Below are 57,671 nucleotides of genomic sequence, written 5' to 3' on the forward strand. Positions count from 1 at the left end.
AAACCTTATGCCCCGCCCCTCCGGAGCCACACGGGAGCCACCGCTAAGTTATCCACCGGCATTCAGAAAATCTAAGTGCCAAAAAATAAGATTTTTTGACTCTGTGTTGTATAACCCGTCATTCGTGGGTACCATTCAACGCGTACGCAAACAAAAAGGGTTAACCCGCGCGGCATGACCGCGCGGCCCACAAAGGAGGAAACAAGCATGTCGTCTTTGAAGCCGCTTGCAGATCGCGTCCTGGTCAAGCCCGACGAGGCCGAGCAGAAGACCGCCTCTGGTCTGTACATCGCCAGCAACGCTCAGGAGAAGCCGCAGCGCGGCACCATCGTTGCCGTGGGCGCCGGCAAGGTCAACGACAAGGGTGAGCGCATCCCCATGGACGTCAAGGTTGGCGACGTTGTCATCTACGGTAAGTTCGGTGGCAACGAGGTCAAGGTCGACGGCGAGAAGTATCTGCTGATGCGCGCCGATGACATCTACGCCGTCGTCGAGGCCTAATCTCACCAGGCTCTCTGATTCGTCTTTGAGCGCGCCCGCCGCATAGGACTCGGAAGCGGCGACGCGAGTTACATTTCTTTTGGAGGATTACCCACTATGGCAAAGAACATTACGTTCAACACCGATGCCCGCGCTAAGCTCGCCAAGGGCGTCAACACTCTGGCCGACGCCGTTACCGTCACCATGGGTCCCAAGGGCCGCTACGTCGCCCTGCAGCGCACGTTCGGCGCTCCGACTATCACCAACGACGGCGTTTCTGTCGCCAAGGAGATCGAGCTCGAGGATAACATCGAGAACATGGGTGCCCAGCTGGTGAAGGAGGTTGCCACCAAGACCAACGACACCGTGGGTGACGGCACCACCACCGCAACCCTGCTCGCCCAGGCCATCGTCAACGACGGCCTGCGCAACGTCGCCGCTGGCGCCAACCCGCTGGCCATCCGTCGCGGCATCGACAAGGCCGTCAACGCCGCCGTCGCCGAGATGAAGAAGCAGGCCAAGCCGGTCGAGACCAAGGAGCAGATTGCTTCCGTCGGTACCATCTCCGCCGGTGACCCCGAGGTCGGCGAGAAGATCGCTGAGGCCATGGAGGTCGTGGGCAAGGACGGCGTCATCACCGTCGAGGATTCCCAGACGTTCGATATCACCATCGACACCGTCGAGGGCATGCAGTTCGACAAGGGCTACGTCTCCGCTTACTTCGTCACGGACAACGACCGCATGGAGGCCGTGATGAAGGATCCGTACATCCTCATCACCGACCAGAAGATCTCCAGCGTCCAGGACATCATGCCTGTTCTCGAGGCTGTCCAGCGCGCTGGCCGTGGCCTGCTCATCATCGCTGAGGACATCGACGGCGAGGCCCTGCCTACCCTCGTCCTCAACAAGATCCGTGGCGCCCTCAACGTCTGCGCCGTCAAGGCTCCGGGCTACGGCGACCGCCGCAAGCGCATCCTCGAGGACATCGCTGTCCTCACCGGTGGTCAGGCTGCTCTGGACGAGCTGGGCGTGAAGGTCGCTGACATCACCGCCGATATGCTCGGTACCGCCAAGTCCGTCACCATCTCCAAGGACAACACCGTCGTCGTCGGCGGCGCTGGCTCCAAGGAGGCCATCGACGCCCGCATCGCTCAGATCAAGGGCGAGATGGAGAACACTACCTCTGACTTCGATCGTGAGAAGCTCCAGGAGCGCCTGGCCAAGCTCTCCGGTGGCGTTGCCGTCATCAAGGTCGGCGCTGCTACCGAGTCCGAGCTCAAGGAGATCAAGCATCGCGTCGAGGACGCCCTGCAGGCTACCCGCGCTGCTGTCGAGGAGGGCATTGTCGCTGGCGGCGGCGTCGCCTTCATGGACGCTGCTCCTGCGCTCGACGCTGTCGAGATCGACGACCCCGAGGAGAAGATTGGCGTCGATATCGTCAAGAAGGCTCTGACCGCTCCGGTCGCTACCATCGCCAAGAACGCTGGCTTTGAGGGCGCTGTCGTGGTCGACAAGGTTGCCGAGCTGCCCGCCGGCCAGGGTCTCAACTCTGCCAACGGTGAGTGGGGCGACATGATTGAGATGGGTGTCCTCGACCCCGTCAAGGTCAGCCGCGTCACCCTGCAGAACGCTGCTTCTGTCGCCAGCCTGATTCTCATCACCGAGGCCACCGTCTCCGATGTGCCCAAGAACACTCAGCTTGAGGACGCTATCGCTGCTGCCACCGCTGGTCAGCAGGGCGGCGGTATGTACTAAGGCCGACAAGGTCTAGAACTCCCACCGGGGATCCGGGGGCGTGACGGGGGTTTCTCTCCGGAACGTCCTCGGACATGCAAAGAGGCTCCGCATCGCGCTTCGCGCTGCGGAGCCTCTTTGCGTCCTGCGGAATGTTCCGGAGAGAAACCCCCGTCACGCCCCCGGATCCCCTGCGTTTACGGCCTTGAGGTCGGCGTGGGCGGAGATCGTGGCTGATGGGGATACGTGTCCCGGTCGCTGTTTCGCGGCTTTGCCGCGAAAGGCGCGCTACTTTGGGATGGGTGGGGAACGTGGTAGTTGCGGCAACTAGTCCCCGCCATAAATTATACTTGGCATGCTTGCGCGAAAGCCTGCTGGTGCTACACTTGCAATTGCTGTTTCAGGGCGGGGTGAAATTCCCCACTGGCGGTAAATTGGGCGGTGCCAAAGGGGTGCCGTGGCGCAGGCGAGGACCTGCGTCGAGCCGATGAGTCCGCGACCCGTGCGTGTGTTGGTTCGCATGCCGGCTGAACTGGTGAGATCCCAGTGCCAACGGTTAGAGTCCGGATGAAAGAGGCAGGTGATCTTATGTCTGAACAGTCGCAGCATATCCATTTTGAGAACACGAATAGGTGGAGCACCAAACAGCTCGTAACCATGGCGCTTATGTGTGCCCTGGGCGCGCTCTTTATGTATGTGCAGCTGCCCATTCTTCCTTCGGCGCCGTTTTTGACGTATGACCCGTCGCTGGTGCCGGCGATGGTGTGCGGGTTTGCATATGGCCCCGGTGCCGGTACCGCTGTTGCCGCCATGGCGATCGTCATCCATGCACTCACTACGGGTGACTGGGTCGGCGCGCTTATGAACCTGGTTGCCACGCTGGGCTACATTCTGCCCGCGGCTATTGTCTACCAGAAGATGCATACCTATAAGGGTGCCGTGATTGGCCTGGTACTCGGCGTTATTGCCGCTACGGCGTTGTCTATGGTCGCAAACCTTACCATTGGCGTATGGTTCTGGTATGGCTCGGTCGATGTGATCGCCCCGCTCATGATTCCTGCCGTGCTGCCGTTCAACCTTATCAAGACCGTGCTTAACTCGGTATTGACGCTTGCGGTGTACAAGGCGGTCTCCAACCTCATCACGCCTAAAAAGGACCAGGTCAAAGGCCGCGCATGATTGAGTGTCAGGGCGTTTCCTTTAGCTATGACGGTGTCGTGCCGGCGCTCGACGGCGTCGATCTGAACATTGAGGACGGCGAGTTTTTCTGCATCCTCGGTGGCAATGGGTCGGGCAAGTCGACGTTTGCCAAGCATCTGAATGCACTGTTGCAGCCCGATGCGGGCACGGTGCGTATCAACGGCATGGATGCGTCCGACCCCGAGCTGGTCTACGACATTCGTTCGACCGCGGGCATGGTATTCCAGAATCCCGATGATCAGCTGGTGGCAACGCTTGTCGAAGATGACGTTGCGTTTGGTCCCGAAAACCTTGGCGTGCCATCGGCGCAAATTGCGCAGCGCGTACGCGAGGCGCTGAAGGGCGTGGGCCTGGTGGGCTTTGAACACCACGAGACCCACGCGCTTTCGGGCGGCCAAAAGCAGCGCGTGGCGCTTGCCGGCGTACTCGCCATGGAACCGCGCGTGCTCATATTGGACGAGGCTTCCTCGATGCTCGATCCGCGTGGGCGTCAGGGCCTCATGAAGGCTTGCCGCGCGTTGCACGATCGCGGCATGACCGTCGTGATGATTACGCACTTTATGGAAGAGGCCGCCGAGGCCGATCGTGTCGCGGTGTTTCGGGCGGGGCGCGTTGCCATGCTCGGTACGCCCGAGGAAATCTTGACGCGGGCAGACGAACTTGCGCAGCTCAACCTGGATATGCCGGCGTCGTGCTGTCTGGGCAGGTCGCTTCGTGCGAAGGGCGTGCCCGTTTGCGCGCAGGTGCGCGAGGCAGATATGGTCTCCGAGATTGCACAGGCTTATACCGAGCGGAGCGGGGCAGGCACCGCGGGGCAGTCTTCCGCATCCCAGTTGGAAATCACTGACGGCACTGTTCCGGTAGACAACGAGGGGAACGCGTCGGAGCCCGTCATCGAGCTATCCCATGTTTCGTACAGTTATTCGCTCAGTCCGCGCGAGCGCCGCCGCTGGCATAAGCGCTCGGCCACTGCGGGCAAATCGAGTAAACAGGCTCTCTGGGGAAACGACCCAAGCAGCCCGTGGGCGCTGCGCGATGTATCGCTGACGGTGCGTCGCGGCGAGTTCCTGGGGCTAGCAGGCCATACCGGTTCGGGTAAGTCGACGCTGGTCCAGCATCTCAACGGTTTGATTCGCCCCCAGGAGGGATCCGTTCGCGCGCTGGGGCTCGACCTGTCAAACAAGAAAGACGCCGCCGCTGTTAAGGCCAAGGTCGGCGTGGTGTTTCAGTACCCCGAGCGCCAGCTATTTGCCGAAACCGTGGCACAGGACGTGGCGTTTGGTCCGCATAACCTTGGCTTGCCGCAAGATGAAGTCGACCGTCGTGTCGAGTCATCGCTCTCGCGCGTGGGCCTCGATCTTTCCACGGTCGGCGACAAGAGTCCCTTTGAGCTTTCGGGCGGTCAGCAACGGCGTGTGGCATTCGCCGGCGTGCTCGCCATGGAGCCCGAAGTCCTGGTGCTCGATGAACCCATGGCGGGGCTCGATCCGGCTGCGCGCAGGGATTTCCTAGGGCTCATCGGTCGACTCCATCGCGAGGGCCTGACCGTTGTCATGGTTTCGCACAGCATGGATGACCTGGCCAATTGCTGCGACCGTATCGTCGTAATGAACGAAGGTGCGGTGTTTGCCGAGGGAACCCCCGCGCAGGTGTTTGCGCATGCCGATGAGCTCAAGTCGATCGGCTTGGGCGTTCCCGCCGCCCAGCGTATGGCGCTGGCGCTTACGGAGGTGGGCGTGCCGCTGCGCCGCGGCGGGCTCTATACGGTTGAGTTGTTGGCCGACGAGTTGGCAAATTTGCTGATCGGTCGCTCAGACGGTTCTTCTAACGTCTCGGACATTGCTAAATCCAAGACGGTCGCGCGAGAGGAGGGCTGCTGATGGAGGCGTTTTCGTTTGGCAGCTACTATCCCGGCGATAGTGCAATCCACCGCCTGGACCCGCGAACCAAGTTGCTCTTGGGCTTTGTGTTTCTGATCACGACGCTCACAGTCAGCAGCTTCTGCGGACTGGCCCCGGTCGCAATCTTCGTTGTCCTGATCTATACCGTGTCCCGGGTGCCGTTGCGCCGGGTCCTATCATCGATGGCACCATTGCTGGCGATTGTCGTGGTGGTCGCAGTGCTCAACCTGTTTTCCGACCAGAGCGGGCGCATTCTGTGGCAGCTTGGCATTTTGCAGATAAGCGAGGGCTCGCTGCATTCTGCCGCCTTTATGGCGTGCCGCCTGACGTTGATGATGGCCGGCATGAGCGCCATTACACTCACCACGCCGACGCTCGACCTCACCGCGGGCTTTGAGCGCCTGCTCGCGCCGTTTGCGCGTGTGGGACTTCCTGCGCACGAGCTCGGCATGATCATGGGTATCGCGCTACGCTTTATGCCGCAGTTTGCCACTGAGATGAAGCAGACGGCCGATGCACAGGCAAGCCGCGGCGCGCGCGTGACGGGCGGTCCGCTCGGCGGCGTGCGTATGCTCGGCAGTGTGGCGATTCCGCTGTTCACCGGCGTGTTCCGTCATGCCGAGACGCTTTCGGCCGCTATGGATGCGCGCTGTTATCACGGCGAGCAGGGGCGCACACGTCTGCATGCGCTTACGTTTGGCCGCGACGATGCGTTGGCGGCGGTGGTGACGGCGTTGCTGCTCATCTGCGTCATCGTCATCAATCTTCAACTTGTTTAGGCGCGATTCGAGCGCAAGAAAGGGGCCCCTATGACCGACAACGACCGCACGGCTCAGCTTGAGCGCGCCTGTTCGTATCTCAGGCGCATTCCGGCGTGGTATCTGGCCACGACCGATGTGGCCGACGGACATCAGCCCCGCGTGAGACCGTTTTCGTTTGCCATGGTCGATGACGGTAAGTTGTGGTTTTGCACGTCGCGCGACAAGGATGTGTGGGCGGAGCTGAGCGCGAATCCCAAGTTTGAGCTCTCGGGCTGGAAGCCGGGGGAATGTTGGATCGTATTGACCGGCGAAGCCGCACTTGAGGACGACGCAGTTGCGAGCGACAAGGTGCGTCAAGCGGGTTTTAAGCACATGGTGGGCATTGGCGAGGAACACGAGAGTGCCAACGACGGCCGCCTTGCTTTCTTTTCGGTCCGCAACATTGCTGCGCGCTTCTGTGATATCGACGGCAGCGAGGAGCGCCTGGAGCTCTAGCTCGCACAAACCAGGTTCCCAAACTAGCTAGTACAGGAGGAAACGTGGACGGATTGAATACGGTGTTGGAGTATCTGACGTCGGTGCCGGCATGGTATTTGGCGACGAGCGTTGACGGACAGCCTCATGTGCGTCCGTTTTCGTTTGCGCAGATCCAGGATGGCAAGCTGTGGTTTGTAACAGCGCACACCAAAGACGTGTGGCAAGAGCTGCTACAAAATCAGCGCTTTGAGGCCACGAGTTGGTGGCCGGGCCATGGCTGGCTCATCTTGCGCGGGCGTGCCGGCTTGGATGACCGGGCCTTAGACGAAATGCGCGAAGCCGGGTGGAAGCATCTAGAGCGCCTGGGCGAGCACTATGAGGGGCCTAACGACCCCACGCTCGTCTTCTTTAGCGTCGAGGATCCCGAGGCTTTTATCTGCAATCACGACGAATGGGTGCCGGTCGAGCTCTAGCCAGCTGGCTCATCCTAACAACTTGGTTTTCGCATGGGCGGGCCCCGTATTGCCCGGCGCCGTTAGGAGCGCCGGTCAATACGGGGCCCGCCCCATTCGTCAATTCCTTCAAGCGAATGTGTCGGGAATGTTTCAATGCATGAATATGTAAACCATTTACGTGTTAATGCATCTTTTGGTGCTAAAGTTTCAACCCACTTCATAACGACCGCTGCGAAATGCGCATCGGTGCATAAATCGCAGACAAGGAGTCTGATATGTCTTTGAAGGTTGGAATCGTCGGCGCGGCTGGATATGCCGGAGCCGAGCTCATTCGCCTCGTGCTCGGTCATCCCGAGTTTGAACTTGTCGCCATTACGTCCAACGCCGATGCCGGCCAGCCGTTGTCTGCGGTGTATCCGAGCTTTGCTGGCGTGAGCGATCTGGTTTTCACCACGCATGACGCCCCCGAGCTTAAATCCTGCGACGCCGTCTTCTTGGCCGTGCCGCATACCGCGGCCATGGCTCAGGTGCCCGCCCTGCTTGCCGCGGGAGTCTCCTGCATTGACCTCTCGGCCGACTATCGCCTGAGCGACGCGTCTGTCTTTGAGGCATGGTATGCCGTCGAGCACACGAGCCCCGAGTTGCTCAAGACCCGCGCTTTCGGCCTGCCCGAGCTGTTCTGCCAGGACTTGGAGACCGCCGCATCCGATTATGCTGATGGCAAGTCCGTGCTGGTCGCCTGCGCCGGTTGCTATCCCACCGCAACGAGCCTTGCCGCCGCGCCCGCCGTGCGCGCTGGCTGGGTTGCCCAGAGCGGCCCCGTGATCGTTGATGCCATCAGCGGTGTGACGGGTGCCGGCAAGTCCTGCAACGCTCGTACGCATTTTTGCAGCGCCGACGAGAACTTGGAGGCCTACGGCGTGGGCAAGCATCGCCACACGCCCGAGATTGAGCAAATCCTTGGCCTGACCGATCGCGTCGTCTTCACCCCGCATCTGGCACCGCTCAAGCGCGGCCTGCTCTCCACGGTGACGCTGCCGCTCACGCCGCAGGCCATTGACTCCCTGGCTCTTGAGGATGTCGTCGACTATTACAAGCAGTTCTACGCTGGACGCACCTTTGTGCGCGTGCTCGACGCCGGCCAGCAGCCCAAGACGGCTTCGGTCGTCGGAACCAACGCCGCCCAGATTGGCCTCGCGCTCAACAAGCGCGCGGGCGTTCTGGTGGCGACGGGCGCCATCGACAATCTGTGCAAGGGTGCAGCAGGCCAGGCGGTCCAGTGCGCCAACATCGTCTTTGGTTTTGACGAGCGACGAGGCTTGCCCACAGTGGCGTGCCCGGTGTAGCACATTCGATTGTTAACGATTTGGTAGTCGGGCATCGAGTGGGGCGCCACTCTTAAGCTGGTCTCATGATTACGACTGGCATGGCGCACCAACCGATGTCCGTTTTTTGTTTGACATAAGGAGTCATGAAGACGATGAATACCGAGCTGTTTGATATCAAGATTCGCGCCGTCGAGGGTGGCGTTACGGCTGCGGCTGGTTTTAAAGCTGCGGGCATCCACGCTGGGTTCCGCAAGAACCCCGAGCGTCTGGATTACGCGCTCGTCGTGCCCGATAAACCCTGTCCCGGTGCCGGCGTGTTTACCACCAATCGCTTTTGCGCGGCGCCCGTGCAAGTGAGCCGTGCCAACCTGGGCGGTGCCGACAAGGGCTATGGTATCATCGCCGGCGTTTCGGTCAACTCTGGCAATGCCAACGCCGCCACGGGTGAGACTGGCCTTGCATGCGCGCGCGAGACGTGCAGCATTGCATCGCAGGTCATCGGCTGCGAACCCCAGCAGATTCTGGTTGCCTCCACGGGTGTGATTGGCCAGATTCTGCCGATCGACACGTTTGAGACCGCCATTCCTGCTGCCTACGAGGCACTTTCCGCCCACGGTGGCGCCGATGCCGCTCGTGCCATCATGACGACCGACACGCACTCCAAGGAGTACGCCGTGTCCTACGTCAGCGAGGCTGCGGGACACACAGGCAATGCCTATACGGTGGGCGGTATGTGCAAGGGCTCGGGCATGATCATGCCCAACATGGCCACCATGATCGCGGTCATCACTACCGATGCCCCCGTCGAGCCGGCGGCGCTCCACGCCCTGTTGCTCTCCACCGTCAAGCAGACCTTTAACAAGGTAACGGTCGATTCCGACACCTCGACCAACGACACCTGCATCATGCTTGCCTCCGGCGCCGCTGCCGCAGATGCCGAGCCTATCGTCGAGGGTTCCGATGCCTTTGACGAGTTGGCATTTGCCGTGCACGAGGTGTGCGAGAGCCTGGCGCGCAACATCGCCGCCGACGGCGAGGGCGCATCCAAACTTGTTACGGTCAACGTTACCGGCGCCGTGAACGACGAGGAGGCCGATATCGCCGCCCGCGCCGTTGCCAACTCGCCGCTCGTTAAGACCTGCATCGCCGGCCACGACTGCAACTGGGGCCGCGTTGCTATGGCGCTTGGTAAGTGCGGCGTGAAGTTTAATCAGGAAGACGTTTCTATCGACATGATGGGCATGCCCGTCTGTCGCGACGGTCTGACTGTTCCCTTTGACGAGGACGAGGCTCTACGACGTTTCGAGGCGCCCGAGATCGTGATCTCGGTCGACCTGGGCGCAGGCGACGCGGCAACGACCGTGTGGACCTGCGACCTCACGCATGAGTATATCTCCATCAACGGCGACTACCGTTCCTAGATTCCAGGCACGCTGCGCATCTTGCCGCGATTGCGGACAGCGGAGCACGGCGCGATAACGATACGAAAGACGAGGCAGATTATGAAATTCGCACGCAATTGTCGTTCGAGCGAATCCAACGAAGCAACCGCGCAGCTGCTGTTTGAAGCGCTGCCGTGGATTAAGAACCTGACCGGCAAGACGGTTGTTATCAAATATGGCGGAGCCGCCATGGTTGATGAGCAGCTGCGCCGCGACGTGATGAGCGACATCGTTTTGCTCAAGATCATCGGTATGCGCCCCGTCATCGTGCACGGCGGCGGCAAGGCTATCAACGAGGCGCTGAGCCATTACGATATTCCCGTCGAGTTTAAGAACGGCCAACGCGTGACCACGCCGGCGACTATGGATATCGTGCGCGAGGTGCTGGGCGGCAAGGTTAACCAGGAGCTGGTTGCTGCCATCAACCACCACGGCAACCTGGCCGTGGGCGTGTCGGGCAGCGATGCCGGCACGCTCATCGCCGAGCCGCTCGACCCCGAGCTCGGTCGCGTGGGCAAAGTGACGCACGTCAACACCGACTATATCGAGCGCTTACTCGATAGCGAGTACATCCCCGTCATCGCTACCGTCGCGGCGGGGGAGGACGGCGGTTTCTTCAACATCAACGCCGATACCGCCGCCGGTGCCGTTGCCGCGGCGCTCCACGCGCATAAGGCGATCTTTTTGACCGATGTCGATGGTCTGTACAAGGACTTTAGCGACAAGGACTCGCTTATCTCCAACCTAACGCTCGACGAGGTTAACGAAATGCTCTACGGCGGCGAGGTCGATAAGGGCATGATTCCCAAGCTGCGTGCGGCCGTCGATGCGCTTACCGGCGGCGTATTTCGTGCCCACATCATTAACGGTACTACGCCGCATTCGCTGCTCCTGGAGCTGCTGACCGATGCCGGCGTCGGCACCGTGATTCATTCCACCGAGACGGCTTACGAGTTCGATACGCATCCGCATCCGCTTTCGACGTTTGCTGCGCGTCTGACCGAGAACCTTGACGAGGTCGAGAAGCTTCAGACGGTCTAGCTGACCCGCAGCCGCCCCATTCCTGCACCCATAGCCCCGCGCCGTCTGGCGCCCAACGAAAGGCATCTCATGTCACTTGCAGCTCAGCAATCGCTTGAATCCCATTACGTTATGCATACCTTTGGCCGCTCTCCGGTCGAGTTTGTCGAGGGTCACGGCATGAAGCTCACCGGCGACGATGGCCGTGAGTACCTCGACTTTCTTGCCGGCATCGGCGTGTGCAGCCTAGGTCATGGCGACCCGGCCGTGCTCTCGGCGCTCGAGGCACAGACCAAAAAGCTCATGCATGTCTCCAATTACTTCTACATCGAGCAGCGCGGACAGGTCGCGGCGCTGCTGTCCAAGCTTGCTAACGACGACGTAGATGGTGCGCGCGTGCTTGCCGATGCCATTGTCGCCGGCGATGAGACCACGGCAGCTGCTCTTGGTGCCCCGGCTGCGGATGAGCAGGTTTGGGAGACCTTCTTTGCCAACTCTGGCGCTGAGGCCAACGAGGGCTCGATGAAGCTCGCGCGCCTGTACGCCAAGCGTGCCGGTAATGGCGGCAACACCATCGTGTGCATGCGCGGCGGCTTCCACGGCCGTACGCTCGAGACCATTGCCGCTACCATGCAGGATTGGCTGCAGGACAGCTTCCGCCCGCTGCCGGGTGGCTTTGTGGCCTGCACGCCCAACGATGTGGACGAGCTGCGTGCGATCTTTAAGCAGCTGGGGAGCGAGATTTGTGCCGTGATGCTCGAGCCGATCCAGGGTGAGAGTGGCGTGCACCCCATGACCGAGGAGTTTATGGCGGCAGCGCGCGACCTGGCACACGAAGTGGGCGCCGTGCTTATCGCCGACGAGGTCCAGTGCGGCATCTTCCGCTCCGGCAAGCCGTTTGCATTCCAAACCTATGGCGTGGAGCCCGACATCATGAGCCTAGCCAAGGGCATTGCCGATGGCGTGCCCATGGGTGCCGTCGTGGCAAAGAAGGAGATTGCCGACGTGTTTAAGCCGGGCGACCACGGCTCGACCTTTGGCGGTAGCTGCTTGGCCGTCGCGGCGTGCGCCGCGACGCTCTCCGCGCTTGTGCGCGGCGATTATGCCGACCATGCTGCCAAGGTGGGTGCCTATATGGAGGCAAAGCTCGCCAAGCTGCCGCACGTGACCGAGGTACGTGGTCGCGGCTTGATGCTCGGCTGTGATTTGGATGATGCCGCGGGCGACGCGCATGGTGTTGTTGCCCGCGCGCTGGCCGCCGGTGCCGTGATCAACGCTACGGGTGCGCATACGCTGCGTTTCCTGCCGCCACTCGTCTGCGAGGAAGCCGACGTGGACAGTCTGATCGAGATCCTGTCGGGTGTTTTGGGCTAACGCGGCGCAATAACTCAATTTGGACCGAGTTCCGGACTGTGGACGTGCCCTATGCGGCATGATTCAGCGGTCTGGAGCCCGTTTTGCCTTAGATTTGCTAAGGCAGGGAGACCTGCTGGTCAAAAAACATCAAATATGAGTACTGTTACCGATTTGGTAGCAGCAATTTTGGACTAATAAGGCCAGATAGCAAGTCGAAATGGCGATGAAAGCATGATTTTGATCTGACTGTTAGTCCTTATAATGGACATATGTTGCGTAACTTAAGCAAATACTATCTTTTTATATGTTGCAAACAAAGCAGCAGTACTCATTTTTGCCATTATTTGGCCACGGCCTTTGTGACAGACGTGCTGGCGGGCTCGAATCCCTCTGCGATGGGCACAAACAAAAACGGTCCCCTTGCGAGGACCATTTCCAATTCGGTGGTGGGCGATGAGGGATGTCGCGTGCGGCTGACGCCGCCCGCTTTCGCTTCGTCGCTTCGCTCCTCGCGTGCTGCGCTGGAAAACGCTTCGCGTTTCCTCAGCTCCGCACCCTGGCGGGTTCGAATCCCTCTGCGATGGGCCCAAAAAAAGAAAGGCTCCCATTGCTGGGAGCCTATCAAATCAGTGGTGGGCGATGAGGGATTCGAACCCCCAGCCTTGTGCGTGTAAAGCACCTGCGCTAACCGTTGCGCCAATCGCCCGTGCGGAGAGAGTATAGCAAAACAATCGCCCCATTCACCTCATATCCATTAAAGGTAACTCGCGCGTGTCACAGCGGAGCTGATTCAGTTGAGATTGCCTGAACATTCCGCCCCTCTTTACGCCCTCGGGTATACTCAAAAGCTACTGATTCGATTTGATGCCCAGCAACAGCAGAGGGGATAGTATATGTGCGGTTTTGTCGGTTTTGTCGGTGGGACGGATAACCAATCCGAGGTGCTCACCAAGATGATGGACCGCATCGTCCATCGCGGTCCCGACATGGGCGGTCAGTTTATCGACGGCCGCGTTGCCCTCGGCTTCCGCCGCCTGTCGATCCTCGACCTGACCGAGGCCGGCGCTCAGCCCATGGCCAATGAGGACGGCAGCGTCGTCATTGTCTTCAACGGTGAAATCTACAACTTCCAAGAACTCCGTTCCGAGCTCGAAGCCAAGGGCTACAAGTTCCATTGCGGCGCCGACACCGAGAGCCTCCTGCACGGCTACGAGGAGTGGGGCGAGGCCGTCCTCGATCGCCTGCGCGGTATGTACGCCTTCGTCATCTGGGACAAAAAGAAGAACAAGCTTTTTGGCGCCCGTGACATCTTTGGCATCAAGCCGCTTTACTACTATCCCATGGCCGATGCGGGCGACGGCGCTCCGGGCGTGCTCTTTGGCTCCGAGATCAAGAGCTTCTTGGACTACCCGCACTTCCACAAGGCGGTCAACAAAAAGGCCCTGCGTCCGTACATGACGCTGCAGTATTCGGCAACCGAGGAGACCTTCTTCGAGGGTGTCTACAAGCTGCCGCCGGCGCACTACTTTACCGTCGATATCCCGACCGGCAAGATGAACATCGAGCGTTACTGGGATTGCGATTACTCTGCCGTCGAGAAGCCGTTCGAAGAGTATGTCGATGAGCTGGACGAGGTCGTGCACGAGAGCGTCGAGGCCCATCGCATCGCCGACGTCAAGGTCGCGTCGTTCCTCTCCGGTGGCGTCGACTCCAGCTACATTGCCGCTTGCCTCATGCCCGACAAGACCTTCTCGGTGGGCTTTGACTACAAGAACTTCAACGAGACCAACTACGCCAAGGAGCTTTCCGATAAGCTCGGCGTCGAAAACGTTCGCAAGATGATTACCGCCGACGAGTTCTTCGGTGCGCTCGAGGACATCCAGTATCACATGGACGAGCCGCAGTCCAACCTGTCTTCCGTGCCGCTGTGGTTCTTGGCCGAGATGGCCCGCAAGGACGTCACCGTGGTGCTTTCGGGCGAAGGCGCCGACGAACTCTTTGGCGGCTACGCCTACTACGAGGATACGGTCCCGGTGCGCAAGTACAAAAAGATGGTGCCGCTGCCCGTCCGTCGCGCGCTCGGTAACCTGGCGCTGCATATGCCGTACTTCAAGGGACATAACTTCCTGGTCAAGGGTGCCGAGATCCCCGAGAAGTCGTTCCTGGGACAGGCTCTGGTATGGCCGGAGCGCGAGGTCGACGGCGTGCTCAAGCCCGAGTACAACACCGGCGACGGCGCCTTCGAGCTTGCCGCTCCCATCTATGCGCGCGTGAAGGGTCAGCCCGAGCTGGTCAAGAAGCAGTACCTGGACATGAACATGTGGCTCCCGGGCGACATTCTGCTCAAGGCCGACAAGATGTGCATGGCACACTCACTGGAGCTGCGCGTGCCCTTCCTGGACCGCAAAGTCATGGAGTTCGCCGAGCACATTCCCGACCGCTACCGCATCAACGAGAACGGCAACAAACAGGTACTCCGCCACGCTGCCAACAAGTCGCTGCCCGATGAGTGGGCCACCCGTCCCAAGGTGGGCTTCCCGGTGCCGATTGTCTACTGGCTGCGCGAGCAAAAGTGGTACGACTATGTCAAGGAGTACTTCACCGCGCCGTGGGCAAGCGAGTTCTTCAATACCGACGAGCTCATGCACCTGCTCGATCTGCACTTTGCGGGCAAGGGCGATTTCCAGCGCAAGATCTATACGCCGCTCGTGTTCCTAGTGTGGTACAAGCGCTTCTTTATCGACGAGGGCCAGCCTTCTGTTCAGGCTGCCTAGTCTCGGCTTACGAATGCCTGCGCGTAACGGCTCCTCCGGGAGCCGTTTTTGCGCGAGCACGTTTCAGTTACTATGAAAACCGTCCCTGCCAAATGGCTGAGAAAGGTGAAAGATGCACCATTCGGATTCCGCGACCGTGACCACGGTCGATACGCTTGCCAAGCTTCTCGGTGTGTGCGGCGAGCTGCGCGCATCGGAGCAGGTTGACGAGCGTGCCGTGACCGGCTGCTCGTTTGATTCGCGCGCGGTCTCGGCAGGTGACGTATTCTTTTGCAAAGGTGCTGCCTTTAAGCCCGCGTTTTTGAGCATGGCGCTCGATGCGGGCGCCGTCGCATTTGTGTGCGAGGAGTCGCTGGTCGAGTCTCTGGAGCCGCTGGCGCAGGAGAGCGGTGCTGCGATGCTGGTTGTTGATAGTGTTCGCACGGCCATGGCCCTGTTGCCGCCGGAGGTCTACGACCGTCCTGACCACGACGTCAAGATCGTGGGCATCACCGGCACCAAGGGAAAGACCACGGCCGCTTTTATGCTCCAGTCCATCATCAAGGCGGCGGGCGAGTCCTGCGGCATGATCGGCTCGGTGAGTACCGACGATGGTATCGAGTGCTACGAGAGCACCAACACCACGCCCGAGGCCCCCGAGGTCTGGCGCCATATCGCCAACTGCCGCACGTCCGGTCGCCAGTCCATGGTCATGGAGGTTTCGAGCCAGGCGCTCAAGTACCAACGCGTCGAGAATCTGCCGTTTGACGTGGCGTGCTTCCTCAACATCGGCCGCGACCACATCTCGCCGATCGAACACCCCACGTTTGAGGATTATTTTGAGAGCAAACTCAGGATCTTTGACCAGGCAAAGACCGCCGTGGTGAATCTAGGCACCGAAGAGGTTGACCGTGTGCTAGAGGCAGCGTCGACGGCCGATCGCTTGGTGACCGTTGGGGTCGAGCATCCCGAGGCGAGCCTGTGGGCAAGCGACGTACGCATGGTCGGCTTTAGCATCGAGTTCAACTTGCATGGCCTGTGTGCCGACGAGTCCGAGACGGGGGAGAAGGTCCTGCTGGGCATCGCGGGCGACTTTAACGTGGAAAACGCGCTGGTCGCTATCGCCGCTGCGCGCGAGATCGGCATCGGTATCGAGGCTATCAAGAAGGGCCTCTCCAAACTGCGTGTGCCGGGCCGTATGGAGGTCGTGGAGTCGAAGGACGGCCGCGTGATCTGCGTCGTCGACTATGCGCACAACCAGCTTTCGTTCCGTTCGCTTTTCTCGTCGGTGAAGCGCGCGTTTCCCGCTAGCCCCGTCATTGCGCTGTTTGGCGCTGCCGGCGGCAAGGCGCAGGAGCGCCGCGAGCAGCTTCCGCGCGAGGCCGCACCGTATTCCGACCTGATGATCTTTGCCAACGAGGATCCAGCTCACGAGGACCCGATGAAGGTCTGTCGCGAGCTTGCCGAGCATGTTCCCGACGATACGCCGAACAAGATCATCCTCGACCGCGAAGCCGCTGTGCATGCGGCGTTCAAGGCGGCGCGCGAGGAGTACGTCAACCCCGATGCTCCCACCATTGTCTTGCTGCTGGCAAAGGGTGACGAAGAGCTCATGCACGTGGGCGACGAGTTCGTGCCCATCGAGAGCGACCTTTCGTTGGCCAATCGCCTGATCGATGTTATCCAGTTTGACTAATGAACCATGATGGCGGCGGCGCCCTGAGTGCGCTGTCGCCATAAGCGTGTTCCCTCAATCAAAACATGCCGTCCAAGTCCAAACCCTTCTACGTAAACGGAGTAACCATGTCCCACAACACCCTGCCGACCGTTGCCGAGCTTTCGGGCGAGATGCGCGAGCGCTTGGCCAAGGTCAAGTACGTCTTTACCGACCTGGATGCCACGATGCTCGCACCCGGCTCGTGCGTGCTACGCGACAACGACGGCAACCCCTCGACCAAACTCGTCGAGGCCGTCGTGGCGCTCGCTCGCGCTGGTATTCAGGTGGTTCCCACCTCGGGCCGCAACCGTACCATGATCCACGAGGACGCGCGCGTGCTCGGTCTCAACTCCTACATCGGCGAGATGGGCGGCCTGGTCATGTACGACCTCAAAGCCAACGATTGGGAGTATCTGACCGGCGACATGCCCTACGACTCCTCTTGCGGCCTCACGCCTCACCAGGTGATCGAGCAGACCGGCGTGTGCGAGAAGATCCTCGCCCGCTGGCCGCACAAGATCGAGTATCACAACGACATGTCGACCGGCTACAAATACCGTGAGGTCACCGTCGGCATGCGCGGCGATGTGCCCGACGATGAGGTTCAGGCCATCCTGGACGAGGCCGGCTGCGGTCTGATCTGGGCTTGCAACGGCCATCTGACTCACCTGTCCAAGCCGACGACGCTCGAGCTCGATCGCGTCGAGGACGGTCGCGCATTCAACATCAACCCCGCGGGTCTCAACAAGGGCGTTGCCATCGCGCGCTTCTGCGAGCACCTGGGGATCGAGCGCGAGGAGACGCTCGCGCTCGGCGATTCCGAGTCCGACTTCTACATGGCCGATCACGTGGGCACGTTCTGCCTGGTCGAGAATGGCCTGACGAGCGCCGGCGCGCCCGAGTTCCTGGCTGCCTGCGAGAACGCTTTCGTTACGCGCGGCAAAATTGTCGACGGTTGGGCGGCGACGGCAGAGCTGCTGGTCGCGGCGCGTTCGTAGCGCGGCGTCGCTGCACTTGGACATGTCTTTTCGAGAGAGACTGGTGAGGTAATGTCCGATATCGAGAATCCGGCAGGCGACACGCGCCCGATTGGCGTGTTCGATTCTGGTTTGGGCGGTCTGACGGTTGCGCGCGCGATTGCGACGGCGCTGCCGCACGAGTCCGTCTACTACTTTGGCGACACCAAGCGCTGCCCCTACGGCACGCGCACCGAGGATGAAGTGCGCTCGTTTGCGCTGCAGGCGGGTCGTTGGCTTTCGAAGCACGACGTCAAGATTATGGTCATCGCCTGCAACACGGCGACCGCTGCGGCCTTGCGTTTGGCCCAGCAGGTGCTCGACGTTCCCGTGATCGGCGTGATCGCGCCGGGTGCCCGTGCGGCAATCAACAGCACGCGTACGCGTCGCGTGGGCGTGCTCGCTACCAACCTCACTATTCGCTCGGGCGCCTACACGCGCGCCATTCAGGATCTGGATGCCGGCGTCGATGTATACGGCTGTCCTGCCTCGAGCTTTGTCGAGGTTGTCGAACACGAGCTCGCCTCGGGTGCACATCTGCAGGAACAGTGGCTTGAGAACGAGGACATCTTCGATACGCCTGCCGTGCGTGCGCTGGTGGGTGCCACGGTTGAGCCGCTGCGCGACCACGGTATCGATACCGTGGTGCTCGGCTGTACGCATTTCCCGCTGTTGGTGGGACCTATCCGGCATGCGCTGGGGCCTGGGGTGCGCGTCGTGAGTTCCGCCGAGGAGACCACACGCGAGCTGACCGATATCCTCACGCGCCGCGAGCAGCTGGCGGGCGACGCCGCCGAGCCGCAGCATCGTTTTGCCACGACGGCCGATAACATTGCCGAGTTTGCGGTGGCGGGCAGCTTTATCTTTGGTCAGCCGCTCAAGAGCATCGAACATATCGATATCGATGAGCTGAAATAGATGTAAGGCAGCCGCCAAAGCCTTCGCCACATCTTTTGCCGAAAGGAAATTTCTATGGAGTACATGCAGGTCAACCGCGCCAACGGTCGCGCCGCCAACGAGTTGCGCCCCGTTAAGCTCACCCGTGGCGTCATGAAGCACGCCCACGGCTCGTGTTTGGCCGAGTTCGGTGACACGCGCGTGCTGTGCGCCGCCACTATCGAGGAGGGCGTGCCGGGCTGGCGAAAGGGAGCTAAGGCCGGCTGGGTGACCGCGGAATACGCCATGCTGCCGGCGTCGACCGGCAAGCGCTGCAAGCGCGAACACGCCAACCGCAAGGGTCGCTCCATGGAGATCGAGCGCCTCATTGGCCGCAGCCTGCGTACCGTCGTCAACATGAAGGCGCTCGGCGAGTACACCGTCACCGTCGACTGCGATGTGATTCAGGCCGATGGCGGCACGCGTACAGCGAGCATCACCGGCGCCTGGGTGGCGCTGCACGACGCCCTTGCCATGTGGGTCGAGGCGGGCAAGATCGAGCGCATCCCGCTTACCGGCCAGGTGGCTGCCATCTCTATGGGCGTTGTCGACGGCAATACGCTGCTTGACCTCGATTATTCCGAGGACAGTCATGCCGAGGTCGACATGAACCTCGTCACCACCGATACCGGTGAGATGATCGAGCTCCAGGGCACCGGCGAGCAGGCGCCCTTTGACCGCAAACGCCTCAACGCCCTGCTCGACCTGGGCGACAAGGGTATCGCCGAGCTCATCGAGCTTCAGCGCCAAGCCATCGCCTAACCTGCCAAAAGGGACAGGTTTATTTTGGTAGGTTTTATCTGCTGAAATGCTGCGTTGAAAGGTCCGATCGCCTGAGAGGGGAGAGGTCAAGTGCCCAAACGCCCCTCACGCGGCTTGCTATAGAGACAAGGAGGCCAGTCATGGCACTTGAGAAGATTGACATCGACACCCTCGACCCGGCGGCGACCATCGTCGTGGCAACGGGCAACGCCCATAAGCTCACCGAGATCGAGGCCATTTTGGGCAAGGTCATGCCCGAGGTGCGCTTTGTGGCGCTCGGCCAGCTGGGTGATTTTGAGGATCCCGAGGAAAACGGCACGACGTTTTTGGAGAACGCCATCATCAAGGCCCAAGCCGCGGTTGAGGAGACGGGCCTTATGGCCATTGCCGACGATTCGGGCTTGGTCGTCGACGCGCTGGACGGTGAGCCCGGTGTGTATAGCGCGCGCTATGCGGGCGTGCACGGCGACGATGCCGCCAACAACGCCAAGCTTCTCGTTAACCTGGAGGGCGTGGCCGACGAGGACCGCACTGCGCGCTTTATGAGCGTCGTCGCGCTCATCGACACGGACGGTTTGGTCACCTATGGCGAGGGCGCCTGCGAGGGCGTTATCGCGCACGAGGGCCGCGGCGACCATGGTTTTGGCTATGACCCGCTGTTCCTGCCGGTCGACACGCCGGGCAAGACCATGGCCGAGCTGACGGCTGACGAGAAGAACGCCATCAGCCATCGTTTCCACGCGCTCGAGCATCTGTCCGCCAAGCTGACGGGCGAGGAGTAGGCCATGCGTGCGGTGGTGCAGCGCGTGCTCAACGCCGGCGTGACGGTCGACGGCGAGTGCGTGGGCCGCATTGGACGCGGCTACCTGGTGCTGCTGGGTGTGGGCCATGGCGATACGCGTGCCGAGGCCGACAAGCTGTGGGGCAAGCTCCGCGGGCTGCGTATCAACGAGGACGAGAACGGCAAGACCAATCTGGCACTTGCCGATGTCGACGGCGAGGTGCTCGTGGTGTCGCAGTTCACGCTGTTCGCCGACTGCCGCCACGGTCGCCGTCCGTCGTTTACGGATGCCGGCGCACCCGATGTTGCCAACGAGCTCTACGAGTACTTCCTGACGCTTGTGCACGAGGACGTTGAGCATGTGGCGCACGGTATCTTTGGCGCCGACATGAAGGTCGACCTGGTCAACGACGGCCCATTCACCATCGTCTTGGACACCGACAACCTTTAGGTTACGCGGTTTTACCAAACCGCGTAACAACTGGTCATGCGAGGTTGTCGTCTGGTACGTATTTGGGACGGGGCTTATTTAGCTACTTGCGTATGGCCACAACAGGGTGCTATAGTATTAGAGTTTTGTCTATCTTAGGGGTATTATCCCCTTTTTGAATTGCACCTTCTGGAGGCCCTGTTCATGGAAGAGATGGAAGTCAATCACGTCGACGACATCCACGAGAAGCTGACCGATATGGTGGGCGATCGCGTCAAGGTGAAGGCCAACATGGGCCGCACCCGCGTTGTCGAGCGCATGGGCACCATCAAGAGCGTCCACCCCGCCGTCTTTATCGTCGAGGTCGACGAGCGTCGCGGTCGCAAGTCGCGTCAGTCCTACCAGTACATCGATGTCCTCACCGGTCAGGTCGAGCTGTTCGACCCCGAGAGCGGCGAGCATATCTTTACCCCGCTCGGCAATCAGCTCGAGGAGCATTAACGGTGACCGATTGGTCCCTGACTCTTTCCGCGCCGGCAAAGATTAACCTCTACCTGGGGGTTCATACCGAGCGCGATGACCGCGGCTACCACAGGGTCGATTCCCTGATGGCGGCCGTCGGTCTTTCCGATACCGTGACGGTCACGCCGGCGCAGGCGCTGACCGTCCAGACGGTTCCGGCATCAGATTTTCCCATGCAAAAGAATACGGCGTATCGGGCTGCGGTTGCTATGGCCGAGCATTATGGTCGCGAGGCAAACATCTGCGTGACGATTGAGAAGCGCATTCCATTGTGCGCCGGCTTGGGCGGCCCCTCGACGGATGCGGCCGCGGTCATTGTCGCCTTGGCGGAGCTCTGGGGCATTGATCGCACCGACCCAGCGCTCGACGATATTGCGCGAGGCATTGGTGCTGACGTCCCGTTCTTTTTGCACGCGAGTCCTGCGTTCTACGTAGGTGGGGGGGACGTGCTGGCAACTGAGTACCCCGCGCTGCCCGCGACGCCCGTCGTGCTGGTCAAGCCGCGCGAGGCAAGTGTTTCGACAATTGAAGCCTATCGACGTTTTGACGAGGCCTCGGTGCCTGCGGACAAGCCCGGCGCGATAGCTTCTGCCTTGCGTGCTGGTGATGCCGAGACGGCATATGCACTCATCCATAACAACCTTGGTGTCATTTCCGCACAGATGGAGTCGCAGATTCAAACGGTTCTCGACTGGCTGCGTAAACAGGACGGAACCGTTGCTGTAGATGTGTGCGGATCGGGTGCCTGCTCGTTTGCCATTTGCGACACCGCTGCCACGGCCGAAAGGCTTGCCGATGCTGCCCAGCAAAATGGCTGGTGGGCCTGCGCGACTGAGCTTATTCCCAACACGGTTCAAATCGACGCGCCAAAGAAATAAAAATTTCTCTAGCACGCGGCGAAAATCTTTGTTACTATAGTCGAGCTAACGGGTTGTGGCTCAGTTTGGTAGAGCACTGCGTTCGGGACGCAGGGGTCGCTGGTTCAAATCCAGTCAACCCGACCAGAGCATGAGGAGGGACCGCTTCTTGCGGTCCCTTTTTTTAGCTAGTGTTGTGATACCGCGATACCCGCGGTATACTCATTCGAGCTTGTCTCGCTGTATTGTGGAGGTCTACATGTTTGGACTGAGGGCTCCTGAGCTCATCATTATTCTCGTCGTTGTCCTGATTATCTTCGGGCCCAAGAACCTGCCGAAGCTCGGCAAGTCCCTCGGCTCTACCGTCAAGAATATCCGTGAGGGTATGGAGGGCGACGATAAGGCCGAGACCAAGCAGGCCGAGGAGGTCGTGGTCGAGCAGTCCGAGGAGGACAAGGAGATCGCTGAGCTCGAGGCCAAGCTCGCTGCTGCCAAGAAGAAGCAGGCAGAGGACAGCGACGCGGACGCAGAGTAGTCCCATCCCTTTGGGGTGAGCACCTGACCGGCTTGCCCGCAGGCTAGCCGGTCTTTTTCGTTTTGTTGACAGTTGATTGTTTGATCAGAGTTGGGGAGATATCCGTATGGACGCAAGCCAGATCGTACTGACCGCTGAGGGCCGCCAGAAGCTCGTCGAGGAGCTCGCTTGGCGTGAGGGCGATTACGCCAAGGAGATCGTCGAGGACATCAAGGAAGCCCGCGCGTTCGGCGACCTTTCGGAGAACTCCGAGTACGACGCCGCTAAGGACAAGCAGGCCCAGAATGCTGCTCGTATCGCCGAGATCCAGGCCATTCTTGCCAACGCTCAGGTTGCTGCCACCACGGGCGACCTGACCGTCTCCATCGGTTCCACCGTTTCGCTGATTGATCCCAACGGCGAGGTCATGGAAGTCACGCTCGTCGGTACCACCGAGACCAACTCGCTCGAGCACAAGATTTCCAACGAGTCTCCGGTCGGTCACGCCATCATTGGTCACGGCGAGGGCGATTCCGTCGAGGTCGTTACGCCTTCCGGCAAGACTCGCGTCTACACCATCGCCAAGATCGCACGCTAGACCACGGTCCCGCGTAAAGGTATGTTTTCGCTCCCTGGGACCGAATCCTGGGGAGCGTTTTAGTTTGAGGAGCTAACTTATGGCAGAGAACCAGAACGCCGCCGATCAGGCATCGACGCTCAACGACGAGCGCGCCACCCGCCTGGTCAAGCGCGCCGCCCTGTTCGAGGCGGGCCAGAACCCCTATCCTGAGCACTCTGAGCTTGAGGACTACGTCGCCGATATCGAGGCTAAGTACGCCGATCTTGCCGATGGTGAGGACACCGAGGATGTCGTGAAGATTGCCGGCCGTGTGGTCGCCAAGCGCGGTCAGGGCAAGATCATGTTCATCGTCGTGCGCGATGCGACTGCCGAGATTCAACTGTTCTGCCGCATCAACGACATGGACGAGGCTGCCTGGAATACGCTCAAGGCCCTCGACCTGGGCGACATCCTGGGCGTGACCGGCGTGGTCGTGCGCACCAAGCGCGGCCAGCTTTCCGTTGCCCCTGAGAGCGCGACCCTGCTTTCCAAGGCCGTTCGTCCGCTGCCCGAGAAGTTCCACGGTCTTTCCGACAAGGAGACCCGCTATCGCCAGCGCTATGTCGACCTGATCGCCAACGACGACGTTCGTGAGACCTTCCGTAAGCGTTCGCAGATTCTCTCCACCTTCCGTCGCTTTATGGAGTCCGACGGCTACATGGAGGTCGAGACCCCCATCCTGCAGACCATCCAGGGTGGTGCCACGGCCAAGCCGTTCATTACCCACTTCAACGCGCTCGATCAGGAGTGCTACCTGCGTATTGCCACCGAGCTGCACCTCAAGCGCTGCATCGTCGGTGGTTTTGAGCGCGTGTTCGAGATCGGCCGCATCTTCCGTAACGAGGGCATGGACCTTACCCACAACCCCGAGTTCACCACGATGGAGGCCTACCGTGCCTTCTCCGACCTCGAGGGCATGAAGGCGCTCGCCCAGGGTGTCATTAAGGCGGCTAACAAGGCCATCGGCAACCCCGAGGTCATCGAGTACCAGGGCCAGACCATCGACCTTTCTGGTGAGTGGGCCAGCCGTCCCATGACCGACATCGTCTCCGACGTGCTCGGCAAGCAGGTCACCATCGACACGCCGGTCGAGGAGCTTGCTGCCGCCGCGCGCGAGAAGGGCCTGGAGATTAAGCCCGAGTGGACCGCCGGCAAGATTATCGCCGAGATTTACGATGAGCTGGGCGAGGACACCATCGTCAACCCCACGTTCGTGTGCGATTACCCCATCGAGGTCAGCCCGCTTGCCAAGCGTTTTGAGGACGACCCGCGTTTGACCCACCGCTTTGAGCTGGTCATCGCCGGCCACGAGTACGCCAACGCATTCTCTGAGCTCAACGACCCGGTCGACCAGGCCGAGCGCTTTGCCGCCCAGATGGCCGAGAAGGCCGGCGGCGACGATGAGGCCATGGAGTATGACGAGGACTACGTGCGCGCCCTCGAGTACGGTATGCCTCCCGCGGGCGGCATTGGCATCGGCATCGACCGCGTGGTCATGCTGCTCACCAACCAGGCTTCCATCCGCGACGTGCTGCTGTTCCCGCACATGAAGCCCGAGAAGGGTTTCCAGTCCGGTGCCGCTGCCGCCAAGGCTGCCGAGGCCGGCAACGCCGCGAGCCCGTTCGTTGAGTCGCTTAAGCCCACGCTCGATTACTCCAAGATCGCCGTCGAGCCGCTGTTTGAGGAGTTCGTCGACTTTGATACCTTCTCCAAGAGCGACTTCCGCGCTGTGAAGGTCAAGGCATGCGAGGCCGTCAAGAAGTCCAAGAAGCTGCTGAACTTTACGCTCGACGACGGTACCGGTACCGACCGCACCATCCTCTCCGGTATTCACGCTTATTACGAGCCCGAGGACCTGGTCGGCAAGACCTTGCTCGCCATCACCAACCTGCCTCCGCGCAAGATGATGGGTATTCCCAGCTGCGGCATGCTGATCAGCGCTGTCCACGAGGAGGAGGGCGAGGAGCGCCTCAACCTGATCCAGCTCGACGCCTCCATCCCCGCCGGCGCAAAGATGTACTAGGGGGTTACGGCGTTTTACCAAACGCCGTAACCGCTCGACGCTGCGCGACGTCCAGAGCGACAATTTGTCATTCAAAAGGCAAGGCATGACCAGAAGGTCTATGCCTTGCCTTTTTCATGCCAACTTGTTCGCTCTGGACGTCGCTCGCTGTCCGTCCTCTATCTGCGGCGTTGACTTGGTTGACACTTAGAACATCGATGTAGTCATTGGGGACGTTCTTAAACGACTACTCAATGGCTATTGCGCACATGGTTCGCATGACAGCCGCCTCTTTTATGTTTCCTTTAGCCGTCGCTGTCTAGGATGGGGGTTAGTCGATAGGAAGGGAGCACCGGGATGGACGATGCGAGCGAGCGCGCAATCGAAGAGGACATGCTCGATCAGTTCAATTACTTTGATGATGAGGACGAGGAGCTGATCGACCGTCGCGAGCCAGCGCCGCTTGATTCCTTTGATCTGGTCGATGAAGAGACTGATGAGGACGAGGGCGAATCGGCGGAGCCCTCACAGCCTTCGCGCCTTAACTCGCTGCTTTCGAGAGCCCCCATGCACCACGGCGTTCGTGCCGGCGCGCTCCATATGAAAACTGACTGGCACCAGATCGTGACGGCAGGCGATGAACTTGCCGTCGATGCGCCGCTCACCGATAAGTCATCCATCATCTGCCGCACCGGCATGCTTATGCTGGCAAGCGGAACAGGTGCCTGGCGCGTGCGCGATACCATGAATCGTGTTGCCGCTGTACTCGGCGTCACGATTCACGTCGACCTGAGTCTTCTGTCGTTTGAGTGCACCTGCATCGAAGATGGCCACTGCTTTAACGAGGTTGTCAGCCTGCCCACAACGGGAGTCAATACCCATCGCATTTGGATGATGGAGAGCTTCTTAAAGGAAATCGAGACGTATGGGCGCCGGTTTACCGTGCACGAATACCACGAGATGCTCAAGACCGTTGAGAGTTCAAAACCCGATTACTCTCCCTGGCAACAGGGCCTTGCGGCAGCTTGTGCTTGCGGCGCCTTCGTCTTTTTGCTCGGCGGCGGCCCTATCGAGATGGCCTGCGCGTTTGTGGGCGCGGGTGTCGGCAACTTTGCCCGCTCCCATATTCTCAAGCAAGGCCTTGGTCAGTTCAGCGCGCTGACGACCGGCGTTGCGCTCGCTTGCGTTTCGTATCTGCTGGCATTGCTCGGCCTTGGCCAGGTCATACCGGGGGCAATGTCGCACCAAGAAGGCTATATCGGCGCCATGCTCTTTGTGATTCCCGGCTTTCCGCTCATTACGGCGGGCCTCGACATCGCCAAGCTCGACATGCGAAGCGGTATCGAGCGCCTTTCATATGCCGTATCGATTATTGTGATGGCGACGCTCGTAGGTTGGATGGTTGCCGAGTGTGTTGGCCTGGCGCCGGACGACTTTGCCCCACTGGGCCTTTCGCCGCTTGCCCTTACGCTCCTGCGCGTGGTGATGAGCTTCGTTGGCGTATTCGGCTTCTCGGTGATGTTCAACAGCCCGGTAAAGATGGCCGCGGCAGCTGGGTTGATCGGCGCCGTGTCCAATACCCTGCGTCTGACCCTTGTCGATGCGCCGACGATGATTCCCTTCCTGGGCCTCAGCACGGGAATGCCTCCCGAGGCAGCAGCGTTTATCGGCGCGCTGGTATCGGGTCTGCTGGCAAGCTTGGCCGAAGTCAAGCTCACCTACCCGCGCATCGCCCTCACGGTGCCTTCGATTGTCATTATGGTGCCCGGTCTGTATCTCTATCGCTCTATGTATTACATGTGCACCTTCGACACGGTCAACATGCTCGGCTGGTTTGTGCGCGCAGTGCTCATCGTGGCGTTTCTGCCCGTTGGCTTGGGCGTGGCGAGAACCCTCACCGACCCTCGCTGGCGCCATACCAGCTAATTGGTGCAAGGGGGACAGGTTACTTTGCACCAAATGAGTTGCGGTGAAATAGGGACTGAATTGTTGCTTAAAGGGTCAAAACAGTCCGTATTCCACCGCAACTTATGGGGTCGGGGGTTTTGGTGCCCTGCATCTCCACAAACTCAACGCTTACGAAGCGCGCGCCGTTCGTGTTAGGGTAGTTCCACCACATAAGTAGTCGCAGACGCGCGTAACACGGGCGGGCGAGATGAAGTCCCAACAGCTCCATCTTGCCCGCCCGTTTTTGTTGCGTGGTGCCGCGGCGTAACACAGAAAGGAATCTGCCCTTCATGCCTATCAACAAACGAGAGAGCCTGCTGTTCACCTTTATCATGTGCTTTTGCATGGTGCTCTGGATGAGCATCTACAACGTTGCCCTGCAGCACGGGGCCATCAACGGCGAGGTCGTTGCCACTGCGTGGCTCGGCTTCCCCGTTGCCTACATTTTTGCCATGTGCTGCGACTGGTTCGTCGCCAGCCCGCTCGCCAAGGGTTTCGCCTTTAAGTACTTGGTCACGCCGGGCAAGAGTTCGCCGCTTGCCATGACGCTCGCCGTCAGCTCCTGCATGGTCGTTCCCATGGTCATCATCATGTCGCTGTACGGTGCCTGTGAGGGTCTGACGCACATGCCCGGCGGCATCCTTGCGAACCTGTATTCCGTGCCCGCGATCTGGATGATCAACATCCCGCATAATTTTGTGATGGCGCTGCCGTGGAACCTTTTGGTAGCCGGTCCGATTTCCCGCTTCGTCTTCCGTCGCGCCTTCCCTGTGGGGACGGTTTTCGAGGAGGAGCATGCCGAGCTCTTGGAGCAGGCTATGGCTCCTGAGTGCGAGTAGCTCGCTTAGGGATCTGCTGAGCGCGGGCGACTTGCTTGGTTGGAGCCCAAAGCGTGGATAGCTCTCTCGGCGACATCGCGGGCGTGAGCGGTGCGCATGACCGGAGGGCCCGTGCTGCTCCGTTGCCCGACGTGCTAGCGCGCAGAACAATCTGTTGGTGCATTCGGCGGCTGCTGAAGCGTTTCGGCAGCCGCTTTTTATACGGAGTTTAAATACAACAGTCTGTTGTATTACGTAGAGTGGTATATCTCTAGCGGGAAAAATGCGAGAGACGGAGCATTATGGCGTTGCTAGTAGGACTGGACGTAGGGTCGACGACGACCAAAGTTTACGCGATGCACGAGGATATGACCGAGGCGTGGTGGGGATATCGCCGCCACGGGGCGTGTCAGACAGCGAGCGTGCGCGCCATGCTCGGCGAGCTCGCCGAGCGCTTTCCCCATGAGTCGCTGCGCGTTGCGGTGACCGGCTCGGGTGCGCGCGATATCGCGACCGCGCTGGGCGCCTCGTACGTTCAGGAGGTGGTCGCCAACGCGCTCGCGATCAGCAGGTTCTATCCGCAGACGCGCTGCGCCATCGAGCTGGGCGGCCAAGACGCCAAGATGATCTTCTTCCGCACCAACGATAAGGGAGACATCGAGGTTGCCGACATGCGCATGAACGGCTCGTGCGCAGGCGGTACCGGTGCATTTATCGACGAGATGGCAAAGCTCATGGGGGTCGGCACCGAATCGGGCGAGTTCGAGCAGCTCGCAAGCCGGGGAACGACCGTCCACGAGGTCTCGGGCCGCTGCGGCGTGTACGCAAAGACCGATATCCAGCCGCTGCTCAACGAGGGCATTCCTGCCACCGACCTGGCGCTTTCGGCGCTTCACGCGGTCGCCCGCCAAACGATCGGCGGTCTGGCCCAGGGTATCGACATCGAGCCGCCGGTAATCTTCGAGGGCGGTACGCTCGCCTACAACCCCACACTGGTCCGCGTGTTCCGGGAGCAACTGAATCTATCGGACGATCAGGTTATCGTCCCGCGCGATCCGCAGATCATGGTCGCGCGCGGTGCCGCCCTGTCGCTGACCGACATGTTCGCATCGTCCCAACCGATCGACCTTCCCGACGCTTTTGTCCGGCTGGATAAGCTCGAGACGGTCGCGCCCGCAAGCGGGGAGGGACGTCTTGCCCAGCCCTTTTTTGCCACACCTGCCGAGCAGGCGGATTTTACGGCACGCCATGGCAAAGAGACGCCGGCAAAGGGTCCGGATGCGTATGCGCCCGGAGAGACGGTGCGTGTGGCGCTCGGTATCGATTCGGGGAGCACGACGACCAAGTTCGCCCTGGTCGATGAGGCGGGTGAGCTTGTCGATTCGTTCTACGCGTCTAATAACGGCAGACCGCTCGACGTCGCCCAACAGGGTCTTGTCAGCTTGAAGAACCGCTGGGAGACAGCGGGAGTCACGCTTGCGATCGATGCCGTGGGCACCACGGGATACGGCGAGGAGCTTTTCGCGCGCGCGTTCCACGCCGACTACCATACGGTCGAGACGGTCGCGCACGCCCGCGCCGCGTGCGCATGCGTTCCCGATGCGACCTTCGTGCTCGACATCGGCGGACAGGATATGAAGGCCATCTGGCTCAACCACGGCGTGCTGACCGATATCGTCGTCAACGAGGCGTGCTCTGCGGGCTGCGGCTCGTTCCTCGAGGGTTTTGCCAAAAACCTCGGAATAGCCGTTGAGGATATCGCGACCGAGGCATTTTCGTCCAAAGCCCCCGCCGTTCTCGGCAGCCGCTGCACGGTGTTCATGAACAGCAGCGTCGTTTCCGAGCAGCGGCGCGGTAAGGGTCCGGGCGACATCATGGCCGGTCTCTGCCGTTCGATTATCGAGAACGTGTTCACCAAGGTCATTCGCGTTTCAAATCTCAACCGTCTGGGCGACAAAGTCGTCGTCCAGGGCGGCACGTTCCGAAACGACGCGGTGCTGCGCGCATTCGAGCAGTATCTGGGCAAACCCGTCACGCGTGCGCCCCACCCGGGGCTGATGGGCGCTATCGGTATCGCCCTGCTCGCGCGCGAGGAATGCCGCAAGGGCGACGCCGGCACGTCGTTTATCGGGCTCGATGCCGTGGAGCGCTTCGAGCATCGCGAGTTCGGCGGCGTTACCTGCCGTCGGTGCAACAACCGCTGCCAGCGCGCGGTCGTGGCATTTGGCGACGGCTCGCTTTACGTCACGGGCAATCGCTGCCCGCGCGGCGGCGCCATCTCATGGGATGAGCTCGTGCGCGAGGTTCCCGCGGCGGAGGAGCTGCGTCCGCAGGGTGCTTGCGAGGCACAGGCACCCGGCACGGGGCGCGACCGGACCGCGGCTGCCCCCAATCTCTTTGTCGACCGCGAGAAGCTGCTGTTCGAGTCGTACCCCACGGTTCTCGTCTGCGGGGGGCGCGATGTCACGATCGGCATTCCCCGTGTGCTCGAGTTCTGGGACACCATGCCGTTCTGGTCGACGTTCTTCAGCACGCTCGGCTTTAAGGTGCGCGTCTCGGGACGCAGCACCAAGGCGATGTACGAGCGCGGTCTGGCGCACGTCACATCCGACACCGTGTGCTTCCCGGCCAAGCTCGTCCACGGGCACATCCGCAATCTCGTCGACGCCGGCGTCGACCGCATCTTCATGCCCATCATCACGACGGTGCCCACCGAAAACACCGCCTCTACCAGCGAGTGGATGTGCGCCGTCGTAAAGGGATACCCCTACGTGATGCGCAATTCCGATAACCCGGAGGAGCGTTTCGGCGTTCCGTTCGATACGCCGCTGTTCCACTGGTACGACGAGGGCGACCGAAACCGCCAGCTCAAGGCGTGGTGCAAGGAGACCTTCGATATCGATGCCGACCTGGTTGCCAAGGCGACCGAGCAGGCGGACCGCGCGCAGGAGACGTTTGAGAACCAGCTGCAGCTGCGCGGCAGGCAGGTGCTCGAGAACGTGCGCGAGGACGGCGGCTACGCGGTGGTGATCGCTTCGCGCCCGTACCACAACGACCCGCTGGTCAACCACGGGCTGCCCAAGCTCTTCTCTGAGCGCGGCATCCCCGTGCTGACGCCCGATGCGGTGCCGGGGGTCTGCAACGTCGATCTTTCCAACAGCCGCATCGACATCGTGAACAACTACCATGCGCGCATGCTGTCGTGCGCGGTCATCGTCGCATCGACGCCCGAGCTCGAGCTCGTGCAGATGGGCAGCTTCGGCTGCGGCCACGATGCGTATCTCACCGACGAGATCGCGCGCATGATGGGCGAGATGGGCTCCAAGGTTCCGATGATGATCAAGCTCGATGAGAGCGACGTCGCCGGTCCCATGGGCATTCGCGTGCGTTCGTTTATCGAGTCGGTCAACCGTCGTCGCGCGGAGGAGCGTGCCGAGGGCGCCCGGGTGCACGCGGTCCATCCGCTCGACGACCCGTATAAGGTCAAGTACACCAAGCGCGACCGGCACGACAAGATCGCGCTGGTCCCCAACACCTCCCATGCGTTCTGCAGGCTCATGACCGCGGCGATGCGCAATCAGGGCGTGCGCGCCGAGGCCCTTGATATCGGGCGCGAGGATGCCATCCGCCTGGGCAAACGCTATGTGCACAACGACATCTGCTTCCCCGCGCAAATCGTGATCGGCGAGGCGCTCGCGGCACTCAAGAGCGGTAAGTACGACCCGCACGACGTCGCCGTGGTGACTGGCAAGTATATCGGCGACTGCCGCCTGACGCACTACATGCCCCTGCTGCGCCGCGCGCTCGACGACGCGGGATACGACTATGTCCCGGTGCTCACCAACGACGACGTCGATGCCCACAATGCGCATCCGGGCTTCAAGCTCGGCCTTGGCCCGAGCATCCAGATCGCCTACGGTCTTCCCATGATCGATGCCCTCGAGGCCATGCTTAGGCGCATCCGTCCCTATGAGCTCGAGAAGGGCGCGGCGGACGCTGCGTTCGACCGCGCGCTCGATGAGGTTATCGAGGGCATGGAGCGCTCGGGGCTGAGAGGCCAGGCGACGGGCTTCAAACGCGCGCTTGCGATCATGGACGCCGTTCCGTACGACCGCTCGAACCCGCATCCGACCGTTCTCATCGTGGGCGAGTACCTGCTCAATTTCCATCTCGGCGCCAACCACGAGATCGAGCGCTACCTCGAGGACAACGGGCTCGAGGTCATCGAGGCGCGCATGACCGACGTGATCCGCAAGACCTATTTCTACAAGCATGCGCAGTCGCGCGAGTTCCACGTCGACCTGTCGCTGCCCGAAAAGGCCTGGTACGCCACGGCGGACAACCTGTTCGAGCTCGCGCACGACCGTTGCGACCGCCTGGGCGCGGCGAGCCCGCTCTACGAGCCGCCGACGCGCATGCCCGAGCTCGTGCGCGCGAGCGATAAGATCCTGCACCATACGTTCGATGCGGGCGAGGGCGTGCTGATTCCGGCGGAGATCCTCGAGCACGCCAAGCGCGGCTGCCGCAACTTCGTGATCCTGCAGCCGTTCGGGTGTCTGCCCAACCATGTCGTGGGGCGCGGGCTCATCCATGCGCTCAAGGAGCAGTATCCCACGGCGCAGTTCCTGCCGCTCGACTACGATCCCGACGTGAGCTTCGCCAACGTGGAGAACCGTCTTCAGATGCTCATCATGAACGCCAAGGCGCAGGGGTGCGGTGAGGCGCATGGCGAGACCGCGTAAGGACGCCGATGCGCCCGATGCACGCACCCGTATCATCGAGGCGTTTTGGGAGCTCATCGAGAACAACAGCATCTTCGAGCTGTCGGTTGGCGAGGTGACCCGCGCCGCCCAGTGCAATCGCGGAACGTTTTACTACTATTTTCACGATTTCGATGAACTCGTCGCCATCGCCATAGCCCAGCTGCTGCAGGATAACGAGCTCATCACCGATGCCCTCTGGCATTTTTCGAGCGAGGGCGACCTTTCGGCGTTCGACCGGCGCGACGTCCGCTGCCTGCTGCGGCGCATCGTCATCACCATGAGGGCGGGTGCCGCCGAGCAGGTCGAGCAGGGCATCCATACGATCATCATCGACCGCGTGAGAGAGATCGTCCACCCCGACGGAGAAGAGCTCAAGGCAGATTCGAGCTTTGCGGTGGGCTTTCTGGTCTCGGGCATCATGGGCTTTGTGATGGCGGTCGGCTTTGCCCGGGAGGGCGGCGAGGAGATAGACCTCGAGCAGCTGGGGGACAGCGCGTGCGCGTACCTGAGGGCGGTCGCCATGCAGACGGTTGAAACGGTCGCGCAAGTCGAGGGCGTCGATACATCCGAGCTGCTCGAACGCGTCTCCAAGGAGGCCGATGCCTATCGCGCATCGCGTGCGACGAGTCCCGACGTGGTGAAAGACGTCTAGGGTTTCTCTTGCGGGGCGCCCGTCGCGCATCGCGCGGTGAGTCCCGCGATGCGGTCATAACCTGCATTCATGTGAGCCGGGTTTATAGATATTCCTCCAGCTGTTAACATATACTCCATATGGGTAAAGAGACCAAAGCGCTGCCGCGGGGCGGCGCTTTGCGTTTGAAAAACTAGCTCGTCTAAGAGGAACTAGCATGTTAGACCGTTTTACCGATCGCGCGCGCAAGGTCATGTCCATGGCCAAGCAAGAAGCGCTCGATCTTCACTCAAATAAGGTGGGTACCGAGCACCTGCTGCTCGCACTTGCCAAGGAGGACGAGGGCATCGCTGCCGAGGCGCTGCGCTCGCTCGACATCTCCTACGATGACATCATGGATACCCTCAAAGAGGTCCAGACCACGGTCCCCGAGCCCAGCGAGGAGACCGAGGCCGCCAAGCTCGCCTTTACGCCGCTCGTCATTAGCGTGATGGAGCGCTCCTTCCGCGTGGCGCGTGAGAACAACCAGACCTACGTGTCGACCGAGCACTTGCTAATCGGCATCGTCGAAGAGGGCAACGGCATGGCCATGGACATCCTCATGCGTCTGGGTGTGTCGTCCGCCTCCATCAAAAAGGCTATCGAGAAACTCACCGCCAAGGACCAGGACAAGAAGCGTCCGCTCGCCGGTGCCGGTGCCGGCCGTCCCGGTGCGGGCCTGCCGTTCTTTAGCGGCTCGGATGCCTCTCAGCAAAAGGGGAGCGGCACCGACACGCTCAAGCAGTTCGCCACCAACCTTACGCAGAAAGCACGCGACGGTGAGCTCGATCCCGTGATTGGTCGCGAAAAGGAAGTCCAGCGCATGATGGAGATCCTTTCGCGCCGCACCAAGAACAACCCGCTCATCCTGGGCGATCCCGGCGTGGGCAAGACAGCTATCGTCGAGGGCCTGGCGCAGCAGATTGCTGCTGGCAATGTGCCCGAGAATCTTATGAACCAGAATATCTGGACGCTCGATCTGCCGGGTCTTGTCGCGGGTGCCAAGTATCGCGGTGAGTTTGAGGAGCGCCTCAAGAACGTGATCCAGGAGGCGACCGAAGCCGACGACGTTATCTTGTTTATCGACGAGATGCACACCATCATCGGTGCCGGCTCTGCCGAGGGCTCCATCGACGCGAGCTCCATGCTCAAGCCCGTGCTCGCGCGCGGTGCTTTCCAGATCATCGGTGCCACCACGGCCGAGGAGTTCCGCAAGTACCTCACCAAGGACCCGGCCTTCGAGCGTCGCTTCCAGACCATTGATGTCGAGGAGCCGAGCGTCGAGGACACGGTCAAGATCCTGACCGCGCTCAAGCCGCGCTACGAGGAGCACCACCATGTGCGCTATACGCAGGGTGCTATCGAGGCCGCCGCGAACCTTTCCAACCGCTACATCCAGGATCGCTTCCTGCCCGATAAGGCCATCGACCTCATCGACGAGGCCGGTGCCCGCGCTCGCATCGCCGCGAATCGCGCGCCCGAGCCGGTGCGCGAGGCCGAGCATCGTATAGAGGAGCTCAAGGCCGCCGCGCAGGAGGCCACCGAGAGCGACGACATGAACAAGGCCGCCGAGATCACCGAGCAGCAGAAGGCCGCCGAGATTGAGCTCGCCGAGGCCAAGGCCGCCTGGACCGCCGAGCTCGACGCCAGCCCGCTCACCATCGATGTGAGTCAGATCGCCGATATCGTGTCCGTGACCTCGGGCGTGCCGGTGTCCTCGCTTACCGAGAGCGAGAGTCGTCGCCTGCTGCAGGCCGAAAGCGTGCTCAAGACGCGCATCATCGGTCAGGATGAGGCTGTCGAGGCAGTTGCCAAGGCCGTGCGCCGCAGCCGCTCGCCGCTCAAGGATCCGCGTCGACCCGGCGGCAGCTTTATCTTCCTGGGTCCCACCGGCACGGGCAAGACCGAGCTCGCCAAGACGCTCGCCGAGTACCTCTTTGGCAGCAAGGATGCGCTCATCAGCTTCGACATGTCCGAGTTCGGTAGCGAGTTCGAGGTCTCCAAGCTCATCGGTAGCCCTCCTGGTTACGTCGGTCACGACGAGGGTGGCCAGCTTACCAAGGCCGTTCGTCGCCACCCGTACTCGGTCGTGCTGTTCGACGAGATCGAGAAGGCGCATCCCGACATCTTCAACATCCTGCTGCAGGTGCTGGAGGAGGGTCGTCTGACCGATAGCCAGGGCAAGACGGTTGACTTCCGCAACACCGTGATCATCATGACGTCCAACGTGGGCGCCCGCGAGATTGCGCAGGATGCGAGCGTTGGCTTTGGCACCACCGGCGAGCAGGGTCTCACGTCGAGTGAGATCCGTGGTCGCGCGATGGGCGAGCTCAAGCGCCTGTTCCGCCCCGAGCTGCTCAACCGTATCGACGACATCGTGGTGTTCCAGAAGCTCTCGGGCGAGAATCTCACCAAGATCGCGCACCTGCTGGTGGACGACCTGCGTCAGCGTTTGATTGCCAACGGCATGAACATCAAGCTCACCGATGCGGCCTATGACAAAATCGTGGCCGAGGGCACCGACCTCACCAACGGTGCGCGTCCGCTGCGCCGTGCCATTCAAAAGCTCATCGAGGACCCGCTGTCCGAGGAGCTTCTGGCCGGCGAGTGGGGCGAGGGCGATACCGTCCTGTGCGACGTGGCCGATGGCAAGTTTGTCTTTAGCCACGGCACGGGCGAGATCCCGGCTCCGCGTCCGGCGGGCACGCTCGGTGGCGATACCGCCCCGGCGGCACCGCACACCGGCAACGCCGCGCCCGTGAGCGGCGGCGTGACCTCGGGCCCCGGCGGCATGATGCAAGCCGGTTCCGGCGCGCTGTAGGGTGTGGCGACAATTTGATCTGTGCAATCGAGGCGCTCTGGCAAGGGCGCCTCGATTTGTAGAGCTGCGAAGTTGTGACCGTTACGCTATGCGGTCCACCGTTAGCCGATGATGCGAGAGCGCTCGGCGTTTTCGACTGGTTTATGCAAACGAAGTCTGGGAATATACAAGGCGCATGTCTTATTGTCTAACCAGTTGCGCCAAGGAGGCACCATGGACTACAAGATTACTGGCTACGAGCCCGCCCAGCTGTTCCATTTCTTTGAGGAGATCAGCGCGATCCCCCGTGGGTCTGGCAACGAGAAGGGCATCAGCGATTTTTTGGTTGCGTTTGCCAAGGAGCGCGGCCTCGACGTGTATCAGGACGAGGTCTACAACGTCATCATTCGTAAGCCCGCATCTGCCGGCGCCGAGAATGCCCCGACCGTGATGCTGCAGGGCCACATCGACATGGTGTGCGACAAGCTGGGCTCCGTTGAGCACGACTTTACGACCGATGGTATCGACCTGGTCGTCAAGGATGGCGTCCTCACCGCTAACGGTACCACGCTGGGCGCCGACAACGGTATCGCCGTCGCTCTGATGCTCACCGTGCTCAACGACGATTCGATTGCTCATCCGGCCCTCGAGTGCGTGTTCACCACCGACGAGGAGACTGGCCTGGTTGGCGCCGAGACGCTCGACAAGTCCCAGATTAGCGCCCGCACCATGATCAACCTCGATTCCGAGGAGGAGGGCGTGGCCACCGTCAGCTGCGCCGGCGGTGTCGTCGTTACCTACGCCTGCCCGATCGTGCGCGAGCACAAGACCGGCAGCACCCTTACGCTCGAGATCTCCGGCCTGCTGGGTGGTCACTCCGGTGCCGACATCCACCTGGAGCGCGGCAACGGCAACCTCATCATGGCCCGCATCATCGACCGCCTGATGGTCGCCGGCGAGCCCGCCATCGTCAGCTTTAACGGCGGCACTAAGGACAACGCCATCAACCGTGAGTGCAAGGCCGAGCTGGTCTACACTGATCACGCTGCCGCCGAGGCCGCGGCCCAGATCGCAAAGGGCATCATTGCCGACGTCACTGCCGAGCTCGAGGTCTTTGACCCCGGCTTTACCTGCACCGTCGAGATTGCCGACGACGCCGAGGTCGAGGCCATGGATCAGAAGTCCGCGCTTGCCCTCATCCGCGCCCTGCGTCTTGCCCCTAACGGCGTGATTCGCCGCAACGTCGCCACCGACGGCTCCGTCGAGGTTTCCTCCAACATCGGTGTGGTTGCCACTTCTGACGACGAGGTCAAGATCATGCTGTCCCCGCGCTCCTCGATTACCTCGCTGCAGAACGAGTTCAAGGACCGCCTGCAGACGCTGGCCGATGTCCTGGGCTTCGACGCCAAGTTCGAGTTCGAGTATCCCGGCTGGAGCTATGCCGAGCATTCGCCGGTACGCGACATCTTTGTCGAGAGCTATCGCGAGCTCTTTGGCTCCGAGCTGCGCATCGAGTCCATTCACGCCGGCCTTGAGTGCGGCCTGTTTGCCGAGGCCCTGCACGGCCTGGACGCCATCGCCGTGGGCCCGACGCTCTCCGATGTCCATACCCCGGACGAGAGCATGGAACTCGCTTCTGCTGAGCGCTTCTACGAGCTGCTCATCGACGTGCTCAAGCGCCTCGCTGCGTAAAGGTTGCGCTAGCAGCAGTCCGAGCCACGTGCTGGTGGATTGCAAATGACATTACGTGAGGGGGCACCCGAGCTTTTGTGACGGGTGCCCCCTCTCTTCTTTTGGGTAATGGGAGATTACGGACACCTAGCCCATATCCGCCTTGATGAGGTCGAGGGTGCGCTGACAGTTTTCGCAGACGGGGCCGAGCATATGCTCGCGCAGGTCCGCCATGCCGGGCAGGTCGGCGTATTCGTCCATGACCTCTTCCATGCAAATAGGTACCTCGTAGGCGAGGTCCATCATGGTCGCAAAGCAAAACTTCTCGGATAGCCCGGCATCGGTGAGTGCCGCCTCCAGCGCGGGGTCGCCCATACCGTGGTATCGGCGGATAGCGCCTGGACCGATGCACCCCACACGATTTTCGCCGCCAACGCTCATGGCGAGGCGCGCTTTTCGCCGCATACGTTCGTATGCCAGCCCAGATGCAACGTCATACATACGGGCCATCATAGCTGTGCCGCCGTTTCCAAGAAGCAGGGAATAGTTCTTCGCATGCGCGTCCGGTGCGCCGATGATGGCGTTAAAGAAAAGTATCTGCGTAAACAGATACAGGTTAAGTTGATGATGGCTCGTATTGACGAGGAGTTCCTGAATATCGCGTGCGGTCGGGCCGCCGTCTGCCGTGTACTTTTGAGCGGGCATCACTCCAAGGGCCTGACAGAGGTCTTCTTGATGTAGACGCCTGATCGTTCCGTCTTTGACTTTCACGCGGTCATAGCGCTCAACAATGAGGGCAGGTTCGTCCTCAAACATTCGATATTCGACGTTTGCCGTTGCGATACCGGCGCGCTGGGCGCTTTTCATGCAGACAAACTCATTGAGAGCCTCGAGTTTAAATCCGATAACGCCATTTTTTAAAATATGCGTCGTGGGCGAGGAGCCCATGCATTCGCACCAGCGGCCGTTTATGAACGCGAGCGCGAACTTGCCCTGGTTGCCTCCAAGTGACCAACTTTCATCTAGACCCATCCACGATGCATCGCGGTCATCTCTGATCGACTTGAGACGGAGAACAATTTCGTGGTCGTCTATAGGGCGGTATTCGCCAACGCGATGCAGGACGGCGTCGGCATCTTCTTCGGCACAAAACTGCACTCCGCCCGGACAGTCGAGTCCGATATGGCTGAGCAACGCAACGGGATTGTTGGGCCTAACGTCGAATTCGGCGGCAATCGCTTTTCGTTGGTCTTCGCTGTCGGGTAGAAGGCCAAACAGGTACGGATTCATGACCTGTTGTCCGTATGTGCGATTCGATACGGGTATGTTGGTCGATAGGGCTGGCCCGTCATAGTCATGATCGTAGGTAAAGCTGATAAGACCGTTCTCATCTTGCGTGAGCGTTCCCGCAGGTACACCGCAAATAAAGGTCCGAAGTGATGTTCTGGCCATTGGCTATTTCCCTTCGGGCTTGGTTTGGTTAGATGCGTTTGCGGCAATCGAGACTCCGAGATTGGACATGGCGAAATCGGCGAAGGCTTTGTCGTAGAGTTCAGACGTAAAGGGGGCGTCTGCAAGAACCGGAATGGCGGCACAGCAACGGTAGCTATGAGAGGGACGTTGAGCGCGATGGCGTCTGGGGGTGCTGCGAGTTTGCAGATCGGCATGCGGAACGTTGGCTGATTGCTCGTTATTCGTTTTGACGATATCCCCTTGAGCGGCGAGCGCCAGTCCGAGAGCATTAAAGATCACCAATAGCTTGTCGAGTCGAATGCCGGTGGCATCTCCCAGCTCGAGCGATGCGAGCAGGCGCTCCGAAACACCGGCTTTTTTAGCGAGGGCCGCACGGGTGATTCCCTGTGAGTCGCGTGCCTGGCGCACGTAGATGCCAGCTTGGCGCGGCGTGGTGATGGGAAGGGTATCCACGGCAATCTCCTAACGTGCAGACTTTTGCATATCAGTATGACATGCAAAAGTCTGCACGAATAGGCATTATGCAAAACTCTGCATGAGACTTCTACATTGACGTTGAGCTTATGAGAGGCGCTTTTTATATCGCGAGAATCCCCAGATGCTCAAGCAAGATCTTAAGCCCGATGAGGATGAGCACGACGCCACCCACGATGGTGGCGGGTTTTTCGTAGCGCGCGCCAAAGGTGTGGCCGATCGCTACGCCGGCGACGGAGAAGATAAACGTTGTGACGCCGATAAGCGATACAGCGGGAACGATATCGACCGAGAGCGCGGCAAACGAGATGCCCACGGCGAGCGCGTCAATCGAGGTGGCGATGGCAAGGATTAGGTACTCGCCCAGGTCGATCTTTTCGGCATCCTTGCCGTCGCCTTCATCCTCATCCTCGTCTTCGGTAAAGGCTTCCCACAGCATCTTGCCGCCGATAAAGGCCAAAAGGATAAAGGCAATCCAATGGTCGATGGGTCCGATGATGCCCATGAATTGACTGCCGAGTGCCCAACCGATCACGGGCATGCCGGCCTGAAACCCGCCAAAGAACAGACCGAGCACCACGGTGACTTTAAGGTTGATCTTTTTCATGCCAAGACCCTTGCAGATGGAAACGGCAAAGGCGTCCATCGAAAGGCCAACGGCGAGCAACATGAGCTCTGCGAGTCCCATAGTCTGGCTCCCTCTTTGCGGGCGAACCCGATTACACGACTACTCCCTCATTTATATGAAACCCGATGCTACCACATGAGCAGCTAAAAGAGCCCCGTCCCAAATGAGCTACCTAAGCGGTGTTCGCTCATTCTGTAAGCATCGGATTTCGCAAGCGTTGCGGGGACAAACCGTGAGAAACTATTTAGCGTTTATGGAGCGTATACGATGGGAGCGATGCCTTGGATAAGAACGAGCTGCAAAAGCGTATGGAACAGGCCATCCGCCTGACGGCACCTGGTCAGCCGATCCGCACCGCCCTCGACATGATCATTGCCGGTCACCTGGGTGCTCTTATCTGCGTCGGCGACACTGAAAACGTGCTCGCCGCCGGTAACGACGGCTTCCCGCTCAACATTTCGTTCACCTCGAACCGTCTGTTCGAGCTCTCCAAGATGGATGGCGCCATCGTCATCGACGGCGACCTCACCCAGATCCTGCGCGCCAACTTCCACCTCAATCCCGATCCCTCGCTTGCCACGAGCGAGACGGGCATGCGTCACCGCACCGCCGCTCGCATGTCGGTGCTCACCGATGCCATCGTGATCTCGGTCTCGGCCCGTCGTGCCGTCGTCAACGTGTACGTTCACGGCAAGAGCTACGAGATCCAGCCCGTCACCACTATCATGAGCTCGGTCAACCAGCTCGTCGCCACGCTCCAGACCACCCGTCAGTCGCTCGATCGCTCCCTGCTGCGCCTGACGGCCCTCGAGCTCGACGACTACGTTACGCTCGCCGACATTACCGGTATTTTCTCGAGCTTCGAGATCATGCAGCAGGCAAAGACCGAGCTTAAGGATTGCATCGTCAAGCTGGGCAACCAGGGCAAGCTCGTGCAGATGCAGCTCGAGCAGCTCGCCGGCTCCAGCATGGATACCGAGTACGACCTGATGATTCGCGACTACGCGAGCGATTCCTCCGAGGCAAACGCCGAGAAGATTCGCGCCGAGCTTGCTCGCATGACGCCTAAGGACCTGTCCGACCCACAGCATGTGGCGGCGGTTCTGGGTTACGACGACCTGGACGAGGACTCTGTCATGACGCCGCTGGGCCTGCGCACGCTTTCGCGCGTGTCCGTCGTGCGCGACGGCGTGGCCGAGAAAATCGTCGACGAGTACGGCTCGCTGCAGGAGCTCATGGACGACATCAGCGAGGATCCGGAGCGCCTGGGCGACTTTGGCGTCAACAACCCTGCTATTCTTGCGGACTCGCTGTACCGCATGAAGGGCACCAAACAGGGGAACGCATAATGGCGCCCGTATGCGCCGTGGTCGTTGCCGGCGGCAGCGGCCAGCGCTTTGGAAATCCCGGTGGCAAGCAGCTCGTTAACGTGGCGGGCCGTCCGCTTATGAGCTGGTCCATCCGCGCATTTGACCGTAGCGATAAGGTCGGCCACATCGTCGTGGTTTGCCCTGCCGAGCGTCGTGCCGAGATGCGACGCCTGGCCATCGACCCGTTTGACTATGACACGCCCATCAGCTTTGCCGATGCCGGCGCGACCCGCCAGGATTCCACCCGTGCCGGTGTGCGTGCGGTTCCGGCGGGCTTTGAATACGTTGCCATTCACGATGGCGCTCGTCCGCTCATTACGACCGAGGCCATCGACCACGCTATCGACGTGCTCGTGAGCGACCGTGCCCTCGACGGTGTCGTGTGCGGTCAGCCCGCGATTGACACGCTCAAGATCGTCGACGGCGACAACATCGTCGAGACGCCGCCGCGCGAGCTGTACTGGGCCGCGCAGACGCCGCAGATCTTTAGTGTCGACGCCATGAAACGCGCCCATGCCGCGGCGATTGCTGAGGGCTTTATCGGCACGGACGATTCGTCGCTGGTCGAGCGCATGGGTGGGCGTGTCCGCTGCGTCCAGAGCCCGCGCGATAACCTTAAGGTGACGGTGCCCGAGGACCTGCGTCCCGTAACCGCGATTCTGCTCGGCCGCATGGCCGAGGGAGAGGACCTTCCCCATGTTCAGTAACCTGCGCATTGGACACGGCTACGATGTTCACCGTCTGGTGGAGGGGCGTCGATGTATTATCGGCGGTGTCGACATTCCCTACGAGCGCGGTCTGCTGGGCCACTCGGATGCCGATGTGCTCGCGCACGCGCTGGCCGACGCCATTCTGGGCGCCTGCCGCGGGGGAGACATCGGCAAGCTGTTCCCCGACACCGATCCTGCCTATGAGGGCGCCGACTCGATGGTGCTGCTTGCCCGTGTGATGGACTATGCGCGCGAGCTGGGCTTTGAGTTTGTCGATGCCGATTGCACCATTGCCTGCCAGCAGCCCAAGATCACCCCGCACCGCGATGCCATGCGCGCCAACCTGGCCCATGCCCTGGGCGTTGACGTCGAAAACGTGGGCGTCGCCGCCACTACGACCGAAAAACTCGGCTGGGAAGGCCAAGGCGAGGGAATTGGCGCCTGGGCCGTCTGCCTGCTACAGAAAACCGTTAAGGAGTAACGAATGCGTATCTACAACAGCGCTACCCATAAAAAGGAAGAGTTCCAGCCCATCGAGCCCGGTAAGGTCCGCATGTATGTGTGCGGCCCCACGGTCTACGACAACATCCACATCGGCAACGCCCGCACGTTCATCAGCTTTGACGTGATTCGCCGCTGGCTCATCGCGAGCGGCTACGAGGTCACGTCCGCTCAGAACCTCACCGATGTCGATGACAAGATCATCAAGCGCGCCAACGAGCAAGGCCGTACGGCTGCCGAGGTTGCGACGGAGTTCTCCGACAAGTTCATCGGCGTCATGCGCGCTGCCAACGTGCTCGATCCCGATGTGCGTCCCCGCGCCACCAAAGAGATCGGTCCCATGATCGCCATGATCAAGACGCTTATCGAGCAGGGCCACGCTTACGCAGCCGATAACGGCGATGTGTACTTTGCCGTGCGCAGCGATCCCAACTACGGCCAGGTCTCGGGCCGCAACATCGACGACCTCATGGTGGGTGCGCGCATCGAGGAGAACGAGGACAAGAACGACCCGCTCGACTTTGCCCTGTGGAAGGCCGCCAAGCCCGGCGAGCCCAGCTGGCCGAGCCCCTGGGGCGAGGGCCGTCCTGGTTGGCACACCGAGTGCGCCGCCATGGTGCACCGCTATCTGGGCACTCCGATCGACATTCACGGCGGCGGCTCCGACTTGGCCTTCCCGCATCACGAGAACGAGTGCGCCCAGGCCACCTGCGCCTGGCACCAGGGTTTCTCCAACACCTGGATGCACACGGGCATGCTGCTGGTAGACGGCGAGAAGATGTCCAAGTCGCTCGGTAACTTCTTTACGCTGGCCGAGGTGCTCGAGCAGCACTCTGCCGCGGCTCTGCGCTTGCTGATGCTGCAGACGAGCTATCGCTCGCCGCTCGACTTCTCCTGGGAGCGCCTGGAGGGTGCCGAGAATTCGCTCACACGTATCGCCGGTACGGTCGAGAACCTGCGTTGGGCTGCGAACCACGCGACGGCCAACGCCGATGAGGCTGCCGCCGAGGCGTTTGCCGCCAAGGCCGCCGAGACTCGTGCCGCCTTTAAGGAGTGCATGGACGACGACTTTAACACCGCCGGTGCCATGGGCGTCGTCTTTGGCTTTGTCACCGAGTGCAACCAGTATCTGGAGCAGGCGGGCGATGCTGCCGACAAGGCCGCCGCGCTTGCTGCCGCCGATACGCTGGCCGAGCTGCTCGATACGTTTGGCGTTGAACTTCCCGAGCCCAAGGTCGAGCTGCCGCTGGGTCTGCTCGGCGTTGCCGCCGGCCTGGTTGCCTACACGGGCGACGACGTGGACGAGGCCGCTGCCAAGATTCTCGAGGCCCGCGCCGAGGCTCGTGCCGCCAAGAACTGGGATCTGGCAGATGCCATCCGCGATCAGCTCAAGGACCTGGGCCTCACGATCGAGGATACTGCCGCCGGTACCCGTATCAAATCTCTCTAATCCCTGCGGGTTTCCCAAGCACCCGACCTTGCCGTTCAAACCGTCGCTCGCGTACTCAAGTACGCGTCGCTCCTCTTTCACGGCAATCTCGGGCACTTGGAAAACCCGTACCGACCGCCCGAATTAATATTCATAGGCGGTCGTTTATTTTGTTTCGATTGATAGTTGTATTTAGGAGGTCGCTTTATGGCCGACAATCGCAAGCGTGCGCCTCGTGGCGGCAAGCAGGCTGCTTCTAGCTCGCGTCCGATTCGCCGCAATGATCGCGCTGCCGCTCCTAAGGGCCAGCGCGATCGCGCCCAGGCCGCTCGTCCGCAGCGCGATCGCAACCGCGGCGCTGTTCAGGCCCCCAAGGGCGAGTTTATCGAAGGCCGTCGTGCTGCCGCCGAGGCGCTACGCACCGGTTTTCCCATCAAGTGCGCGCTCATCGCCGAGGGCGGGGAGCGCGATGCCGCCCTGTCGCGCCTGGTCGATGACCTCAATGCCGCGGGTGTCCGCATTAAGTACGTGCCGCGTGCACAGCTCGATGCGCTGTCGAGCCATGGCGCTCACCAGGGCATCGCACTCGAGGTAGGCAACTTCCCCTATGCCGATGTCGCCGATATCCTCGACCGTGCGGGCGACGGTCCGGCGCTTGTCGTGGTGCTCGACCACGTGACCGACGACGGTAACTTCGGCGCCATCGTGCGCTCCGCCGAGGTCGTGGGCGCCGCGGGCGTTATCATCGCCAACAAGCGTGCCGCTGGCGTAACCGTGGGCAGCTACAAGACGTCAGCCGGCGCCGTCATGCATTTGCCCATCGCGCAGGTTCCCAATATCGCCCGTGCGCTCGATGACCTCAAGGCCGCTGGCTTTTGGGTGGGCGGTGCCTCCGAGCACGCCGAGGGCAGCTGCTGGGACGCCCCCTTCGAGGGCCGCGTTGCGCTCGTCATGGGCTCTGAGGGCGACGGCATCTCGCGCCTGGTGCTCGAGAAATGCGACTTTTTGACCAAGCTTCCCCAGCGCGGCATGACCGAGAGCCTCAATGTTGCCCAGGCAACGACGGCGCTATGCTTTGAGTGGCTGCGCCGCAACGCAGGCGAGCTCATGGGGGAGGAGTAACGCATGTCCAAGAAGAACCGTGCCAAGTCCAAGGCCAAGCGCTTTGGCGAAGGCTCGGCCAAGCCGATTGTTTCGGCCGCGACCTATGGCGTGGGCGGCAATGCGTTTGCACAGGCTATCGCCGACCCAGTCTCGACGGTGCATTCCAATAAGCCCGAGCTGCTGGTGGTCGACGGCTACAACGTGATCCACTGCACGCCGCGCTACGAAAAGCTCGTCTACGACCATTCCGACGATCCGTATTCCAGCGACGTCCACGATATGGCGCGCACCGCACTCATCAACGATGTTGCGGCGTTTGCCCAGGGCCGCTACGAGGCCGTGATCGTGTTCGACGGCGCGGGCAATATCTCCAGCGAGCGCCCCAACCTGCCGGCCCGCGGCGTGCGCATCGAGTTTTCGCCGACGGGCGTCTCTGCCGATACCGTGGTGCAGAAGCTCTGCATCGAGGCACGCGAGGAGGGCCGCGCGTGCTCCGTGGTATCGAGTGACGGCACAATCCAGGCCGTCGTCATGGGCAAGGGCGTCACGCGCATCTCGAGCCGCATGCTGGTGGACGAGATCAAACAGATCGATAACGACGTTCACGAAGCCGAGGAAGCCCCGCAGATCAAGATGACCCTGGGCAGCCGCCTGAGCCCCGATGCCCTGGCCAAGCTCAAGGCCCTTCGCGGGAGGTAGGGAAGTTGGCGGGGCAATGCTGCCTCGCTAACTCCATTCAGCGATGTCGATCATTCTTTCGAGGCGCCACGTTAGCGCCTCTTTTAGATAAGGCAGTCTCGCTGCTAGGGCATCGTTTTTAGACAGAATCTCGATCGCCTCGTCGACAAAGCCCTCGAGTTTGTCGCCGTCAAACCAGCCCATGTCCTCGACGAGCAACATTTGTTTGGCGGGACTTGAATGAAATTGTGCGCTGGTAAAACTGTGCTCTCCCGCCCTAAGCTCCTCTAGTGATATGTTGCACCAGAGTGATGAGCCCGAATCGAAGATGGGGGCTGGTCTGCAGGCCAGTGAGTTGACGTTTCGCACGAGGCCGAAGTTGCGCCAATGACGGTCGTAGTTGGCAATGATGTCATCGCATACGATCATGCGGTCAAGGGCGTCTTTTATATCTGTCGCTCCAAGCTCCTCGCTGTTTGCTACATACCGTTCGTAATCGGTTAGTCGCTCGTCTGCATTTGCATGCTGGTTTACATAGAACGCAGGGACATATTCTTCTTCGTCAGTTAAGAAGACATTGCATGTGCTCAAGGCGGAAGTACCCGCGCCTTCGAGCGAATAGGGTACATAATCGCAACCGTTTAGGATGCGACGGTGAAGTGCAGTCGCCACCAGCTCGTTATAAGGTTCCTGGTTTAGATGTGCACCTGCCTTGTGGAGGATTCGACGGTCACCCTCGCATGTCCAGTACTTTTGAAGATTGCCGTCCGAGGTGTTGTCAGGCTTTGCGGCAGCTGCCTTACCCTCCGGGGCGAAGGGTGCAATGGTTAGCGAGACGTCGTCAAAAGCATTATTGAAGAAATTGATATCTTCCCACGCGAGACCGGAGTCTTGGGGCCTAATCCAATACTGGTCGGATAAGGAGAGGCCAAGATTTCGCTGTACGAGTTCATCGGGAACATCGACTGCGGCTTCTGCAAGCAGGGAGGCTAGCCCAATGCGTGCGAGCGGGATACCGCGGCCGCGCCACCAGATGCGGAAGGAGTCGAGCGATACAGGTTTGCTGGGAGCAAAAACTCCAATAGGGGCGTGGGCACGATCGACGTCGGCGCCGATGTGGGTGAAGTCTTTCCGTGATCTGCTGTAGACCAGCTGGGCCACTTCGTGCGTGCGGTTCATGAGGGTAAACGTAATCTCGCTTTTTCCATGGCCTCGACGGGGGCGTCCCCCCGTTTTGGTCACGGAGCGGAGTCGTGCGTTGACGCTGTCTTTGTCGATGAGCCATACACCAGAAGCCTTGCGTGCCTCAAGTGCTCCGTTTTTTATGAGCTCTTGCACCCTGCGCGGGGTGATGTCGAGTAGCTCTGCAGCTTCCTTCGTGGTCAACATCGCGAAACCCTTCGCCAGAACGAATAGTTTTATCTATTCCATTGTAATTAAAACTATTCGTTCTGACGAATAGTTTTAAGATGTGGTCGGTCAAAGGGTCTGTTGCGCCTCGTCCGCAATTCCTTTATTCTTATCTGGCTTCGCGCGAAAGTGCCAAGTGTGCCAGTGTGGCGCAACGGTAGCGCAACTGATTTGTAATCAGTGGGTTGCAGGTTCGATTCCTGTCACTGGCTCCATGAGAGTTTCGGGCTCTGTTCCCTTGTGGGACAGGGCCCGTTTCTATTTAGGTGGTGCGCCATCGGGTTAGCGCCCATTCCGTTTTTGGTTTGTCTCGTCCTCCAGTTTGTCTAAATCTGTAACACCAAGACCGATATTTGGCATCTAACTGTTACAGATTGAGATAAAACTTAGGGTGTTTCAGGAATATCTTGATCTGTAACATGTAGAAGCGGAATAGGCCTCTTGCTGTTACAGATCGAGACAAGGGCGGGTGCGGACCTGGACGTCCTGCTCGAGCGTGGATTTCTGGACACGCGAGAGAAGAAAATCTGCCGGCCGGAGAACGAGCGTGGATAATTAACTTGGATAGGGAGCTAAGGTAAACACCGATTGTCTATCGAAGGCTTCAGAAACAACGACCCCGATTTCATTGTGGAATCGGGGTCGTTTGTGCCTCAGGAATCCGAATGGATTAATCGAGCCCCTAAGGGACTTCTTGGGTTCTTGCTAACGGTCTGCCGAGGATGTCCCCAATGCAAACAGCGGGCATTTACTCAATATAGTTAGGATTCTTCTTGATAATCACGCGTGCAGCGATGAACGAGACGACGATGGCGATGACGGCGACAACGCACGCCAGTACGAAGTTGCCCATGGATCCATCGGGAGCGATAAAGATCAGCGCAGAAAGAAGACCGGGGCATGCTCCCGCAACATACTCCTTCAGGACGAAGATACCTGCAGGGAGTCCCGCGCAGAGGGCGCCGATTGCCGTGCCGACAAGCAGGCGGGGACGCTCGATGAGGCAGCCGTAAAATGCGGGCTCAGTTACGCCGCAAAGTGCGGTGACGGCAACCGTGGTGACCATACCTCTCTTCTCCTTGTTGCCTTTCATTGCAGTTGCCAAGGCGAGACTCGTGCCGCCAATGCAGAGGTTTGAGATGAAGCCAAAGATGATGGGCGCCCAGCCGAGCTGCGCCAAGCTCGTAACTTCGATCGCGATGTAGGCCTTATCAAGACCGAGCATGACAAAAAAGGGGTTAAGGGCTGCAAGGATTGGAGTAGCGATAAATGCCACGTTATCCATGAGCCACGTGGCGGCATCACTCAGCGCGTAGCCCATCATGCTGCCGGCGGGGCCGAGGATAATCAGCTCAACAGGCACGACGATGAACATGGTGAGCAGCGGCTTCAAGAACAGTTTGGTAATGTCGGGGATGATTTTCTGAAGACCGCGATCAACAAAGTACATGAACACAACGCCCAGTACGATTGGCACCACCGTGCTCGAGTAGTCATTCGTCGGGATGGGGATGCCAAGAAAGTCGAGACCCTCAGCACCGCTAATAGACGAGCTAATCATGATTGCGCCCAGCAGTGCGCCCATGATAGGCTGCATCTTCATGACGGCGGCGAGCTGATAGCCGAGGTAAACGGGCAGGAAGCTAAATGAGGCGCTGAAGATCGCCAGCAGAACCTGGGCGGTTCCGCTATCGGTGCTCAATCCACAATAATTGACCAGGAGATTCTTGATCGAAAGAATGAGTCCGCCAACGATGAGCGCCGGGACGATGGGCATGAATACCTGTGCGGAGACATTTCCGAATTTCTCAACTAGGCTCATGGCAGTGTTGCCGCTTTTGATACCCTCTGCAAGATCCTTGGCGGTTTGGGCATCGTCGGCAACCGCGCCTCCGCCGACTTCGATTCCCGCGAAGTCGAGGAAGTCGTTGTAAGCCTCGGTGACGTTGGGGCCGATGATCACCTGAAGCTGGCCACCGCTGACTACTGCCCCGAGCGCCTGGTCGGCCGATTTGGCGAGCTGGAGATCGATGATCGAGGTGTCTCGTGCGTCGATGCGAAGGCGCGTCGCACAATGAGTTACCGATGTAATGTTCTCTTTGCCGCCAACAGCCTTTAGGACTGTTTCGGACATTGCCTGATATTTCATCTCTTTCTCCTAACCTTCCTGCTCCTGATACTTCGAGATAAGGTCTCGGTACCAATACCAGCTCTTTTTGGGGGTGCGCTCCAGATTGTTCTCGAAGTCGATATGGACAAGTCCGTATCGTTTTTCGTAGCCGTTGATCCAGCTATACAGATCCATCGTCGACCAAAGGTAGTAGCCCTCAACGCGTGCGCCGTCGCGCTTAGCCCTCATCATGTGCTCGATGAACTGGCCCAGAAGCTCGATGCGGTCATCATCGTGGATCATTCCGTCTGCGTCTGGTTGCTCATAGGCGCCATGTCCGTTTTCCGTAATAAAGATGCGGGGCGCGTCATAGCGCTCATGGACATCCATGATGGTTGAATACATGCAACTTGGGAGTATTTCGCGGCCCCATTTATTGCGGGGAACATTGCTGTCGCGGGCGCTTTCAAACAAGGGTGCAATGCATTTTCCTTCGACCTTTTTGCTCGAACCGCCCTTATTGTTCGCCGAAACGGCAAGCTCTCCACCGTGCCAGTCGGTTACATACTCTCGGCAATACACGTTGAGTCCAATAAAATCGACTTTACCGTCTCTGAATTCTTCTACGTCATTTGGGGATCGATAGAGCGAGACGCCAAGTTTTTCAAGGATTTCGTCCATTTCTGGCGGCAGTTGACCCTGAAGTGCTGGTGCCAGAATCATGCGATTGGCGAAAAAGTCTGCGTATCGAAATACGTCATCGGGGTGCTCGGTTGCCGGGTCGAGTTCGACAACGCCGCCATCGTGGACGGCGCCGATGATGCCGTCGTAGCCCATTTGACGATATGCTCGGACTGCGAGTGCGCTTGCGCGCATCAGGTTGTACTGAAACTGCATGTACGACTGAACGTCGAGCGATCGATTGGGGGGATAGTTGCCCAACATGTTTACGCAGTAGCTGTAGAAATGCGGCTCGTTAACGGTAGCCCAGATTTTGACGCGGTCTCCAAAGCGCTCAAAGCAAATCTTGGCGTATTTGCAGAACCACTCTGCCATGTCGTTGTTCAGCCATCCGCCTTTGCAAGCAAGCGTGAATGGCAGATCGTAATGGAACAGCGTAACGTTGGGCTCTATGCCATTTTCGAGGCAGCAATCAATGACCCGATTATAAAAATCGATACCCTTTTCATTCACTTCGCCGATACCCGTGGGGATGATTCGACTCCATGAAAGAGAGAAGCGATAGGTGTTTTGTCCGCCTTCTTTCATCATGCGGATATCTTCTTCATAGCGATGGTAGAAGTCGCAAGATACATCACCGTCAACATGGTTGATGTTCTTATTGCTTGTGTGGTTAAAGAAATCCCACTCGCCGAGGCCTTTGCCGTCTTCGTTCCAGGCACCCTCGCACTGATAAGACGCCGTGGCGGAACCCCAGAGAAACGGCATGTTGTTCACGTTGCCCATGAATCCCCTTTCCATCATTCAACACGGTGGATACGTGTGACGGAATTACGATTAAGATGACGTCAACTGATTTGAATCATAGGAGAACGACCAAAGCTGTTTGATTCAATAAATGAACCATAATATCGAGGAGAGCGGAAAGAGAGATCACGTGAATATCAATGACTTCGATGTGCTCAATCGCATTAGCTCCATCATCAACAGCGAGTTTGGGTCAAACGATGCCGCCATCGCTCGATATCTCATCGCTCACATTAGGCGTTCGAGCGAAATCAATGTTGCCGCAATAACCCGCGATGCATTCGTGACCCGTTCCGCTGTTCGTCGTTTCTGCAATCGATTGGGCTACCAGTCTCTTAGCGATTTGAAAGAATCATTTACTCAATCAGTCTTTCCAAGCGACTTAAGCCATCGAGAGGAGGAATTTGGCTACGAGGAGTACAGGGCAGAGCTCGACGTTCGCATGATCGAGATGTTCGCTGAGGTTGAAAGCGGCGTGTCCGATATCGCTATTAAGCACCTTGCCGACGAAATTGATGGCCATAAAAACGTTGAAATCTGGTGCACCAATAATGTGAGCGCCAATCTCGTACGATTTCAGCAGGAAATGTTTTATGCGGGCAAGATAGTTCGCATAGTTGCTGGGGCTAACGTCGCGGAATTGAAAAACATGGGAGACGCTTCGCAGTCATTGATAATTCTCGTATCGGTCTCCGGGCTATTTGCGTCACAGGCGCGAGAGTATCTTGATTGCCGTTCGGGCAGGAAGATTCTAATTACTGCGTTTAGCAACGATGACAAATCGAGGTCTTTTGACCGTGTATATCGTCTTGGCAATGCGGGAAACGGAATTGACCGACTCGGCGTTTATTCGAAATACGCCATGACCTATTTCTTCGACTTGCTATCGTCGTGTTACTTGAGCCGCTACCCCTGCACCAAGGGGGAGCCGCTCTATGGGTCTACTTTGGTCTGGCCCGAGTAGTAGCGGCTCTATAGTTCTCCCGTCTGGAGAATGAGAGTGGATAATCTCCAACTTTGGGCTTAGAGCCGCGCTAAAAGCGGGAGATTATCCACGCTTGAACGTGCCGTGGAAGCACGATCGCGACCTATGTAATAGTGCAAGGTAATAGTGCAAGAGGGTCGTTATCAAAGGTCGGTGCAGCAGATGTACTCCACTATGCCAAAGTGTTCCCTCGGGAAATGTCACCGCTACATGCAAATCCACCGTCCTCTATATCCAAACTCAGCAAAACAGCAGGTCAAAGGTATATAGATACGCCCGGCACCGTGTATATAGAGGTTTTCGTTGACAGCCCCCAAGGTTGCATCGTATTATCTTTTTCGTTCGCGGGGGCGGCGGTCCAAAAGACCAAAGAACCTGCGGATACTTGAACGATTGGGAGTTTGCCCGAGTGGTTAATGGGGACGGGCTGTAAACCCGTTGGCTCTGCCTACATAGGTTCGAATCCTATAGCTCCCACCCGTCAAGTGCCTGTATAGCTCAGTCGGTAGAGCACTTCGTTGGTAACGAAGAGGTCACCAGTTCAAGTCTGGTTGCAGGCTCCATCCGGCGGTGTAGCTCAGTTGGTTAGAGCACACGGTTCATACCCGTGGCGTCACTGGTTCGAATCCAGTCACCGCTACCATAGGTAACACGGTGGCTTCTCAATAGTATGTTGAGAGGCCACTATGGTATAAAGGCAAAGTCCCGTCCGGGGACGACCTGTTAAGAGGAGGGCTTTATGGCCAAAGAGAAGTTTGAGCGCACTAAGCCGCATGTTAACATCGGCACCATTGGTCACGTCGACCACGGCAAGACCACGCTGACCGCCGCCATCACCAAGGTTCTCTCCGAGACCGAGGGCTGCAAGGCTGACTTCACTGCGTTCGAGAACATCGACAAGGCTCCCGAGGAGCGCGAGCGCGGCATCACGATTTCCGTCTCCCACGTTGAGTACGAGACTGCTGCCCGTCACTACGCTCACGTTGACTGCCCGGGCCACGCTGACTACGTCAAGAACATGATTTCCGGTGCTGCTCAGATGGACGGCGCTATCCTGGTCATCGCTGCTACCGACGGCCCCATGGCTCAGACCCGCGAGCACATCCTGCTCGCCCGTCAGGTCGGCGTTCCCTACATCGTCGTCTTCCTGAACAAGTGCGACATGGTCGACGATGACGAGCTCATCGACCTCGTCGAGATGGAGACCCGTGAGCTCCTCTCCGAGTACGATTTCCCCGGCGACGACATCCCCGTCATCCGTGGTTCTGCTCTGGGCGCTCTCGAGGGTGACGCCAAGTGGATGGACGCCATTCGCGAGCTCATGAAGGCCGTCGACGAGTACATCCCGACGCCTGCTCGTAACAACGACCTCCCGTTCCTGATGGCCGTTGAGGACGTTATGACCATCTCCGGTCGTGGTACCGTTGCTACCGGCCGTGTCGAGCGCGGTGAGCTCAAGCTCAACGAGCCCGTCGAGATCGTCGGCATCAAGGATACCCAGAACACTGTCGTTACCGGTATCGAGATGTTCCGTAAGTCCATGGACTTCTGCGAGGCTGGCGACAACGTCGGTCTGCTGCTCCGCGGCATCAAGCGCGAGGACATCGAGCGCGGCCAGGTTCTCTGCAAGCCCGGTTCGGTTACCCCGCACACCAAGTTCACCGGCGAGATCTACGTTCTGACCAAGGAGGAGGGCGGCCGTCACACCCCGTTCTTCGATGGTTATCGTCCTCAGTTCTACTTCCGTACCACCGACGTTACCGGTACGGTCAAGCTCCCCGAGGGCACCGAGATGGCTATGCCTGGTGACCACATCACCATCGAGGGCGACCTCATTCACCCGATCGCCATGGAGGAGGGCCTGCGCTTTGCTATCCGCGAGGGTGGCCACACCGTCGGTTCGGGCATCGTCTCCACGATTATTGAGTAAATTAGCTCTTTGATATAGCTGACTTAGAGAGAACCCGGCACTTATAGGGTGCCGGGTTCTTTTCTACGCGGGACTTATTCCCCGCCGATTACGCTTCGCTCGCCCTTAAGCCGAGCGTGATGGATCGATTAGATCTCGCTGGCTTCATTGATGTGTTCCAAATATGAATGGATCCAGCGAGAACCAATTGATTCGAGGTTTTCATTGACAGCACTTACATAGAGCTGATAAAGTACCATCTCGTGCCCGTACGGGGCGGATATGAAAGGTTCAGGATACATGCGTACTCTAGTTACTCTTGCGTGCACTGAGTGCAAGCGCCGCAACTATACGACCACCAAGAACAAGGCGAACATGCCTGATCGTATGGAGATCAAGAAGTATTGCCCCTGGTGCCGTCACCACACGCTGCACAAAGAGACTCGCTAGTCTCTAGTCACATACGCCAGTAGTTCAATTGGTAGAGCATCGGTCTCCAAAACCGAGTGTTGAGGGTTCGAGTCCTTCCTGGCGTGCCAGTCATTATTCCGTAAGCTCCCAATTGGGGGCTTACGGTTTACTCATGTATAAGCGCATTGCGCGGAGGTAACCCAAATGGCCAACAAGAAGAACAAGAAGAAGGCTCAGCAGCCGGCACCTGCCAACAACGCTGCCGCCAACTCCAAGGTTGAGGCCAAGAAGGCCGTTGCCAAGAAGAACGAGAAGGCTGCGAAGTCCAAGAAGAACGAGAAGCCTGGTTTCTTCGCCCGCACCAAGAAGTATTTCGCTTCGGTCAAGTCCGAGATGAAGCGTGTCACGTGGCCCGATAAGAAGGAGCTCGTGAACTACTCGGTCGTCGTTTGCGCTTCTCTGATCGTCGTCGGCGTCGTCATCGCTCTGCTCGATGCTGGCTTTGGCGAGGCTCTTGCTCTGTTCTCTGGATTGAGGGGCTAAACCATGTCTAAGCGTTGGTACGTCGTTCACACTTACTCTGGATACGAGAACCGCGTTAAGTCCGATCTCGAGCATCGCATCGAGACTATGGGCATGCAGGACCGTATCTTTGATATCGAGATTCCTATGGAGCGCGTCACCGAGATTAAAGAGGGTGGCAAGCGTGAGACCAAGGATTCGAAGATCTTCCCGGGTTATGTCCTGGTCCGCATGGAGATGGATGACGATGCATGGACGTGTGTTCGCAACACGCCCGGCGTCACCGGTTTCCTGGGCGGCAACGGCAAGCCCGCTCCGCTTTCCCGCGACGAGTACAATAAGATGACTCGTCGTCCCGGTAAGGGCGATTCGCCCAAGCGCACCTCGGTTGATATTGAGGTCGGCACGTCCGTCCGCGTCACCGATGGCCCGCTTACCGACTTTGATGGCAAGGTCTCCGAGGTTAACACCGAGGCAGGCAAGCTCAAGGTCACGCTGATGATCTTTGGCCGCGAGACGCCGGTAGAGCTCGACTTTAACCAGGTCGCTGTCATCGCTTAAGTTTTCGTCCGTTCGCGCGAGCGTGCTTCTTCTGTGACTGCTCATCTCAGGAGTGCTTCTAACACGTGCGTGCTTACGATATAGCAAGTACTTCACACTCGTGATTCGAAAGGAATGACCATGGCTGAGAAGAAGGTTGCCAACGTCATTAAGCTCCAGATTCCTGCTGGTGCAGCTAACCCCGCTCCTCCCGTCGGCCCCGCCCTGGGCGCTGCTGGTGTGAACATCATGCAGTTCTGCCAGGCCTTTAACGCCGAGACGCAGGACAAGAAGGGCGACATCATCCCCGTTGAGATTTCTGTCTACGAGGACAAGTCCTTCTCCTTCATCACCAAGACCCCGCCGGCGGCTCACCTCATCAAGAAGGAGCTGAACCTCAAGTCTGGTTCCGCTAAGCCCCAGGCCGACAAGGTCGGTCAGCTCTCCCAGGAGCAGCTCACCAAGATCGCCGAGATCAAGATGCCGGACCTCAATGCCAACGACATTGACGCCGCCAAGAAGATCATCGCCGGTACCGCCCGCTCCATGGGCGTCACCATCGCTGAGTAGCGATTTCTTTAGGTAATGACGGGTGCTCCAACCGGGGCGCCCGTTAAATGTGTGCAATAGGGCACACGATACGATGTGGGAGGGCTCACGCCCGTTTAACCACAGGAGGTAATGCACATGGCTAAGCATGGTAAGAGCTATAACGCCGCTGCCGAGAAGATCGACCGCGCCACGCTCTACACCCCCCTTCAGGCTGCCAAGCTCATCAAGGAGCTCGACACCGCCAAGTTCGACGAGACCGTCGAGGCCCACTTCCGTCTGGGCGTCGATACTCGTAAGGCTGACCAGAACATTCGTGGTTCCATCTCCCTGCCCCACGGCACCGGCAAGACCATTCGTGTTGCCGTCTTCGCCGAGGGCGAGAAGGCTCGCGAGGCCGAGGCTGCCGGCGCCGACATCATCGGTTCCGACGAGCTCGTCGCCCAGATTCAGAAGGGCGAGATCAACTTCGACGCCGCTATCGCTACGCCGAACATGATGGCCAAGGTTGGCCGCATCGGTAAGATCCTTGGTCCCCGTGGCCTCATGCCGAACCCCAAGCTCGGCACCGTGACCATGGACGTCGCCAAGATGGTCTCCGAGCTCAAGGCCGGCCGCGTTGAGTATCGCGCCGACCGCTACGGCATCTGCCACGTGCCCCTGGGCAAGAAGTCCTTCTCCGAGAAGCAGCTCGTCGAGAACTACGCCGCCCTGTACACCGAGATCCTGCGCGTCAAGCCCTCTTCTGCTAAGGGCAAGTACGTCAAGTCCATCTCCGTGTCTTCCACCATGGGCCCTGGCGTCAAGGTCGATCCCGCTATCCAGCGTGACTTCCTGGCTGAGTAACTAACAGTTACTGCCTGAGCAAAGCAAGCATTGCTAAAGAAACCCGGTTCTGTCTCGTGCAGGACCGGGTTTCTTGCTATCGCGTCAAAACTGCCTCAAAGGGGGCAGTGACCCCTTTGAGGCAGTTACCAGGGTGTTCTGGCGGTTGAGGACTCGATGGCCTCGTGGCGCTTGAGCTCGCGGCGCATGGTTTGTGAGTTGAGCCAGGCTGCCTGCCAGCCACGGATGGGGTAGCGCGTCTGGTCGAGCTCAAACTGCGTATATCCGCTGGCGTTGATGATCATTGCCCCGCATGCATGTTGACGCTCACGCTGAAAGTCGCGACCATAGCATTGGTGCACATGCCCGTGCACCATGTAGTCGGGATTCCAGGATTCGAGCGCTGTGTTAAAGCATTCAAATCCTCGATGTGGCAGATCATCCAGATCGCCCATGCCGGCGGCGGGCGCATGGGTCAGCAGGATGTCGCAGCCGCCGACCATCCTCACTTTGCGTGACAGCTTGCGCACGCGCTTGGCCATCTCGCGCTCGGTGTACATGTTGGCGCCATCTCGGTAGCGCATGGAGCCGCCAAGACCCGCAATGCGGACGCCGCGATACACGTAAACGGAGTCTTCGACACAGATACAGCCGCCTGGTGCATGACGCGCGTAGCGATCATCGTGATTGCCGCGAACGTAGATGAGCGGTTTGTTGATGACGGTGACCAAGAACTCAAGATAATCCGGGTCCAGATCGCCAGCGGACAAAATCAGGTCGACACCCTCAAAGCGTTCCTTGCGAAAGCGCTCCCATAGGCATC

Annotated in this window: 49 protein-coding genes, 7 tRNA genes and 1 riboswitch (1 of these 57 running past the window's edge); of the genes, 48 read left to right on the forward strand and 8 right to left on the reverse strand. The window is 59.8% G+C overall.

Annotated elements, in window-relative coordinates; all coding sequences use genetic code 11:
* Positions 1 to 207 precede the first annotated feature (207 nt).
* The 11 genes from groES (at position 208) to AB5758_RS05360 (ending at position 12,172) form a co-directional block, all read left to right on the forward strand.
* Complete coding sequence (gene groES, locus AB5758_RS05310) at positions 208 to 501, forward strand: co-chaperone GroES (RefSeq protein ID WP_022094351.1); 294 nt, start codon at positions 208 to 210, stop codon at positions 499 to 501.
* A 96-nt stretch (positions 502 to 597) separates the two neighbouring features.
* On the forward strand, positions 598 to 2,235 hold the full coding sequence (gene groL / locus AB5758_RS05315) for a chaperonin GroEL (RefSeq protein ID WP_006234938.1): 1,638 nt from the start codon (positions 598 to 600) through the stop codon (positions 2,233 to 2,235).
* A gap of 371 nt (positions 2,236 to 2,606) precedes the next feature.
* Positions 2,607 to 2,797: riboswitch (FMN riboswitch) on the forward strand.
* A 5-nt stretch (positions 2,798 to 2,802) separates the two neighbouring features.
* On the forward strand, positions 2,803 to 3,393 hold the full coding sequence (locus AB5758_RS05320) for an ECF transporter S component (RefSeq protein ID WP_055252299.1): 591 nt from the start codon (positions 2,803 to 2,805) through the stop codon (positions 3,391 to 3,393).
* A complete protein-coding gene (locus AB5758_RS05325) occupies positions 3,390 to 5,294 on the forward strand; it encodes an energy-coupling factor transporter ATPase (RefSeq protein ID WP_368141707.1) in 1,905 nt (634 codons plus the stop codon). Before AB5758_RS05320 ends, AB5758_RS05325 begins: the two co-directional genes overlap by 4 nt.
* Positions 5,294 to 6,094 (forward strand): energy-coupling factor transporter transmembrane component T family protein, encoded by an 801-nt coding sequence (locus tag AB5758_RS05330; protein ID WP_368141708.1) that lies wholly within the window; start codon positions 5,294 to 5,296, stop codon positions 6,092 to 6,094. The genes AB5758_RS05325 and AB5758_RS05330 overlap by 1 nt, the downstream gene beginning before the upstream one ends.
* Positions 6,095 to 6,124: 30 nt before the next feature.
* The gene (locus AB5758_RS05335; RefSeq protein WP_117648255.1) at positions 6,125 to 6,571 is read left to right on the forward strand and encodes a pyridoxamine 5'-phosphate oxidase family protein; all 447 of its coding nucleotides are present in this window, start codon (positions 6,125 to 6,127) and stop codon (positions 6,569 to 6,571) included.
* 44 nt (positions 6,572 to 6,615) lie between these two features.
* On the forward strand, positions 6,616 to 7,026 hold the full coding sequence (locus AB5758_RS05340) for a pyridoxamine 5'-phosphate oxidase family protein (RefSeq protein ID WP_368141709.1): 411 nt from the start codon (positions 6,616 to 6,618) through the stop codon (positions 7,024 to 7,026).
* Positions 7,027 to 7,283: 257 nt separating this feature from the next.
* On the forward strand, positions 7,284 to 8,354 hold the full coding sequence (argC, locus tag AB5758_RS05345; RefSeq protein ID WP_368152599.1) for an N-acetyl-gamma-glutamyl-phosphate reductase: 1,071 nt from the start codon (positions 7,284 to 7,286) through the stop codon (positions 8,352 to 8,354).
* A gap of 125 nt (positions 8,355 to 8,479) precedes the next feature.
* A complete protein-coding gene (gene argJ / locus AB5758_RS05350) occupies positions 8,480 to 9,757 on the forward strand; it encodes a bifunctional glutamate N-acetyltransferase/amino-acid acetyltransferase ArgJ (RefSeq protein ID WP_368141713.1) in 1,278 nt (425 codons plus the stop codon).
* A gap of 81 nt (positions 9,758 to 9,838) precedes the next feature.
* The gene (argB, locus tag AB5758_RS05355; RefSeq protein WP_346964779.1) at positions 9,839 to 10,819 is read left to right on the forward strand and encodes an acetylglutamate kinase; all 981 of its coding nucleotides are present in this window, start codon (positions 9,839 to 9,841) and stop codon (positions 10,817 to 10,819) included.
* 69 nt (positions 10,820 to 10,888) lie between these two features.
* The gene (locus tag AB5758_RS05360; protein ID WP_346964778.1) at positions 10,889 to 12,172 is read left to right on the forward strand and encodes an aminotransferase class III-fold pyridoxal phosphate-dependent enzyme; all 1,284 of its coding nucleotides are present in this window, start codon (positions 10,889 to 10,891) and stop codon (positions 12,170 to 12,172) included.
* A gap of 612 nt (positions 12,173 to 12,784) precedes the next feature.
* Here AB5758_RS05360 and AB5758_RS05365 read toward each other — a convergent pair.
* A tRNA-Val gene (locus tag AB5758_RS05365) sits at positions 12,785 to 12,860 on the reverse strand.
* Positions 12,861 to 13,047: 187 nt separating this feature from the next.
* Between AB5758_RS05365 and asnB the strand changes: the two genes are divergently transcribed.
* The 19 genes from asnB to AB5758_RS05460 all read left to right on the forward strand — a co-directional run bounded on the left by asnB (position 13,048) and on the right by AB5758_RS05460 (position 37,753).
* On the forward strand, positions 13,048 to 14,928 hold the full coding sequence (gene asnB, locus AB5758_RS05370) for an asparagine synthase (glutamine-hydrolyzing) (protein ID WP_195920120.1): 1,881 nt from the start codon (positions 13,048 to 13,050) through the stop codon (positions 14,926 to 14,928).
* Between the two features lie 112 nt (positions 14,929 to 15,040).
* Positions 15,041 to 16,603, forward strand: coding sequence for a Mur ligase family protein (locus tag AB5758_RS05375; protein WP_346964777.1), 1,563 nt, complete (start codon positions 15,041 to 15,043; stop codon positions 16,601 to 16,603).
* A 107-nt stretch (positions 16,604 to 16,710) separates the two neighbouring features.
* On the forward strand, positions 16,711 to 17,622 hold the full coding sequence (locus AB5758_RS05380) for an HAD family hydrolase (protein WP_055309432.1): 912 nt from the start codon (positions 16,711 to 16,713) through the stop codon (positions 17,620 to 17,622).
* A 51-nt stretch (positions 17,623 to 17,673) separates the two neighbouring features.
* Entirely contained in the window at positions 17,674 to 18,558 is an 885-nt protein-coding gene (murI, locus tag AB5758_RS05385; protein WP_035137557.1) for a glutamate racemase, read from the forward strand.
* Between the two features lie 54 nt (positions 18,559 to 18,612).
* A complete protein-coding gene (gene rph, locus AB5758_RS05390) occupies positions 18,613 to 19,338 on the forward strand; it encodes a ribonuclease PH (RefSeq protein WP_346964775.1) in 726 nt (241 codons plus the stop codon).
* A gap of 140 nt (positions 19,339 to 19,478) precedes the next feature.
* Positions 19,479 to 20,120 carry an RdgB/HAM1 family non-canonical purine NTP pyrophosphatase gene (rdgB, locus tag AB5758_RS05395; RefSeq protein WP_022094898.1) on the forward strand — a complete coding sequence of 214 codons (642 nt, stop codon included), beginning with the start codon at positions 19,479 to 19,481 and terminating at the stop codon, positions 20,118 to 20,120.
* Between the two features lie 3 nt (positions 20,121 to 20,123).
* A complete protein-coding gene (gene dtd / locus AB5758_RS05400) occupies positions 20,124 to 20,570 on the forward strand; it encodes a D-aminoacyl-tRNA deacylase (RefSeq protein WP_148331907.1) in 447 nt (148 codons plus the stop codon).
* A gap of 183 nt (positions 20,571 to 20,753) precedes the next feature.
* A complete protein-coding gene (locus AB5758_RS05405; protein ID WP_006234957.1) occupies positions 20,754 to 21,050 on the forward strand; it encodes a Veg family protein in 297 nt (98 codons plus the stop codon).
* Positions 21,051 to 21,052: 2 nt separating this feature from the next.
* Complete coding sequence (gene ispE / locus AB5758_RS05410; protein ID WP_346964774.1) at positions 21,053 to 21,949, forward strand: 4-(cytidine 5'-diphospho)-2-C-methyl-D-erythritol kinase; 897 nt, start codon at positions 21,053 to 21,055, stop codon at positions 21,947 to 21,949.
* Positions 21,950 to 21,998: 49 nt separating this feature from the next.
* Positions 21,999 to 22,075 (forward strand) — tRNA-Pro (locus AB5758_RS05415).
* A 112-nt stretch (positions 22,076 to 22,187) separates the two neighbouring features.
* On the forward strand, positions 22,188 to 22,463 hold the full coding sequence (gene tatA / locus AB5758_RS05420; protein ID WP_022094895.1) for a twin-arginine translocase TatA/TatE family subunit: 276 nt from the start codon (positions 22,188 to 22,190) through the stop codon (positions 22,461 to 22,463).
* A gap of 106 nt (positions 22,464 to 22,569) precedes the next feature.
* A complete protein-coding gene (greA, locus tag AB5758_RS05425) occupies positions 22,570 to 23,040 on the forward strand; it encodes a transcription elongation factor GreA (protein WP_006234960.1) in 471 nt (156 codons plus the stop codon).
* Positions 23,041 to 23,119: 79 nt separating this feature from the next.
* On the forward strand, positions 23,120 to 25,084 hold the full coding sequence (gene lysS / locus AB5758_RS05430) for a lysine--tRNA ligase (protein ID WP_368152474.1): 1,965 nt from the start codon (positions 23,120 to 23,122) through the stop codon (positions 25,082 to 25,084).
* A 336-nt stretch (positions 25,085 to 25,420) separates the two neighbouring features.
* Positions 25,421 to 26,989, forward strand: a complete 1,569-nt coding sequence (locus AB5758_RS05435) for a threonine/serine exporter family protein (protein WP_368141537.1) — start codon at positions 25,421 to 25,423, stop codon at positions 26,987 to 26,989.
* Positions 26,990 to 27,300: 311 nt separating this feature from the next.
* A complete protein-coding gene (locus AB5758_RS05440; RefSeq protein WP_022094319.1) occupies positions 27,301 to 27,849 on the forward strand; it encodes a DUF2798 domain-containing protein in 549 nt (182 codons plus the stop codon).
* 281 nt (positions 27,850 to 28,130) lie between these two features.
* Positions 28,131 to 32,570, forward strand: coding sequence for an acyl-CoA dehydratase activase (locus AB5758_RS05445; protein ID WP_161145274.1), 4,440 nt, complete (start codon positions 28,131 to 28,133; stop codon positions 32,568 to 32,570).
* Positions 32,554 to 33,243, forward strand: coding sequence for a TetR/AcrR family transcriptional regulator (locus AB5758_RS05450; RefSeq protein WP_117848032.1), 690 nt, complete (start codon positions 32,554 to 32,556; stop codon positions 33,241 to 33,243). Before AB5758_RS05445 ends, AB5758_RS05450 begins: the two co-directional genes overlap by 17 nt.
* A gap of 196 nt (positions 33,244 to 33,439) precedes the next feature.
* On the forward strand, positions 33,440 to 36,082 hold the full coding sequence (locus AB5758_RS05455; RefSeq protein ID WP_117745782.1) for an ATP-dependent Clp protease ATP-binding subunit: 2,643 nt from the start codon (positions 33,440 to 33,442) through the stop codon (positions 36,080 to 36,082).
* A 213-nt stretch (positions 36,083 to 36,295) separates the two neighbouring features.
* Positions 36,296 to 37,753 carry an aminoacyl-histidine dipeptidase gene (locus AB5758_RS05460; protein ID WP_368141538.1) on the forward strand — a complete coding sequence of 486 codons (1,458 nt, stop codon included), beginning with the start codon at positions 36,296 to 36,298 and terminating at the stop codon, positions 37,751 to 37,753.
* A 126-nt stretch (positions 37,754 to 37,879) separates the two neighbouring features.
* Here the strand turns inward: AB5758_RS05460 and AB5758_RS05465 are convergent, their stop codons facing one another.
* From AB5758_RS05465 to AB5758_RS05475, 3 genes are all read right to left on the reverse strand, one after another.
* The gene (locus AB5758_RS05465) at positions 37,880 to 39,184 is read right to left on the reverse strand and encodes a type II toxin-antitoxin system HipA family toxin (protein WP_368152480.1); all 1,305 of its coding nucleotides are present in this window, start codon (positions 39,182 to 39,184) and stop codon (positions 37,880 to 37,882) included.
* Between the two features lie 3 nt (positions 39,185 to 39,187).
* Positions 39,188 to 39,658: a helix-turn-helix domain-containing protein gene (locus AB5758_RS05470; RefSeq protein WP_346964768.1), complete on the reverse strand. Its 471-nt coding sequence runs from the start codon at positions 39,656 to 39,658 to the stop codon at positions 39,188 to 39,190.
* Between the two features lie 124 nt (positions 39,659 to 39,782).
* Complete coding sequence (locus AB5758_RS05475; RefSeq protein ID WP_346964767.1) at positions 39,783 to 40,367, reverse strand: manganese efflux pump MntP; 585 nt, start codon at positions 40,365 to 40,367, stop codon at positions 39,783 to 39,785.
* A gap of 248 nt (positions 40,368 to 40,615) precedes the next feature.
* Between AB5758_RS05475 and disA the strand changes: the two genes are divergently transcribed.
* The 6 genes from disA to AB5758_RS05505 all read left to right on the forward strand — a co-directional run bounded on the left by disA (position 40,616) and on the right by AB5758_RS05505 (position 46,120).
* Positions 40,616 to 41,656 (forward strand): DNA integrity scanning diadenylate cyclase DisA, encoded by a 1,041-nt coding sequence (gene disA / locus AB5758_RS05480; RefSeq protein ID WP_006234973.1) that lies wholly within the window; start codon positions 40,616 to 40,618, stop codon positions 41,654 to 41,656.
* The gene (gene ispD, locus AB5758_RS05485) at positions 41,656 to 42,384 is read left to right on the forward strand and encodes a 2-C-methyl-D-erythritol 4-phosphate cytidylyltransferase (protein ID WP_238057643.1); all 729 of its coding nucleotides are present in this window, start codon (positions 41,656 to 41,658) and stop codon (positions 42,382 to 42,384) included. The genes disA and ispD overlap by 1 nt, the downstream gene beginning before the upstream one ends.
* Complete coding sequence (gene ispF, locus AB5758_RS05490; protein ID WP_006234975.1) at positions 42,374 to 42,868, forward strand: 2-C-methyl-D-erythritol 2,4-cyclodiphosphate synthase; 495 nt, start codon at positions 42,374 to 42,376, stop codon at positions 42,866 to 42,868. The genes ispD and ispF overlap by 11 nt, the downstream gene beginning before the upstream one ends.
* Positions 42,869 to 42,871: 3 nt before the next feature.
* Complete coding sequence (cysS, locus tag AB5758_RS05495) at positions 42,872 to 44,338, forward strand: cysteine--tRNA ligase (protein ID WP_368141383.1); 1,467 nt, start codon at positions 42,872 to 42,874, stop codon at positions 44,336 to 44,338.
* 186 nt (positions 44,339 to 44,524) lie between these two features.
* Positions 44,525 to 45,439 carry a 23S rRNA (guanosine(2251)-2'-O)-methyltransferase RlmB gene (gene rlmB / locus AB5758_RS05500; protein WP_238057645.1) on the forward strand — a complete coding sequence of 305 codons (915 nt, stop codon included), beginning with the start codon at positions 44,525 to 44,527 and terminating at the stop codon, positions 45,437 to 45,439.
* A gap of 3 nt (positions 45,440 to 45,442) precedes the next feature.
* Positions 45,443 to 46,120 (forward strand): NYN domain-containing protein, encoded by a 678-nt coding sequence (locus AB5758_RS05505; RefSeq protein ID WP_006234978.1) that lies wholly within the window; start codon positions 45,443 to 45,445, stop codon positions 46,118 to 46,120.
* Between the two features lie 27 nt (positions 46,121 to 46,147).
* On the opposite strand, the gene AB5758_RS05510 is transcribed toward AB5758_RS05505, so the two are convergent.
* Positions 46,148 to 47,488: a DNA-binding protein gene (locus tag AB5758_RS05510; protein WP_346964766.1), complete on the reverse strand. Its 1,341-nt coding sequence runs from the start codon at positions 47,486 to 47,488 to the stop codon at positions 46,148 to 46,150.
* A gap of 161 nt (positions 47,489 to 47,649) precedes the next feature.
* Between AB5758_RS05510 and AB5758_RS05515 the strand changes: the two genes are divergently transcribed.
* Positions 47,650 to 47,724 (forward strand) — tRNA-Thr (locus AB5758_RS05515).
* A gap of 533 nt (positions 47,725 to 48,257) precedes the next feature.
* On the opposite strand, the gene AB5758_RS05520 is transcribed toward AB5758_RS05515, so the two are convergent.
* Positions 48,258 to 49,658 (reverse strand): PTS transporter subunit EIIC, encoded by a 1,401-nt coding sequence (locus AB5758_RS05520; protein WP_368141384.1) that lies wholly within the window; start codon positions 49,656 to 49,658, stop codon positions 48,258 to 48,260.
* A 9-nt stretch (positions 49,659 to 49,667) separates the two neighbouring features.
* Positions 49,668 to 51,086, reverse strand: coding sequence for a glycoside hydrolase family 1 protein (locus AB5758_RS05525; RefSeq protein WP_195625132.1), 1,419 nt, complete (start codon positions 51,084 to 51,086; stop codon positions 49,668 to 49,670).
* A 151-nt stretch (positions 51,087 to 51,237) separates the two neighbouring features.
* Here AB5758_RS05525 and AB5758_RS05530 point away from each other — a divergent pair, with 151 nt between their 5' ends.
* The 11 genes from AB5758_RS05530 to rplA all read left to right on the forward strand — a co-directional run bounded on the left by AB5758_RS05530 (position 51,238) and on the right by rplA (position 56,869).
* On the forward strand, positions 51,238 to 52,071 hold the full coding sequence (locus AB5758_RS05530) for a MurR/RpiR family transcriptional regulator (protein ID WP_195625133.1): 834 nt from the start codon (positions 51,238 to 51,240) through the stop codon (positions 52,069 to 52,071).
* 416 nt (positions 52,072 to 52,487) lie between these two features.
* Positions 52,488 to 52,569, forward strand: a tRNA-Tyr gene (locus AB5758_RS05535).
* A 10-nt stretch (positions 52,570 to 52,579) separates the two neighbouring features.
* A tRNA-Thr gene (locus tag AB5758_RS05540) sits at positions 52,580 to 52,655 on the forward strand.
* A 3-nt stretch (positions 52,656 to 52,658) separates the two neighbouring features.
* Positions 52,659 to 52,735 (forward strand) — tRNA-Met (locus AB5758_RS05545).
* Positions 52,736 to 52,831: 96 nt separating this feature from the next.
* Complete coding sequence (tuf, locus tag AB5758_RS05550; RefSeq protein ID WP_035137538.1) at positions 52,832 to 54,022, forward strand: elongation factor Tu; 1,191 nt, start codon at positions 52,832 to 52,834, stop codon at positions 54,020 to 54,022.
* 279 nt (positions 54,023 to 54,301) lie between these two features.
* Positions 54,302 to 54,451, forward strand: a complete 150-nt coding sequence (rpmG, locus tag AB5758_RS05555; protein WP_102372646.1) for a 50S ribosomal protein L33 — start codon at positions 54,302 to 54,304, stop codon at positions 54,449 to 54,451.
* Between the two features lie 13 nt (positions 54,452 to 54,464).
* Positions 54,465 to 54,540, forward strand: a tRNA-Trp gene (locus AB5758_RS05560).
* A gap of 76 nt (positions 54,541 to 54,616) precedes the next feature.
* Positions 54,617 to 54,955, forward strand: a complete 339-nt coding sequence (gene secE / locus AB5758_RS05565; RefSeq protein WP_117583102.1) for a preprotein translocase subunit SecE — start codon at positions 54,617 to 54,619, stop codon at positions 54,953 to 54,955.
* 3 nt (positions 54,956 to 54,958) lie between these two features.
* Positions 54,959 to 55,495 carry a transcription termination/antitermination protein NusG gene (nusG, locus tag AB5758_RS05570; RefSeq protein WP_099432095.1) on the forward strand — a complete coding sequence of 179 codons (537 nt, stop codon included), beginning with the start codon at positions 54,959 to 54,961 and terminating at the stop codon, positions 55,493 to 55,495.
* A 120-nt stretch (positions 55,496 to 55,615) separates the two neighbouring features.
* Positions 55,616 to 56,044 (forward strand): 50S ribosomal protein L11, encoded by a 429-nt coding sequence (gene rplK, locus AB5758_RS05575; RefSeq protein ID WP_022093893.1) that lies wholly within the window; start codon positions 55,616 to 55,618, stop codon positions 56,042 to 56,044.
* 117 nt (positions 56,045 to 56,161) lie between these two features.
* Positions 56,162 to 56,869: a 50S ribosomal protein L1 gene (gene rplA, locus AB5758_RS05580; protein ID WP_346964764.1), complete on the forward strand. Its 708-nt coding sequence runs from the start codon at positions 56,162 to 56,164 to the stop codon at positions 56,867 to 56,869.
* Between the two features lie 125 nt (positions 56,870 to 56,994).
* On the opposite strand, the gene AB5758_RS05585 is transcribed toward rplA, so the two are convergent.
* On the reverse strand, positions 56,995 to 57,671 hold the 3' portion of the coding sequence (locus AB5758_RS05585; protein WP_346964763.1) for a metallophosphoesterase family protein. 34 nt of this gene lie beyond the right edge of the window; 677 of the gene's 711 nt are visible here — the last part of the coding sequence; the start codon falls outside the window, past its right edge; it ends in the stop codon at positions 56,995 to 56,997.

This window comes from Collinsella aerofaciens (genome assembly GCF_040926405.1).
Classification (GTDB): domain Bacteria; phylum Actinomycetota; class Coriobacteriia; order Coriobacteriales; family Coriobacteriaceae; genus Collinsella.

Excerpts from the sequence above, each read along its gene's own strand:
- rpmG (WP_102372646.1), top strand. The coding sequence starts at position 54,302 with ATGCGTACTCTAGTTACTCTTGCGTGCACTGAGTGCAAGCGCCGCAAC.
- tuf (WP_035137538.1), top strand. The coding sequence starts at position 52,832 with ATGGCCAAAGAGAAGTTTGAGCGCACTAAGCCGCATGTTAACATCGGC.
- ispD (WP_238057643.1), top strand. The coding sequence starts at position 41,656 with ATGGCGCCCGTATGCGCCGTGGTCGTTGCCGGCGGCAGCGGCCAGCGC.
- AB5758_RS05325 (WP_368141707.1), top strand. The coding sequence starts at position 3,390 with ATGATTGAGTGTCAGGGCGTTTCCTTTAGCTATGACGGTGTCGTGCCG.
- AB5758_RS05445 (WP_161145274.1), top strand. The coding sequence starts at position 28,131 with ATGGCGTTGCTAGTAGGACTGGACGTAGGGTCGACGACGACCAAAGTT.
- AB5758_RS05380 (WP_055309432.1), top strand. The coding sequence starts at position 16,711 with ATGTCCCACAACACCCTGCCGACCGTTGCCGAGCTTTCGGGCGAGATG.
- AB5758_RS05505 (WP_006234978.1), top strand. The coding sequence starts at position 45,443 with ATGTCCAAGAAGAACCGTGCCAAGTCCAAGGCCAAGCGCTTTGGCGAA.
- groES (WP_022094351.1), top strand. The coding sequence starts at position 208 with ATGTCGTCTTTGAAGCCGCTTGCAGATCGCGTCCTGGTCAAGCCCGAC.
- AB5758_RS05440 (WP_022094319.1), top strand. The coding sequence starts at position 27,301 with ATGCCTATCAACAAACGAGAGAGCCTGCTGTTCACCTTTATCATGTGC.
- AB5758_RS05330 (WP_368141708.1), top strand. The coding sequence starts at position 5,294 with ATGGAGGCGTTTTCGTTTGGCAGCTACTATCCCGGCGATAGTGCAATC.
- ispF (WP_006234975.1), top strand. The coding sequence starts at position 42,374 with ATGTTCAGTAACCTGCGCATTGGACACGGCTACGATGTTCACCGTCTG.
- AB5758_RS05450 (WP_117848032.1), top strand. The coding sequence starts at position 32,554 with ATGGCGAGACCGCGTAAGGACGCCGATGCGCCCGATGCACGCACCCGT.
- AB5758_RS05460 (WP_368141538.1), top strand. The coding sequence starts at position 36,296 with ATGGACTACAAGATTACTGGCTACGAGCCCGCCCAGCTGTTCCATTTC.
- asnB (WP_195920120.1), top strand. The coding sequence starts at position 13,048 with ATGTGCGGTTTTGTCGGTTTTGTCGGTGGGACGGATAACCAATCCGAG.
- argB (WP_346964779.1), top strand. The coding sequence starts at position 9,839 with ATGAAATTCGCACGCAATTGTCGTTCGAGCGAATCCAACGAAGCAACC.
- AB5758_RS05335 (WP_117648255.1), top strand. The coding sequence starts at position 6,125 with ATGACCGACAACGACCGCACGGCTCAGCTTGAGCGCGCCTGTTCGTAT.
- secE (WP_117583102.1), top strand. The coding sequence starts at position 54,617 with ATGGCCAACAAGAAGAACAAGAAGAAGGCTCAGCAGCCGGCACCTGCC.
- rplA (WP_346964764.1), top strand. The coding sequence starts at position 56,162 with ATGGCTAAGCATGGTAAGAGCTATAACGCCGCTGCCGAGAAGATCGAC.
- greA (WP_006234960.1), top strand. The coding sequence starts at position 22,570 with ATGGACGCAAGCCAGATCGTACTGACCGCTGAGGGCCGCCAGAAGCTC.
- AB5758_RS05510 (WP_346964766.1), bottom strand. The coding sequence starts at position 47,488 with ATGTTGACCACGAAGGAAGCTGCAGAGCTACTCGACATCACCCCGCGC.
- AB5758_RS05455 (WP_117745782.1), top strand. The coding sequence starts at position 33,440 with ATGTTAGACCGTTTTACCGATCGCGCGCGCAAGGTCATGTCCATGGCC.
- argC (WP_368152599.1), top strand. The coding sequence starts at position 7,284 with ATGTCTTTGAAGGTTGGAATCGTCGGCGCGGCTGGATATGCCGGAGCC.
- rplK (WP_022093893.1), top strand. The coding sequence starts at position 55,616 with ATGGCTGAGAAGAAGGTTGCCAACGTCATTAAGCTCCAGATTCCTGCT.
- rph (WP_346964775.1), top strand. The coding sequence starts at position 18,613 with ATGGAGTACATGCAGGTCAACCGCGCCAACGGTCGCGCCGCCAACGAG.
- rlmB (WP_238057645.1), top strand. The coding sequence starts at position 44,525 with ATGGCCGACAATCGCAAGCGTGCGCCTCGTGGCGGCAAGCAGGCTGCT.
- AB5758_RS05465 (WP_368152480.1), bottom strand. The coding sequence starts at position 39,184 with ATGGCCAGAACATCACTTCGGACCTTTATTTGCGGTGTACCTGCGGGA.
- AB5758_RS05520 (WP_368141384.1), bottom strand. The coding sequence starts at position 49,658 with ATGAAATATCAGGCAATGTCCGAAACAGTCCTAAAGGCTGTTGGCGGC.
- argJ (WP_368141713.1), top strand. The coding sequence starts at position 8,480 with ATGAAGACGATGAATACCGAGCTGTTTGATATCAAGATTCGCGCCGTC.
- tatA (WP_022094895.1), top strand. The coding sequence starts at position 22,188 with ATGTTTGGACTGAGGGCTCCTGAGCTCATCATTATTCTCGTCGTTGTC.
- AB5758_RS05375 (WP_346964777.1), top strand. The coding sequence starts at position 15,041 with ATGCACCATTCGGATTCCGCGACCGTGACCACGGTCGATACGCTTGCC.
- AB5758_RS05360 (WP_346964778.1), top strand. The coding sequence starts at position 10,889 with ATGTCACTTGCAGCTCAGCAATCGCTTGAATCCCATTACGTTATGCAT.
- AB5758_RS05435 (WP_368141537.1), top strand. The coding sequence starts at position 25,421 with ATGGACGATGCGAGCGAGCGCGCAATCGAAGAGGACATGCTCGATCAG.
- AB5758_RS05525 (WP_195625132.1), bottom strand. The coding sequence starts at position 51,086 with ATGGGCAACGTGAACAACATGCCGTTTCTCTGGGGTTCCGCCACGGCG.
- AB5758_RS05475 (WP_346964767.1), bottom strand. The coding sequence starts at position 40,367 with ATGGGACTCGCAGAGCTCATGTTGCTCGCCGTTGGCCTTTCGATGGAC.
- cysS (WP_368141383.1), top strand. The coding sequence starts at position 42,872 with ATGCGTATCTACAACAGCGCTACCCATAAAAAGGAAGAGTTCCAGCCC.
- disA (WP_006234973.1), top strand. The coding sequence starts at position 40,616 with ATGGAACAGGCCATCCGCCTGACGGCACCTGGTCAGCCGATCCGCACC.
- AB5758_RS05320 (WP_055252299.1), top strand. The coding sequence starts at position 2,803 with ATGTCTGAACAGTCGCAGCATATCCATTTTGAGAACACGAATAGGTGG.
- dtd (WP_148331907.1), top strand. The coding sequence starts at position 20,124 with ATGCGTGCGGTGGTGCAGCGCGTGCTCAACGCCGGCGTGACGGTCGAC.
- rdgB (WP_022094898.1), top strand. The coding sequence starts at position 19,479 with ATGGCACTTGAGAAGATTGACATCGACACCCTCGACCCGGCGGCGACC.
- AB5758_RS05405 (WP_006234957.1), top strand. The coding sequence starts at position 20,754 with ATGGAAGAGATGGAAGTCAATCACGTCGACGACATCCACGAGAAGCTG.
- murI (WP_035137557.1), top strand. The coding sequence starts at position 17,674 with ATGTCCGATATCGAGAATCCGGCAGGCGACACGCGCCCGATTGGCGTG.
- groL (WP_006234938.1), top strand. The coding sequence starts at position 598 with ATGGCAAAGAACATTACGTTCAACACCGATGCCCGCGCTAAGCTCGCC.
- lysS (WP_368152474.1), top strand. The coding sequence starts at position 23,120 with ATGGCAGAGAACCAGAACGCCGCCGATCAGGCATCGACGCTCAACGAC.
- nusG (WP_099432095.1), top strand. The coding sequence starts at position 54,959 with ATGTCTAAGCGTTGGTACGTCGTTCACACTTACTCTGGATACGAGAAC.